Raw genomic sequence first — 55,654 nt, forward strand, 5'->3', positions numbered from 1 at the left:
CCCTGTGGTGGGGTGGGAGAGTAGGTCGCTGCCACGGTTTTTCTTGGAGGAAGGGATGCCCCTGTTGTGGGGGTGTCCCTTTCTTTTTTGTGTGTTGGGGGGTGCCTTGGGGTGCCCCCCTTTTTTTTGTGCCCGAAAACGGGAGCGGGGGTGGAGGGGCGCGGGTTCTCCGGGCTTCGAGTCTCAGGAGGGGTCCGTACCGCACCGCGGGGAAGGTCGTCACGACTCGGGGGGAGCAGGGGCGGACCGCGGAGGAGTGAGGCGACGGCACCGAGAACACCGGGGCCGCCCGGCCGGAGAACGTCTCGATGAGGGTGGACCCTCGCCGGGCGCCGGCTCCTCCAGGAGGAGGGCATGAGGGGAGAGGGGCCGGGGTGTCCGGGGGGCGGTTCAGGGAAAGGGCGGTCCGTGTTCGGCGCATCATCGAGGGACGGGCGGGGCTTCCTCGCCCGTCCGTCCTGGGAAGAGTCTCCGGACGACCCGCGCTCGAGAGGCGCTACTGGTCGTCGTCGACCTCCGGAGCGTCGATGAGCTGCCGCAGCAGCGCAACGAAATCCTCTTCGCTCATCGCCGACCAGTCCACGTGCTCGTTCATGTTGAGCGGTCTCCCCAAACTCGCGAGCGCTAAGCCTCGATGGCTCTGATCGCTCGGCGAAGTCCGGGTGAACTCGCTATCGTCGCAGGTGGAGACGGTGGCCGGAAGAGGCCGGCCGTTTCGTGTGTTCAGACGCGCTGCTGGAGGGCTCCTCGGCATTCGGGGCAACGGCAGCGCTTGTTGTACCCGGTCACGGTCCCGTGCGGCAGGGAGGGGTCCCTCTGCTCGGTGAGGGTGGCGTCCAACTGGTCGCCGAAGGCGGTGAGGATACGGGCGGTCGCGAACACCTGTTTCGGGTTGATACCGAGTTCCTCGGCCGCGTCGTCGATGTGCTTACCCATGCGGAGTTTCGCGATCAGCCGTGAGCGGGTGCTCGGCGGCATGTCGGCCTCCGCGTTAGCGATCAGCTGCTCGGCGTCGTCAAGCGGGTAGCTCATGGATTTCCTCACGTGTGCGGGTACGCCCGCCGAAACGGGCACCTCAAGCATCGTACGTGCCCCACGGAGTATCCCGGGATGGTCGTTCCGGGTGATGTCCGAGAAGTCGAGAAGGACGAATGAGCCCGTGAGCGGGCCATGTGACTCCTCTGTACGTCACTTCCTTCACACATCGTAACAAGAGGAGTAATTCCGGCGCTATGTGTCGAAGTTCCTCCTTCTTCGCGAACGAAACGACCGCTGTTTTCTAGAGACGCATTGCTAGATCCTAGAGAGCGTGTTTTTCTGGTGGGACACCCCCCGACACTCGGCCATTGGATCAGTGTTATGACCAGTCCCACGGTCCGCCGACGGCGCCTGTCCGCCGAACTCCGCCGCCGCCGTGTGCAGGCCGGCCTGACCCTCAACGACGTGGCCGAGGAACTCGAATGGTCCCCGGCCAAACTGGGCCATATAGAGACGGGCATCCGTAAGTGGCCCTCCGTCATGGAGATCTCCGCCCTGCTGAGGTTGTACGGGGTCACAGGGGGCCAAAGGGAGGCCGTCCTGACCCTGGTGCGCGAATCCCGCCTGCGGCCCTGGTGGACCGAGTACGAGGACGTCCTGTCCTCCGCCTACGTGGGGAACGAGGCCGGTGCCGTGGCCCTGTGGACCTACGGGGGGATCCTCGTCCCCGACCTGCTCCAGGTGCCCGACTACACGGCCGTGGTGGCCCGGGCCCTGGGGCACGACGACCGCGGCGTGGAGAGGATGGTCGCCGCGCACCTCAAGCGTCAGGAGATCCTGGAGTCGAGCTCCTCGGTGGTCTATGACGCGGTCGTCGAGGAGGACGCGCTTCAGCGGGTCCACGGGGATCGCTCCGTGTTCCGTGCCCAGACCCGGCGGATCGTCGAACTCGCGTCCGGTTCCGAGCGCGTCACGGTACGGATCGTGCCGACATCGGCGGGTCCTCACACCGGTTCGGCCGGGCCCTTCTCCATCATGGAGTTCGAGGAGGACGAGGCGGACCTCGCCTACGTGGAGGCCCCTCACGGGGGGACGGTCGTGGAGTCGGAGGAGGGGGTCCGCGCCTGCCGGAGGGTCTGGGAGGGGTTGTGCCGGAGCGCGGCCTCCCCCGAGGCGACGGTGGGGATCCTGCGTCGTATGGCGCTGCTCACCTGAGGGTTCGACCTGCCCTTGGAAGGCCTGAAACCGCTGTCCGGGAGGGGACGTGGCCGGTGAAGGAGGGGTCTTCGTGGGAAAGCCGGGGCGAATCGGTCCACCATGGCAGGGAACGCCCGCCACGACTTGCTAGTCTGCTAGGTGACAACCTCATAAAGTTGCCCTCGGTGCCCCGTCGCGGTGACGGGTGCCCGTGTGTACGACCGGTTTTCAACAGAGAAAGGGTCCGGACAGTGAAGAAGATCATCGTTCTGGCGCTGGTGGCCCTCGGGGCTTTCGCCGTCTACCGCAAGATCCAGGCGGACCGCGCCGAGCTCGACCTGTGGACGGAAGCCACCGCGGCCAGCGAGAGCTGATCGCGGACCCGACTGGCCGCCCGACAGGGGGCCGGTGGGTTTCCAAGGCGGGTCGACGGCGCACACCCGGTGTGTCGCCCGGGGTCCGCGAGTGACACGAAGACGTGGGTGGGCCGACGAACCCGTGGTGCGACCCACGGCTTTGTGCTGTGTCCGGCCCCCTGTCCAGTGCGCCGGACCACCCTCCGATGCGGGTATGCTCTGCATGGTGACCGGGCCTGGACCCGGATCCGAGAAACGGGGCCATAGCTCAGCTGGCAGAGCGCCGGTTTTGCATACCGGAGGTCAGGGGTTCGACTCCCCTTGGCTCCACCACAGAAGAAGACTGCTTCGAGCGTACGTGACGGGGATCTCCGATTCGGGATCCCCGTCACCTCGTTCCCGAGGGCCGGCGATCACCTGATCGCCGGCCCTCGGTCATCCGGTACGGACGACCGTGATGTGTCGTTCCCCGCCGGGGATCTCGATCTCGTCGACGACGGCGATGGCGAGGTCGCCGGAGGTGATCCGGGAGACGCCGGTGACCGTGTGGCCCCGATCCAGGGCCTCCTCCACGATCGCGGTTCCGGCCATGCCGGTGGCGCCGAAGACGGAGATCCTCATGAGGTGGGTGCCTTTCGTCGAGGGGTGCGAGGGGTGATCTGACCGGCGAGCATCGCGGCCAGGGCCAGGACGAACCCGGCGATCTGGAGAAGGGTGAGGCTCTCGTCCAGGAGGAGTGCTCCGAGAGCGGCGGCCACGAGGGGTGAGAGCAGACCGAGCAGGGCGGTGGCGGTCACCGGCAGACGGCGGATCCCCCCGAACCACAGGGCGTAGGCCATGAGCCCACCGATGAGTCCGAGCCACAGGTAGCCGGCGAGGGCCGGGGCGTCGACCTGGACTGGGACGCCTTCGATGAGCAGGGTGGGGACGAGGAGCACGAGGCCTCCGGCGGTGAGCTGCCACCCCGCCAGGGTGAGGTCGTCGACGCCTTCGGGGCGTCCCCAGCGTTTGGTCAGGACGACGCCCGTGCCCATGGAGGCGGCCCCCGTGAGGCCGGCGAGGACACCGACGGGGTCGAGGGTCGCCTCGGGGCCCAGGACCACCATTCCGATACCGGCCAGGCCGACGACGCCCCAAACGACCCGCCAGGCCGACCACCGTTCGTTCAGGAGCGCGACGACGAGGAAGGCCACGATGATCGGCTGGGTGGCGCCCAGGGTGGCCGCCACGCCCCCGGGGAGACGCTCGGCGGTCAGGAACAGCAGGGGGAAGAAGGCGCCGATGTTGAGGGTGCCCAGGACCGCGGCCTTCCACCACCAGTCTCCGCGCGGGGGTCTTCGAACGATCGCCAGGGCCAGGAGGCCCGCGGGCAGTGCCCGCATGAGGGCCGCGAACAGCGGGTGGCCGAGGGGGAGGAACTCGGTCGTCACGATGTAGGTCGTGCCCCACACGGCCGGGGCGAGGGCGGTCAGCGCGGTCAGGCCGACTCTGCCCCCGACGCCCGTTCCGGGGGCTTCGGGAGTCGTCATCACGCACTCATCGTGCGGTCGGAGGTATCGATGAGTCCAACACATGCTTGTCATCGCATCGATCTCATATCAAGATCGATCTATGGAGCTGCAACAACTTCGCTATGTCATCGCCGTGGCCGAGGAGGCCAACTTCACCCGGGCCGCGGCGCGGTGTTTCGTGGTCCAGTCGGCGCTGAGCCACCGGATCAAGACGCTGGAGCGGGAGTTGGGCTTCGACCTGTTCGCCCGGACCAGCAGGAGGGTGGAGCTCACCGCGGCGGGGGAGGCCTTCCTGCCGGAGGCGAGGGCCGCCCTGGAGGCGGCCGAGCGCGCGGTCGCCGACGCCTCGGAGGCGGTGGGGCGGGTGAGGGGTCGGTTGAACGTGGGGGTCATACCGACGGTCACCGCCGTCGACGTGCCCGCCGTCCTCGGCCTGTTCCACCGGGCGCACCCGGAGGTCCGGGTCACCCTGCGGATGGGCGGTAGCGACGCGCTGGTGGAGGAGATCGTTCGAGGGGACATCGACGTGGCCTTCCTCGGGCTTCCCGAGTCCCTCGAACCGCGCGGGGTCGCCTGGCGTCATCTGGGATCCGACCACCTCGTCGCCGTTCTGGCCGCGGAGCACCCCCTGGCCGAGCGTGCCGAGCTGAGGTTGACGGATCTGGAGGGGGAGACCTTCGCCGACTTCACCGCGGGGACTCCGGGGAGGGCCCAGAGCGATCTGGCCTTCGGCGGCGCGGGTGTGCGGCGCGATGTGGCCTTCGAGTCGATGTCCGCCGACCTCATCGTCGATCTGGTCCGTCAGAACCTCGCCGTCACGCTTCTGGCGTCCCGTTACGCCCCTCGTGAGCGCGGGCTCGTCGTCCTTCCCGTGGTCGACGGGCCCTCCCGTGCCGAATATCTGTCCTGGAGCGATTTCAATCCGGGCCCCGCCGTACGCGCCTTCCTCGAACTGGTGGACGAGGCCCCTTCCGCATAGGGGCGGGGCGGTCGGCACGCTCCGATCCGAGAAAGCGCGTGTACGGCTTCGGGTGCCCCCATGGGCGGCCTCCTGTCTCCCGAGGTCGGAGCGGCGCTCTCGGGAGCTCTCAGAGGCCTTTCCCCGGCTGCGGTGGAGTCCGGGCCGAGTGATGAACGGATGTGGTGAAGCGGCCTTACATAAAGGTCCGCTTAAAACCCGGGAACGGGTCCTTCCGTCGGCTGAATAGGACTCTTCCCGTCTTCTGTGGACTATTTGTCGTGGTTACTAAACAGTAGTTCCAGGGGGGTGGAGAGGGGGTGGGAAAAGGTGGGGGAGGGGGTTGCTCTAGGTGGCCGTGGAGGAGGGTCGCATAGCCCGATCGGGTGGGTTCACGGGAGGGCCGTCCGGTTCGACCAGGCCTGTCCGGACAGGCGGTCCGGGTCATCGGTGTTCCTGAAAGCGCAGGTCATTCAGGGGTTGTGCGTCTGGTTCGCGAGAGTTTCCGGTTTCTCTTCACTTGGTGCGCTCCTACCATATCCAGTGACTCTCCGTGTGTGTATGATGACACTTCCTGAGGAGGCAATGGTCCTACTGGGCCATATGAGAAATAGGCCTCTTGGGGCCTGTTGGTGAACTGGGACGATCCGTAGTTTCGACACCAACGACAACGAGGAACACAGCGCGCCGAAACGAACGACCCCCGAAGACGAGCCGAGCGGCCCCCGTTCGGCTTCGTGCATCGTCCTCGTGGCGGCCCGTTGGTCCCTCGTCCGCCGACAGCCGGTCGGCGGGTTCCGATCACCACACATGCTGATCTTGGGAGTGGGGCAACATGTGGAATGAGAAGATGGCGGCTCGTGCCAAATGCCGCGAGATCGACCCCGACGCACTGTTCGTGCAGGGAGCCGCGCAGAACCGCGCCAAGCTCATCTGCCGAGGATGCCCGGTCCGGACCCAGTGCCTGGCGGAGGCCCTGGACAGCCGGATCGAATTCGGCGTATGGGGCGGTATGACCGAACGTGAGCGTCGTGCTCTGCTGCGTAGGCGCAAGGACGTCACCAGCTGGTACGACCTCCTGACCAGTGCCGAGAAGCGTTACGAGGAGGAGAGGTCCCAGGAGGAGCCGGTGCGCAACGCTCCGGTCGTCGTCGCCGGGCACTGACCCGGGACGTCGAGGAGGGGAGCCTCGACGTCGATCGTGACGGGGATGTTCGCGTGAGGCCGTGGGGACGGCCGGGCGCGGGTTTCGAAGGGGAACGTTCCGACCTGGGACGGATCGACCCGGCCCTACGGGCCGAAGGTCGATGCCGCCTCCTCCTTTCGAAGGAGGGGCGGATCAGGGGAGGATCAGGGACGTCCCTCATGTACGCACTCGGCTCCATGCAGCATCATGGAGGAGGGCGCGACATTCTCGTACGGTCGAGCCCCACGCGGCTTTCGGGAGTGGGGATGACAGAGCAGAGTTCGCGGGACCCTCGGCCACGTCCGTGGAGTCCCGACGGTCCGCGACCACAGGTCCGGCTCACCCACCAGGATCGGGACGCCGTGGCCGAGGTCCTCCGAGAGGCCTATTCGAAGGGCCAATTGGAGGAGGACGAGTTCGACGAACGGCTCGACCGGGCCATGCGCGCCAAGGTCGCCTCGGATCTGGCTCCGCTCACGGAGGACCTCGGGGTCCGGCCCTTCACGGAGGGCGGGGCCCCGGGGCGACCCGGGGGCGAGGGCTTCGGCTCCAAGGGAGGCCGACGGCGTCCCGCCGCCGACCTTCGAGGGATGAGGACGGACAACCCCCTGGAGAAGGTCGGCTCGGGCCTGAGTCACGCGTCCGCGTACTTCTTCCCCCTGCTCGGTCCGCTCCTGATCCTGTTGATCAGTTCGGACAGCACGCCCTTCATGCGCAAGCACGCGTTGGAGGCCCTGAACTTCCAGCTCTTCTGGATCATCGCCATGGCGGTCAGCGCGGTGCTGTCCATCCTGGTCCTGCCGATCCTGATCCTGGTGGCCGTGGCGCTCGGAGGGCTCGTCCTTCCGGTCATCGCCGCCGCGACCAACATCATGGGGAACGGCTGGCGCTACCCCTTCACCTATCGGCTCATCAAGGGCGACGACGACTGACCCTCGTGTCCGGACCCCGGGTTCTCCCCGCGGCCCGGACACGAGGGTCGGGTTCGCGCTCTTACTCGCCGGACCTGCCGTTGGAGGAGGATCGGATCTTCTCCTTGGCCTTGGCCTTGGTCTCCTCGGCCTTGTCGGCCGCGTCCTCCGCGACGTCGGCCGCCTTCTCCTCCAGGTTCTCGCGGGTCTCACGGACCTGCTCACGGGCCTGGTCCAGGTGCTCCTGCCACTCGGCGTCCTGGGAGGCCTGACGCAGGCGGATGAGCGAGTACACGAGCACGCCGCCGACCAGGGCGGCGCCGCCGATCACGAGACCTCGGGGGATCCTCCGGCCACCGGCGCGGAGTCCGCGCAGACCACGGCGGCCCGGCTTCGGGTCGATCCGCTGGGCGGCGACGGTCAGCAGACCGGCCACCCGGGGGGCGACGGTGTCCTCGACGCGCTGAGCGGCGGTCTCCAGGCGGGGTGCGGTCCAGCCGCGGGCCTGGAGGAGCTTCACGGCCGCCTGGTCCCGTGCCTGATCGGCGTAGGGGCCGAGTCGGTCGGCCTGTTCCCGGGCCAGTTCCTGTAGGCGGGCGAGGGCGTCCTCGGCGTCCTTGCGTGCCTTGCGACGCTTGGCAGTGATAGGCACGTCGTCAGCTCCTTCGATCGTTCTCACCGGTTCGTACGGTCACTTCACCCGGCGGCCGACACGTTCCGGCCGCCTGAATGGTGCCGCCGGTCGTCCTTCCCTGTTATCCGGGTGTTATCTCAACATACGTCCTCTGCGTCTGTGATCTACGTTTCGACACCGTCCACGGTCGTCGGGCTTCCGGTGAAGCGCGCCGGTGGGCCGGGTAACGTGAGCACGTAATCTCACTCGAGCGAAAGGCACTGAGGTGTCGGACTCCACGGGTCAGCCCACCGCGCGGCTGAACACCTCCAAGGGAACCATCGTCGTCAAGCTGTTCGAGGAGCAGGCTCCGGAGACGGTCGCCAACTTCATCGGTCTGGCCGACGGTTCCAAGCAGTGGATGGACCCCACGACGGGCAAGCCGTCGAACAACAGCCTCTACGAGGGCACGATCTTCCACCGGGTCATCGACGGGTTCATGATCCAGGGCGGCGACCCGCTGGGCAATGGCCGCGGCGGCCCCGGCTACCAGTTCAAGGACGAGATCGACCCGAGCCTGCGCTTCGACCGTCCGTTCCTGCTGGCCATGGCCAACGCCGGTCCGGGCACCAACGGCTCCCAGTTTTTCATCACCGTCACCGAGCCGCACTGGCTCAACGGCCGCCACACCATCTTCGGTGAGGTCGTCGAGGGCGCCGACGTCGTGACCGCCATCAGCAAGGTCGAGACCGGCGCCCAGGACCGTCCGAACGAGGACGTCGTGATCAACAGCATCGAGATCACCCGATAACACGGGTATCGAGGTCAGACCCAGAGGAGTGACCAGCCGACCATGACCGCACCTCCCCCTTCCCCCGGGGCCTCGTCCGGCCAGGGGACGCCGCGTACCTGCTACCGGCACACCGACCGAGAGACCGGGGTCGGCTGCACGCGGTGCGGGAGGCCGATCTGCCCCGACTGCATGGTCGAGGCGGCCGTCGGCTTCCAGTGCCCGGCCTGTGTGGCCGAGGGGAACCGCAGGGTGCGGTCGGCGCGGACCACCTTCGGGGGCAAGGTCGTCGACAAGCCCTACGTGACCTGGTCGATCCTGGTCATGATGGTGGTGGGCTTCGTCCTCCAGCTGGGCACCTCCGTCCCGCTCGGCCAGGCTCTGAGCACACCTCTGGTCCAGCACTTCAGCATGTGGGGCCAGGGCGTCGTGTGGCACGGCGAGTGGTACCGGCTCATCACCGCGGCCTTCCTGCACGGGGGCGTTCTCCACCTGCTGTTCAACGGCTACGCGATGTACGCCCTCGGTCCGCAGTTGGAACGTTGGCTGGGGCACGGGCGTTTCCTGGCCCTGTGGGTCCTGGGCGCCCTGTCCGGTTCGGTGCTGAGCCTGATCGCCACGCCGAACCAGCCGTCCGTGGGCGCCTCCGGCGCGATCTTCGCCCTCTTCGGCGCGGTGTTCGTGATCGGTCGGCGTCTGCGGCTGGACATCCGGATGCTCCTGGTCCTGCTGGCGCTCAACCTCGGTATCACCTTCCTGGTCCCGGGGATCTCCTGGACCGCCCATATCGGTGGTCTGGTCGGAGGGCTGCTGATCGGGGCGGTCCTGGCCTATCTGCCGTCGAGTTCGGTCAAGGAGGGACGGCGCACCCTGGTGCACACGCTCCTCCTGGCGGCCTTCGGTGTTCTCCTGTTCACCCTGGTCGTTCTGGCCCCGAGACTGTGGATCCTGATCTACGGCTGACGTCCGGAGACGCGAAAGGCCCTCGGAGAACGTTCCGGGGGCCTTTCGTCCACATCCATGGCGAGCATGGTGCGACACGCAGAGTAGAGCTACCCACAACCTGTGGATAACTCTGTGGAAAACCTGATCAAGGCGGCTCGAACGGCCGAGTGGGGCGTCGGCGCCGTTATCGGGCCCGGGGGTGAACGGGGGACATCACGCCCGCGGGAGGACCGGGGTCAGTGCCAGCGCGTCGACAGAATGACGGCGATGATGATGCCACTGAAGCCGATCAGCAGGTTCCAGTTGTGCCAGTCCTGCATGTACGGGACCGAGGCGCCGGCGAGGTAGTACACGCCGATCCAGAGGATGCCCAGGATGAAGAAGCCCAGCATCGTCGGCACCAGCCAGCGTGGGCTGACCTTCGGCTGCTCTTTGGAAGGAGGCGGCGTGTAGACGGCCTTCTTCTTGCGATCGTTGCGGGACTTGGGCACGGTCGCTGCTCCAGGATGTGGGGCGGTTCGGAATCACCACAGTGTACGCCCCGGGCGCCCCGGGCGTCACCGCCGGCAGGTCCCGAAACCCCAACGGTCCCACCCGGAACGTGAGAGGGGGCCGTGCCCTTTCGGACACGGCCCCCTCTCACACCGCTCCGGGTCTCATCGACGGCCGAGGACGAACCCGTTCTCCTCCGGCTGATCGGTCTCCCACGGCGGAGGCGGGAACTCGATCGGCGGACTGTCCGTCTCGCTGGGCTCGTCCGGCTCGTCGGGCTCGGTCGGCTCCTCCTCGGCGGGGGCGACGGCGATCGTCACCGTCACGGTGGTGCCCACGTCCACGCTCTGCTGGGCGGCGTGGGACTGGTTGACGACGGTGTTCTCCGGGGCGTCCGCGGTCTCCTGCTCCTGGAAGTCCGCGACCAGGTTCGCCTGGTCCAGGGCGTTCTGCGCCTGCTCCCGGGTCATCCCCTGAAGGTCCGGCACGCTCGTCTGGTCGGGGCCGGAGGAGATGTGCAGGGTGATCTCCGTGTCCGGGGAGACCTCGTTGCCCGCCGGGGGGTCCGTACCGATCGCGCTGCCCTGGGCGATGGTGTCGTCGGCCCGGGAATCGGTGGTGACGTTCTCGAAGCCCTGATCGCTCAGAGTGGACCGGGCCTCCGACTCGGTCTGCCCCTCCACGCTCGGGATCTCGATCGCCCCGGGCCCGGAGGAGAGCACGATGACGACCTCCTCGTCGACGGGGGCCTCCGTGCCCGCCGTGGGGTCGGTCTCGATGGCCGTGCCCTCGTCGATCTCGTCGTCGGCCCGGGTATCGGTGCCGATGTTCTCGAAACCCTCATCGCGGAGCGCGGCCTCGGCGTCCTCCTGGGACATGCCGGCCACGTCGGGGACGGTGGCCTGTTCGGCCGTATCACCGCTCCGGTTGAGGAGGAAGAAGACCAGGATCAGGGAGCCGATGACGCCCAGGGCGAGCAGGACCCACAGGGCCGTCTTGCCCGCGTTGCCCTTCTTCTCGTCCCGGTAGTCGTCGTCGTAGTCGTCGTAATCGTCATAGCGGTCGTCCCCCGCGGGCGGCATCGCCGTGGTGGCCCCCGCCGCGGCCATCGCCATGGTGCCCGCCTGAGTGGGCATCCCGGCCAGACCGCGCTGGATGTCGGCGCGCATCTCCGCTGCGTTCTGGTACCGCTCCTCACGGTCCTTGGTCATCGCGCGGAGGGTGACGTCCTCCAGCCACTCCGGGATCTGCGGATCCACCTCGGAGGGCGGGATCGGATCCTCACGGACGTGCTGGTAGGCGATGGACACGGGGGAGTCGCCGGTGAACGGGGGGCGCCCGGTGAGTAGCTCGTAGAGCACGCAACCGGTGGAGTAGATGTCGCTGCGAGGGTCCACGCGTTCGCCGCGCGCCTGCTCGGGAGAGAGGTACTGCGCGGTGCCGATGACCTGGGAGGTCTGGGTCATCGTCGCCTGGTCGTCGCCCATGGAGCGGGCGATACCGAAGTCCATCACCTTGACCTCGGCGTTGCGGGTCAACATGACGTTCGCGGGCTTGATGTCCCGGTGCACGATGCCGTTGTCGTGGCTGTACTCGAGAGCCTTGAGGATGCCGTCGACCAGCTCCGCCGAACGCTCCGGCACGAGCTTGCGGTCGTCGTCGAGGAGTTCCTTGAGGGTGCGGCCGTCCACGTACTCCATGACGATGTACGGGATGGAGACCCCGTCGATCATGTCCTCGCCGGTGTCGTACACCGCGATGATCGCCGGGTGGTTCAGGGAGGCCGCGGACTGGGCCTCCCTTCGGAACCTCGCTTGGAAGATGTGGTCACGGGCCAGATCGTGTCGGAGCGTCTTGATCGCGACGAGTCGGTCGAGTCGCAGATCTCGTGCGCGGTGTACCTCGGCCATGCCGCCGCGCCCGACCACCGTGTCGAGTTCGTAGCGTCCGCCGAGGAGCCGGGGCTGGGACATGTCGTGCACTAATCCTCGTGTCTTTCGGAGACCGCCCGCAGGCCGCCGCCTATCCTGAGCGTCTCTCGATCATCGCTTGGTCATCGGTCCGTGTCTCGTGCTGAAAGCTAGTTCCCTTCGTGCCCCGGCGGGTTGTCCACGCCACCGCCACCGCCACCGGATCCGTCTTCTCCGCCGCCGTTGTCGCCGCCGTTGTCCGGGGGAGGATCCGTGTTGTCCCCACCGTCGGGGTTCTCGGTCTCGGGGACGTCGTCCTCGCCGTCGTCCTCGGGCTGAGTGGGTTCCTCGTCGCCCTCGCCGGTGTCAGGGCCCTCGGAACCTCCCCAATCGTGGGCCGGAGGGGTCCAATCGGGGAGATCGTTCTCCGGCACCGGGATATCCGGCTCCTCCGGCTCCTCGGGTTCCTCACTGGGTGTGGGGGAGGGGGAGGTCTCCGAGACCGCGGGCGGGTTGCTGTCGTTGACCTTGTCGGTCCCGGGGTCCCCGCCGAACACGAAACCGGCCGCGGCGGCCGCCACGATCATGACGGCCGCGACCACGGCCGCGAGCACGACCGGCGTCCTGATCCGGCGTTCGGATCCGGAACCTTTCGCCAGGGTAGCGGAATCACCGTTCTGATCAGCGGGTACGAAGGGCTGATCGGCGGTTCGTCGAGCCTGGGATCCGCTCCGCGGCCCGGTGTCCGGAACGGCCCCGACCACCCGGGTCTGCGCCATACCGGAGAAACCGGTGGACGGGGTGGGCGGTCCCGTCCCCGCGTCGGAGCGGATGACCGCGGCCAGATGCGCGACCTCGCCGGCGGAGGAGGGGCGGTTCTCGGGGTCCTTCTCCAACATGGAGAAGACCAGGTCGTCGATCTCGGCCGGGATGTCCTCGGGAAGCGACGGAGGTTCGTCGCGCGTGTGGGCCAGGGCCAGCGCCACCGGGCTGTCGCCGGTGAACGGAGGCTCTCCGGCGAGGCATTCGTAGGCCACCACACCGAGCGCGTACAGGTCGGAGGCGGCGCTCGCGGGCCGCCCGGACGCCTGCTCGGGCGAGATGTACTGCGCCGTGCCCATCACCATGCCGGTCTGGGTGAGGGTGACGGACGTGTCCCCGCGGGCGATACCGAAGTCGGTCAGCTTGAGCTGCCCCTCCTCGGTCACCAGCAGGTTGCCCGGTTTGATGTCCCGGTGCACCACGCCGCGGGCGTGCGCGGCGGCCAGTGCCTTGGCCGCCTGGCACACGAAGTCCAGGGTCTGGTCGGGGCTCAGCCTTCCCTGCTCGCGCAGGACCTGGGAGAGGGGGTCGCTGACCACCAGCTCCATGATCAGGAAGGCACGGCCGTCCTCCTCGCCGTAGTCGTAGACCTGGGCGATGCCGGGGTGGGAGAGACCGGCGGTGATCCGTCCCTCGGTTCGGAAGCGCTCGCGCGCGGTCGGTTCGGCCATCTGGGCCGGGTGGAGCAGCTTCACCGCGACGGAGCGGTTGAGCAGTGTGTCGGTCGCCCGCCACACGGTCCCCATACCGCCGGAGCCGATCTGCTCCTCCAGGCGGTAACGATCGCTCAGAACGGTCCCGGTGAGTCCACCGGGACCGCTCTGTGAAGACGGTTCGTAGGCGCTCACTACAGAACCACTGCCTCCATCATGTTCCGCGCGATCGGCGCGGCCAGGGACCCACCGCTGCCGCCGCCGTGTTCGATCACGACGGCGACCGCGACCTGCGGGTCGTCGGCCGGGGCGAACCCGATGAACCAGTTGTGGGTGCCCATCTCGCCACCGGTCTCGGCGGTACCGGTCTTACCGGCGACGTCGATACCGGAGATCGCGCCGTTGGGTCCGGAGCCGTCCGGCCCGGTGACCCGGACCATCATGTCGGTCAGGTCGGAGGCGGTGCTGGCGCTCATGGCCTGGGAGTAGACCTCGGGCGTGGTCTGGGTGACGACGGAACGGTCGGCGTCGCGGACCGAGTCCACCAGGTAGGGCCGCATGACCTCGCCGGAGTTGGCCACTCCGGCGGCGACCATCGCCATCTGGAGCGGGGTCGCCTCCACGTTGGACTGGCCGATGCCGGCGCGTCCCAGGATGTTGCGGTCGTCCTCGGGCGGGGCGAGGCTCGGCGTCACGCCCATCGGGACGGTCAGCCTCTCCTCTTCCTTCTCACGGTTGAACCCGAACGCCGTGGCCTGCTCGGACAGGTTCTTTCCGCCCACCTCGATCGCCCAGTTGGCGAACGAGGTGTTGCAGGAGATCTGGATCGAGTGGGCCAGGGTGTCGGGGTCGCCGCCGTTGCAGGTACCGCCCGGGGTGGCGTTGGGCAGCGGGTGCCCCAGCTCCAGGGTGTCCGGAGCGTCCATGGTGCTGTCCGGGCCGGCGTCCAGGTACTCCATGGCCGCCGTGGCGGTCACGATCTTGAACGTCGAGCCCGGGGGGTAACGCTCGTTGAGGGCGCGGTTGAGCAGCGGCTGGTCGGGTTCGACCTCCAACGCGCCGTAGTTCTCGATGGCCTCGGTCTGGTCGGTGATGCTCACGACGTCGTTGGCGTCGTAGGAGGGGTAGGACACCGCGCCGAGGATCGCCCCCGTGGAGGGGTCGATGGCGACGGCGGCGCCGTTCATGCCCAGGTCCTTGAAACCGTTGAAGCCCGCCTGCTGTACGGCGGGGTCGATGGTCAGCTCGACTCGGGCGCCCTCCGGTTCGCTACCGGTGATCATGTCGCGGAAGTTGCGCACCGCCAGCCGGTCGTCGCTGCCGTCCAGCAGGCTGTTCTCGGTGTCCTCGATACCGGAGGCACCGTAGCTGCGGAAGGAGCCCACCACCGGGGTGTAGAGCGTTCCGTCGGTGTACATCCGCTGGTAGCGGGCCGGGTCGCCCTCGTCGGCGATGTTCTCCGAGTAGGCGACGTTCTCCCCGCCGATGACGATCGGGCCGCGCGGCTCGGTGAGCCGTTCGGAGTACTGCCGTCGGTTCAGCGGGTCCTCTCGGATGGCGTCGGCCTGGAAGCCCTGGATCCAGGTGAGCTGGAGCATCAGGGCACCGAACAGGAGCATCGAGAAGACGCTGAGGCGTCGGATGGGTGTGTTCATCGTCGGATCACCTGTGTGGCCCCCTCGTCCTGGATCGCCTGGGGGGCGGGGCGGCGCGCGTTGTCGCTCATCCGGAGCAGCAGTCCGATCATCAACCAGCTGGCCATGAGGGCGGAACCGCCCGCGGCCAGGAAGGGTGTGGTCATACCGGTCAACGGGATGATCCGGGTCAGGCCGCCGAGCACCACGAACACCTGGAAGCACATGACGAAGGCGATGCCGCTCGCGAGCATCTTGATGAAGAGCTCGCGGGAGGCCAGAGCCACGCGCATCCCTCGCTGCACGAGGAGGAAGACCACGATCAGGATGACCATGACGCCGGTCAGCCCGAGGTCCTCGGCCAACGAGGCGAAGATGAAGTCGCTGTCCGCGGCGAAGATGTGGTGCGCCTGGCCGCCGCCGAAGCCGGTGCCGAACAGGCCGCCGTAGGCCATGCCGATGAGCCCCTTGACGAGCTGTTCGCTGCCGCCGAGCCGTTCGTAGACCTCGGGGTCGAAGGCGTTGAACCAGATGTCCACGCGCTGGCGGAAGTGCCAGAAGATCTGCATCGCCAGGGCGGCCGCGCCGATGAACACGGTGAGGCCGATGATGACCCACGAGGATCGTTGGGTGGCCACGTACAGCATCGCGAGGAAGGTGCCGAACAGCAGCAGCGAGGTACCGAGGTCCTTGGTGATGACCAGCAGACCGATCGCGATGACCCAGCCGACGACCATCGGCATGAAGTCACGGGCACGCGGCAGGTCCAGGATCTTGAACCGGCCGACCTTGATCGACTTGGCGGCCAGCGACAGGACCTGGCGTTTGGTGACCAGATACGAGGACAGGAAGATCACCAGGGCGATCTTCGCGAACTCGGACGGTTGCATGGTGAAACCGCCGAAGCCGATCCACCGGCGGGCGCCGTACTCGTTGATGCCCAGACCCGGCACCATCGGCAGCGCGATCAGGATGATCGCGACCAGGGCGCTGATGTAGGTGTAGCGCTGGAGCACCCGCGGTTCCTTCAGGAAGAACAGCAGGGCGATGCAGAAGATCATGCCCACAGCGGTCCACACGAGCTGCATGCCGATGCCGGCGTGCTCGATCTCGCCGGACTCGGCGGCGTCCAGTCGCCAGATCATGGCCACGCCGACCCCGTTGAGGAACAGCGCGCAGGGCAGGATCAGCGGGTCGGCGTACGGGGCGATGAAGCGCAGCGCCACGTGGGTCGCCAGGGCCAGGGCGCCGAAGATGAGGCCGTAGCCCCACATGGCTCCCGGGATCTGGTTGTTGAGGTTCAACCCGGCGATCGCGATCGCGCCCATGGTGATGAGGATGGTGAGCCCGACCAGCACCAGTTCGGCGTTGCGCCGTTTGACCGGTGGTAGGGCGGTGGGTGCCTCAGGGGCGGTGGTGCTCACAGGGTCACCCCGATTCCTGGGTCTCGGTCCCCCGACCGGAGCCGTCCGCGTCCTTCTCCAGATCGGAGATCAGGGTTCGTGCCGCTTCGAGGTTCTCGACGTCGATGTTGGCCTCGACGCCCTGACGGTCGGTCGGGGCGAGGGAGTCCACGCCGAGGTCGGTCTTCTCGACCTCTTCGGAGAGGCTGATCCCGGCGATGTCGGTGTCGACGCCCTGGTAGATGCTGACGGTCCGGCCGTCGGAGGACAGACCCACGTAGTACTGGTCCTCGACGTATTGACGGCCGAAGTAGTAGCCGCCGCCGGCGATCGCGCCGACCACGATGACGAAGACGAGCACGATCGGCCACCAACTCCGGGACCGGTACTCCTGCTCGCCGTCCGCGTTCGGGCCGCCGGCGGGCGGGGCCTCGTAGGGACGTTCCTCGTACGAGGAGGGGGCGGCGCCCGCGGGCGCCGGGATCTCCTCCCGGATCGGGTTCATCTCGGCGGTGTCGCCGCCGCCGGCGCCGCGCAGTTCCTGCGCCCGTCTGGCCGGGCTGGTCTCGTTGGGGCCGGTGGACTCGTCACGCTGGTCCGCGGCGCCGACCGTCTGCGGAGCGGCGGTGGGCCCCTCCTGGTCGGTGTCGGTCTCGATGACGTCCGCGATCACCGCGGTGATGTTGTCCGGTCCGCCGCCGCGGATGGCCAGCTCGATCAGCTTCTTGGCCGCCGCGCGAGGGTCGCTCTCGGCGGCCAGGGTCTCGTGGATGGTCTTCTTGCTGACCACACCGGAGAGCCCGTCCGAGCAGAGCAGGTACCGGTCGCCGACCTTCGCCCGACTGATGGAGATGTCCGGGTCGACCGGGGTCTTGCCGTCCAGGGCGCGCAGGATCAGGGACCGCTGCGGGTGGGTGGCGACCTCCTCCTCGGTGATCTTGCCCTCGTCGACGAGGGTCTGCACCAGGGTGTGGTCGTGGGTGATCTGCTCGAACCGGGAGCCGCGCAGCAGGTAGGCGCGCGAGTCGCCGATGTGGATCAGGGCGACCTGGGAGCCCGACCACAGCATGGCGGTCAGGGTGGTGCCCATGTTCTCCAGCTGGGGCTCCTGCCGGATGCGGATGGCGAGGGAGTCGTTGGCCTGCTCGACGGCGCGTTGCAGGACCTCGGCCATCTCCTCGGCCCGTGGGTCGTCCGGGGTGTCCAGGCTGCGGATCGACGAGATCGCGATGGAGCTGGCCACCTCGCCGCCCGCGTAACCGCCCATACCGTCGGCCACCGCGAGGAGGTGTTGGCCGGCGTAACCGGAGTCTTCGTTGCCTTCGCGGAGGCATCCTACGTCGGAGTACGCCGCGTATCGGAGAGCGATTGTCATTTGCGCAGTTCCAGGACGGTTTTGCCGATACGGATGGGCTGACCCACCGTGATGGGCTGGGGGCGGTTCAGCTTCTGCTGGCCGAGGTAGGTGCCGTTCGTGGAGTTGAGATCCTCGACGAACCAGCGGCCGTTTTCGGAGTAGACGCGTGCGTGCCGACCCGAGGCGTAGTCATCGGTGATGACCAGGGTCGAGTCGGGGGCGCGTCCGATCAGGATGGGTTGGGAGGCCAGGTCGACCGTGGTGCCCGCCAGGGATCCCTGTGTCACGGCCAGGACCGTGGGCTCGTTACGACGTGCGCGCTGCGGCCGGGCCTGCGACGATGACGATGACGCCGCGACGGGCCTGCGCTGAGGAGGCCGGATGGAGGGCCTGGGTTTCTTCTTCCTGGACTTCCTCTTCGACTGGCCGAAGAGGTCCGTGCGAATGACACCGACCGCCATGAGGACGAACAGCCAAAGCACCGCGAGATACGCGATCTTGATCAATATGAGGGTCAAGTTGGACATCGAACTGCTCTTCAGCCCCTGTCGTGCTTCGGCCGGGGTGGCGGTCATCGGCGCCGCCACCATGTCTGCCCCACCTTCGGTCGGTGAGTCCGGGTCGCTGGTCCACGGCCCAGCCGGCCGCGGTCATTGTGCCCGATCGGTCGGGTCTTCGCGGAGACTACCCTCCCGGTCGGTGTTCCGATACGACTCGGTATCGGGACCGACCCGGTCATCGAACACTCAGACGCCGATTCGGCGCCGTTGGTTGCGGTCCGGAAGGGCCGGATCGTCATCCCTTAGGGGGATCGGGGAGACGATCAGTCGCGACGGAAGGTCATGGTGGTGCGGCCCAGGCTGATACGGGTGCCGTCCACCAGCCGGGCCTGCCTGACCTGCTGTCCGTTGACGAAGGTCCCGTTGGTGGACCCCTTGTCCTCCAGGATGACCTCGTCGCCGTCCACGCGGATCTCCACGTGGTGGCGGGAGACGCCGTTGTCCACCAGACGAAGGTCACAGTCGGTGCCGCGGCCCAGGAGGGTGACCGGGGTGGTCAGCTCGAAGGACTGCTGCATCCCCTGGCTCGCGATGTTGCCCTCGGCGGTCGCGCCGCCGGGGGAGATGAGGAGACGGGGGCGGCCCGTCTGCTGCGGTCCCGAACCCTGTCCCGGGTCGCCCACGGGCTGGCGGAGCTCTCCGCCCTCCACGAGGCTGCCCCGGACCACGCCGGAGCGGATGCGGAAGCGGCCCGTCTTCAGGCCGTCGTCCGAACGGAACTGTACGCGGACCGGGCCGACGAACGAGTAGCCCTGCTCCGTCGCGTAGTCCCGCGCCAACTTGGACAGTTCCTGCCCCAGGCTGTCGGCGTAGACCTCCAGGCGTTCCTTGTCGCTGGCCGAGAGTTCGACGATGAAGTCGTTCGGGACCAGTGTGCGGCCCTGGGCGACGATCGCGGCCCGCTCGTCCATCTCCCGCTGGACCGCGCTCGCGACCTCGACCGGCTGGAGCTCCGACTTGAAGGCCATCGCGAAGGTGCCTTCGATCATGCCCTCGAGCCTGCGCTCGAAGCGTTGGAGCACTCCCACGAGGTACCTCCCTTTCGTACTCCACTCCGTATGTGTAGACGATCGTAACCGGGCCGGGGTGCCCCTGGTTTCAGGTGCACCCCCGGGACGGGCCCGGAGGAGTGTGATCGGGGCCGTCCGCAAACGGTGTGCGAGGCACCTCCAGACCGTGCTAATCTTCTTCATGTCGCCAGGGCGAAGCGGGGAAAACCGGCTCCGAACTGGCATCATAATCGAATACATGTCACTCGGGCGGGTGGCGGAACGGTAGACGCGCACGGTTCAGGTCCGTGTGTCCGAAAGGATGTGAGGGTTCAAATCCCTCCTCGCCCACAAGTTCACGGGACGACCCCGTCGGTAGGCTCAGGCCTCCGGCGGGGTCGTTCTTCGTTTCCTCCGGGGTTCGTGGGTCGAGGGGGCCTCATCGGCCCTCCCCGGGGAGAGAGGCTTCGGGGAGGCGCCGGCTCCCCTGGTTTCGGGGTGACCGTAATACCGGGCAAGCGCGATCAACGATCTTGGATCGTTAGGTTCGCGGCAAGCCGCCTTCGCGGGTCGGAACCGAACACGGGGCACATGTCGGGCGTCGAGGGCCCGGTCGTCCGGTGGGGGTGAGGCCGGGGTGCTCATTCGGACGAAAAGCGTGTGATGAGACACTTCGGGCGTGGGTATCACCGAACGACTTCATGAGATCGGGCGGCCGCTGGTCGCCGAACAACTTGCGCACCCGACGGTCGCCGGCATCTCCCGAGGCGACCTCGACGAGCGCGCCTTCCGCTACTGGCTGGAGCAGGACCACCTCTACCTGCTCGACTACGCGAGGGCCTTCTCCCGTCTGGCCTGGCAGGCCCCCGACGACCATCTGGCCGACCTGGTCGGCATCGCGCACAGCACCCTCACCGAGGAACTCGAACTGCACCGCTCCCTGTCCGGGGAGTTCGGCGCGGACCTGACCACCAAGGAGAAGGGGCCCGCCTGCGAGGCCTACACCTCGTGGCTCCTGGAGGCCGCCGCCGACTACCGGGACGGGCTCGCCGCCGTCTACCCCTGCATGTGGGGGTACAACACCCTGGGGCGGGAACTGGCCCGCGACCGTCCGGAGGACCCCAGGTACGCCCGCTGGGTCGATACCTACAACGACCCCGGCTTCACCGAGCTCACCGAGAGGTACGGGCGCATGCTGGAGGAGTCCGGAGCCGACCCGGAAAGGGCCGAGCGCTTCTTCCTGGAGGGGATGCGTCACGAGATCGCCTTCTGGAACACCCCCTACACCTGATCTCCATCGGAATCACGGGCGAGCGCCCTCACTCCGGCCCCGGCCCCCGGACACGTTCTCTCCGTTCGGGGCCGGAGCGGGCGCGCCGCGGCCGGCTCAGGGAGCGATCACGGCCTCGACGTCGGAGAAGCGCTCGATCTCGCATCCGTTGTGCCTGTTGAACTCGGTGTCGATCTCGGTGCCCCCGACGTGGCCGGTGACCCGGGCCGCCTCGGGGCCGCCGACCTGCATCGTGCAGGCCATGCCGCCGGTCTCCATGACGAAGGGCTCGGAGCCGAGTTCGTCGATCTCGGCGCAGGCGGCCTCGGGGTCGGGGTGGTCGCCGCCGGTCGGGGAACAGGTGAGGGTCCAGGTACCCTCCTGGAAGTCTTCGGAGGGGGGCAGGCCGTCCTCGTCGGCCACGAAGGCCTCGATCACGAGCTCCACCTCGGCGTCGCCGTTCCCACCGTCTTCGGAGGTTCCGGAATCGTCGGTGTCGTCGGAGTCGTTCTCCTCGGAGGTGCCGTCCGTGGGATCGGTCTCCTCCGAGGGGTCGGTCTCGGGTGCGGTCTCCTGAGGGGCTTCGGCGTCGGGCCCTGAGGATCCCACCTCGGTGGCGTCGTTGCCGCAGGCCGTGAGTAGCAGGCCTAGGGCCGCGAGCGCGGCGAGGCGGGTCGGCAGGGCCGTTCCGAAGTTGTGCTCACGCATACTGCTTGGACGGGGCGCGCGAACCCGGGGTTCCGTCGTCCTCTCACTTTTTCAGTACACACCCGATACAGGGGGTCACCACCATGTCCGATGGTCAGGTAGCCGAGGTTCTCGTGAACGAGATTCCGGAGGGCGCCTATCTTCTCGACGTCCGCGAGCCCGCCGAGTGGAGCGCCGGGCACGCCCCGGACGCCGTGCACATCCCGCTGGGAACGCTGGGGGAGCGCGCGGCGGAGGTCCCCCAGGACCGGAAGGTCTACGTGGTGTGCCGTTCGGGCGGGCGTTCCGCTCAGGCCACGATGGCGCTCGGCCAGGCCGGCTGGGACGCGGTCAACGTCGCGGGCGGTATGCGCGCCTGGGAGGCGGCGGGGTTCGACATGAAGGCCGACTCGGACGCCGAGCCGACGGTCCTCTGAGACTCGAATCTGGACGGATTACGCAAAGGCCTGCCACTCGGGGGCTCCCGGGTGGCACTATGACGTCGTGAGTTCCGAGCGCGCGCCCCTCAGCGCCGAAGCCATGCTCGCCTCCTCAGCGGACGCGGTGATCGGCATCGACGGCGAGCTCCGAGTCACCTTCTGGAATCCGGCGGCGGAACGGATGTTCGGCTGGTCCGCGGACGAGGTGCTCGGTGGCGAGCTGCCGATCATCCCGCAAGAGCTGAGACCCGAGTACGGCGCGGTGCTCGAACAGGTGCGCGCGGGCACCCCGTTGACCATCTTCACCCGTCGTCTGCGCAGGGACGGGACCGCTCTCGACGTGCGGGTCAGCACCGGCTGCGTGCACGACGATCGAGGGCGGCACAACGGCTGGGTCCTGGTCCTCTACCCGCGGGAGAAGGAGGCCCAGGCGCAGGCCTCCGCGATGGAGCGGGCCCGACTGGTGCGCAGGCTCACGGACGTCGTGGCCGACATCAACACCGACCTCAGTCTCAAATCGGTCCTGGACCGGATCATCAGCAGCCTGACCGAGCTCACCGGCGCCGACGCGGGCGGTTTCGTCCTGTTGGACGAGAACCGGGTGCGGCTGGTGAGCCTCACGCACTTGTCCGACGAGTTGTACGGGGTGAGCGCACCGCTGGAGACCAGCCTGTTCGGTGAATTGCTGCGCAGCGGCAAGTCCGTGCTGTTGGCCAACAGCGACACCCGCAGCCTGGAGGATCTGGTCTGGGCCGACCTGCCCGGGCTGCACACCATCGCCCTGTGCGTCTCCAACGCCCAAGGACGCCCTTACGGGGCCCTGTACGCGCTGTACAGCCGGCGCAGGGTCGGCCACGTGGAGCTGGAGCTCCTGGAGTTGTTGGCCGAGCACGCCGGTGTGGCCATAGGCAACGCCATGGCCTACGAGGAGCTCAAGCTGCAACGGGCCCGAGAGCGGGCGGTGGCCGACTCCAGCGCCGACGGGATCGCCGTACTCGACTTCAGTGGCAAGGTCCGCAAGTGGAACCGCTCTGCCGCGGAGTTGACCGGCTACTCCTTCGAGGAGGTGGAGGGCAAGCATCCTCCCTTCCCGATCCCCGCCGCGCACGGAGAGCCCGTCAAGCACAAGAACGACGGAGGGCGTTGGCTGGAGATCCTCATGGCGCGGATCCCCAGCACCGACGAGTGGGTGGTGGACTTCCGGGACATCACGGCGCAGAAGGCGTTGGAGGAGGAACGGGAGTTCTTCCTGGCCAGCACCGGTCATGAGCTGCGGACCCCGGTCACCGTGATCCAGGGGTACGCGGCGATGCTCTCGCGAAAGGGAGAGCGGTTGGGTCCGGCCGGGCGCCAAGAGGCCAGCGAGATCATCCTGGATCGTGCCCGGGCCCTGGCCAAACTGGTGGAACGCCTGCGCCTGGGGTCGGACGTGGCCAGCGGTGAGATGACCCTGGACCGGGTCCCCTTCGACCTCGCGGAGCTGCTGGGCCAGTCGGTGGCGGCCTTCCGCCCGCTGGCCGAGCGGCAGGAGTTGGTGCTGGACTCGGAGGGGCCGCTGTGGACGGTGGGGGACCCGCTGGTCACCGGCATGGTCATGGATCAACTGCTGGAGAACTCGTTGAAGTTCTCGCCCGACGGCGGCGAGGTACGGGTCACGGTGGAGGAGGACGGGGAGGACTCTCTCACGATCCACGTTCAGGACGAGGGGGTGGGGATCGACCCGGGAGACGAGGAACGGATCTTCGAGCGCTTCTTCCAGAGCGGTGAGCGCGGTGACCGTCGAGGCTACGGCGGCCTGGGGATCGGCCTGTACATCGTGCGCCAACTCGTCCGGGAACAGGGTGGGGAGGTGACCGCTCATCGGTTGGAGCGGGGGACCCGGATGCGGATCACCCTGCCCAGACACCGCGGCGAGGAGGTCGAGTTCGGGGTGGGTCCGGAGGATACGTCCGCGCGAGGGAGGGTTCCGGGGCCTTCATCCGCGTGAGCGTAGTGCCAGGTCGTTCGTACCGGACGGAGTGCAAAAAAACCTGAAAGTTCCTCGAAGCCCTGTGGCGCCGATGATGTAAGCGCCGGTGAGAGGGGGTGTCAGGGGGGTTTCACCTCGGCGTTGGTTTCCTCCCCGGGTGATCGGGGCATTTCCACCCCTGGTGGAATTCGCCGTCATACAACGGACGGGTTCCGGGCCAGCCGATAAGTACGATCGCGCAGGGACGAAAGCCGTGTCAGGAGACCACACCCCACTCGACAACGGGGACCCCGGGAACCCGCGGAAGGTCGAGCGGAGCGTCGCTCTTCCCTACGCCGCCGAGAGCGTCACCGAGGCCAGACGAGGGTTGTGCGCCGACCTGCGCGCCCTGGAGGTCGGCGACGAACGGATCGGTGACGCGGCGCTGATCCTCAGCGAACTGGTCAGCAACGCCCTCAGACACGCCGGACCCCTACCGGACGACACCGTCGGGGTGGCCTGGCGGATCGAGATGGACGACGAGGCCGGTGGACGGTTGGAGATCGCGGTCCGTGACGGTGGATCGAGCAGCATGCCGCGGGTGGCCCGTCCTTCGATCTCCGGTCTGGGCGGCCGCGGGCTGAGCATCGTGCAGACCCTGGCCGGGCGTTGGGGCACCGAGATGGAGCCCACCACCACGACGGTCTGGGCGCTCGTGGACCTGGCCGTCGACGAACCCCCCGTGGCGGACGACGCCGCCGATACCGGCATGTCGTTCCCCTCGACGGGCGGGGAGGGGGCCGTGGAGTTCGGCCTCGACCCCCGAGAGCCGGTCCGCGGCCTTCTGCTGTAGTCGCGGACGACGGGGAGGCTCCGACCTTTCGGGAGGGTCCCCCACGCTCCGGGCGGAGGAACGTGACCGATGGAGCGAAACACCGTCGACGAGGTGGCCCGGCCCTGGTCTGGACGCTACAGTCACGACTGTGGAGTTGAAGATATCAAGCCGGTCTCAGGATGACGTCGCGGTGGTAACCGTGGGCGGCGAGATCGACCTGTACACGGCACCCCAATTGCGCAACGAGCTCGTCGATTCCCTGGAGGACGGGGCACGGCGGCTGGTCATCGACATGTCGCGGACGGAGTTCTGCGACTCGACCGGGATCAGCGTCCTGCTCTCCGCGATGAAGCGCTCTCGTGACAAGGGCGGTGATCTGGAACTCGTGGCCCCCAAGCCGGCGGTCATGAAGGTCCTGGAGGTCACCGGGCTCCACGAGGTCTTCACCATCCACGCCGATCTCGACGCCTCCCCGATGACCGCGGGGACCGGCGGGACCGAGTAACGCCGATGGCACCCGAGGACCGGAGCCGGCCCGCCGGGCCGGCCGATGCCGGGGTCGCCGTGGTGATCCCCGCCAAGGACGAGGCCGACCGCATCGCCGCCACGGTGACGGCCGCACGTGGACTTCCCGCCGTGGACCTGGTCGTCGTCGTCGACGACGGATCCTCGGACCGGACCGTCGAGATCGCCCTGGACTCGGGCGCCCGGGTGCTCCGGCACAGCCGCAACCGGGGCAAGGGCGCGGCCATGGAGACCGGGGCCGAGGGGGTCCTCATGGTGGAGGAGCACGAGGCCGCCGCGGGGACCGTACGTCCCCCGCGCCACCTGCTCTTCCTCGACGCCGACCTCGCGGAGACCGCCAAGGACGCGGCCCCGCTGGTGCTGCCGGTCCTGGAGGGCACCGCGGACATGACCGTCGCGCTCTTCCCGGCCACCCGTCTGCGCCTGGGCGGCCACGGTTTCGTGGTCCGTCTGGCCAGGGACGGGGTGCGCAAGGCCACCGGCTGGGAGCCCGAACAGCCCTTGAACGGTCAGCGATGCCTGAAGCGGGCGGCCTTCGAAGCGGCCCGACCTCTCGCCCCGGGTTTCGGGGTGGAGACCGGCCTGAGCATCGACGTCCTGCGCGCGGGCTTTCGGGTGAAGGAGGTCGAGGTGCCCCTGGAACACCGGGCCACCGGGACCGACCTGCGGGCCCAGATGCACCGGGCGCGTCAGTTCGTCGACGTGGCGCGCGCCCTGGCCGCCCGAGACCTGGGGCCCGCGGTGCGGCGGACCTGGGGCGACGCGGTCGACGGGGCCAGGGGCGGGGCTAAGGAAATGTCTCGAAAAATCGGGCAGATTGCTCGCAAAAAACGCTAGGAGTGACCACACGGACGCGATGCGTGGCGATACGCTCGCGCTGTGTTCACTACGTTCCTGGCCTTCATCGGTCTACTCATCGGACTGGGGGGACTCGCCCTCGGCGTGTACATGCTGCTCAGGATCCGTGTGCTCCAGGACGAGTACCGGCTCCTGGCCCGTCGGGCCCTGGCCGTCAACGCCTCCGGTACCGACCCGCGCGCCGTCCGCGACGTCGCCGTTCTGCACTACGACGCCCTGGAGGAGATGACCGGGGCCCGCTCCTTCTCCCTGGCCCTGCTCAACAGCCATGGGGACGGGGTGGTCGTCACCTCCATCAACGGGCGCACCGAATCGCGCACCTACGCCAAGACGGTGACCGAGGGGGAGTCCGAGTCCCTCCTCAGCCCCGAGGAGTACCGGGTGGTCCGCTCCGCGCGCCTAGGTGCCGGGGTCGGAGCCGCCCTCCCCGATCCCGGACCGTTCGAGGAGGAGGCCGCCGGATCGGAGGAAGAGCCCTCGGTCACCCTGGTTCCGGTCCCCGGACCGGAGGGGGAGACGACCGGCGGCGCGGGTACGGGGCCCGACATCGGCCTCGACACGGAGGAGATGACGGACATGGAGGAACCGGTCGAGCGGACCACCGCCCGTACGCCCGAACCACGATCCGAGAGCTGACCACCTCCGACCGCGCTTCCCGTATAGCCTGAACAGCATGCCCAACCGTTACGCCTACCTCGGCCCCGAGGGCACCTTCACCGAAGCCGCCCTGCGCGACCTGCGCCCCGACGCCACCGAAGACGACCGCGTCCCCTGTGACGGGGTGGCGGCGGTCTTCGACGCGGTCCGTTCCGGGGCGGTCGACGGTGGGGTGGTGCCGCTGGAGAACTCGGTCGAGGGAGGGGTCACCACCACGATCGCCGAACTCGTCAACGGCGAACCTCTGCTCATCACCGGCGAGACCGCCGTCCCGGTCGAGTTCGCGCTCTTCGCCCGTCCGGGCACCGTGCTGGAGGACGTCAAACGGGTGGCCACCCACCCCCACGCGCTCGCGCAGTGCCGGGGGTGGCTCTCACGCCGGCTCCCCAACGCCGACACGCACACCGTCTCCTCCACCGCGGCCGCCGCCCGCGCCGTGGCCGAGCCGGGTGCCGCCTACGACGCGGCGATCTGCGCCGTCATCGCCGGTGAACGCTACGGACTCCACGCCCTGGCCACGGGGATCGGCGACCGGGCCGACGCGGCCACCCGCTTCATCTACCTGTCACGGGGCGGCGCGCTGCCCGAACCCACCGGGGCCGACCTGACCTCCCTGGTCGCCTTCATCACCGACGACCACCCCGGCGCGCTCATCGAGGTCCTCAACCAGTTCGCCGTCCGCGGGGTCAACCTGACCCGGCTGGAGTCCCGGCCCACCGGCGACGGCCTGGGCAACTACTGCTTCTGCATCGACGCCGAGGGACACGTCGCCGACGCGCGCGTGGGCGAGGCGCTCATGGGGATCCGCCGCGTCTGCCGTGACGTCCGCTTCCTCGGCAGCTATCCGCGCCGGAGCCGAGGGACCGAACTCGACCCGCCGCTGCGCCCGCGCACCACCACCGACGCGGACTTCGCCGAGGCCGAGCGCTGGCTCGCCCGCGTCCGCGCCGGCGACATCGACTGAGGGCCCCGAGCGGGGCCCTCCCCCTCCCCACCGGGCCGTCAACCGGCCTCGGTGAGGTCGCCCACCTCCTCGAACACCCACTCCTCGGACGCGGCCCGGCGCAGCTCCAGGTACAGGGCCAGCCTCAACGCGGTGTCCTCCGAGTGCGCGTCGTCCAAGGCCTCCAGAGCCCCCGTGAGCTCTTCGATGTTCATCTCGCCGAGTGGTTTCACGACTGTCTCCCCACGGTCGCCGTGCCGTCGGGAGCCCCCGCTCCCGTTCGGCCCTTCCACATGGAGGACGAGGGCGGTGACCTTCCATGACGCGACTACGCGGAAAAGATGTGAACCCGGGTGAGGGCGGGCGGTAACCTGCAAGACGTGATCGACCTTCGCGCTCTTCGAGAAGACCCCGAACGACTCCGTGCATCGCAGCGTGCGCGCGGCGAGGACCCCGCCGTCGCGGACCGGCTGCTCGCCCTGGACGCCGACCGCCGTTCCGCGTTGACCAGGTTCGAGACCCTGCGGGCCGAACAGAAGAGTGTGGGCAAGTCCGTCTCCAAGGCCTCTCCCGAGGAACGGGAGGGGCTGCTGGCCAAGGCCAGGTCGCTGGCCGCCGAGGTCAAGGAGGCCGAGGCCGAGGCCGGGCGTCTGGGAGACGAGCTCGACGCCGTCCTGGCCCGGGTGCCCAACCTCGTCGAGGAAGGGGCTCCCGAGGGCGGGGTCGACGACTTCGTGGTCCTGGAGACCGTGGGCGAGCCCCGCGAGTTCGACTTCACCCCGCGCGACCACCTGGAGCTGGGCGAGATGCTCGGCGCCATCGACATGGAGCGCGGCGCCAAGGTCTCCGGAGCCCGCTTCTACTTCCTCACGGGCGTGGGCGCCCGCCTGGAACTGGCCCTGCTCAACATGGCGATGAACCAGGCCGTCGAGGCCGGGTTCACCCCCATGATCCCGCCGGTCCTGGTCAAGCCCGAGACCATGGAGGGCACCGGGTTCCTCGGCGAGCACTCCGACGAGGTCTACCGTCTTCCCGAGGACGACCTCTACCTCGTGGGCACCTCCGAGGTGGCCCTGGCCGGATACCACGGCGGGGAGATCCTGCCCGGCGAATCCATGCCCCGACGCTACATCGGCTGGTCGTCCTGCTTCCGGCGTGAGGCCGGCTCCTACGGCAAGGACACCCGCGGCATCATCCGCGTCCACCAGTTCAACAAGGTGGAGATGTTCGTCTACACCCACCCGGACCAGGCGCACGAGGAGCACGAGAGGCTCCTCGCCTGGGAGCGGCGGATGCTCGACAAGCTCGACCTGCCCTACCGCGTGGTGGACATCGCCGGCGGCGACCTCGGCACCAGCGCGGCCCGCAAGTACGACTGCGAGGCCTGGGTCCCCACCCAGGAGACCTACCGCGAGCTGACCTCGACCTCGAACTGCACCGAGTTCCAGGCCCGCCGGCTCAACGTCCGCTATCGGGACGAGGACGGCAAGCCCCGTTTCGCGGCGACCCTCAACGGCACGCTCGCCACCACCCGGTGGATCGTCGCCATCCTGGAGAACCACCAGCGCGAGGACGGCTCCGTGGTCGTCCCCGAGGCGCTCCGCCCCTACCTGGGCCTGGACGTGCTCGAACCGATCCAGGCGCCGCGCGGCAAGAAGAAGTGAACGTGACGTCCCGACGGCCGTGAGCCGTCCGAGACACGAGAGCGGGGTCCGACCGGACGGGTCGGGCCCCGCTCTCGTTCAGGTGCGCGGTGAAGGACTACAGGTAGGGGCCCGACCCCATGTGGGGGCGCCCCCGACCGTCCTCGCCCTCGGGCTCCTGTTGGGCCTGCAACCCGGCGACGCCGGGCGGAAGCGCCTTGCGCATGTTCTCCAGCTGGGCCCGGGCCGCCATCTGCTGGGCGAACAGCGTGGTCTGGATGCCGTGGAAGAGGCCCTCCAGCCAGCCCACCAGCTGGGCCTGGGCGATCCGTAGTTCGGCGTCACTGGGCGCCGACCCCTCGGCGAACGGCAGGGTGAGCCGTTCGAGCTCCTCGATGAGCTCGGGGGCCAGACCGTCCTCCAGCTCCTTGATCGAGGAGGTGTGGATCTCCTTCAGGCGGGCGCGGCTGGCCTCGTCGAGAGGGGCGGCCTTCACCTCGTCGAGGAGCTGGCGGATCATGCTGCCGATCCGCATCACCTTGGCGGGCTGCTCCACCATGTCGGCGAGCGAGCGCGGCTCGGCCGTGCCCTCGCCGTCCTCGTCCCCGTGCCCCGAATCAGAGTCCATCACCAGGACCCGGGGTTCCTTCTGGTCGTCTGCGTTGCTCATCGATCCCCTAGCTCTGCTGTGTTCGGCACGCTGTCAGCGGGTGAGAAGGATCTTGCCGGTGTGCGCGCTCGATTCCATGACACGATGTGCCTCCGCCGCGTCCTCCAAGGGCAGTGCGCGGTCGACGACGGGGCGGATGTCTCCTTTTTCTACCAACGGCCAGACCTGCTCCAGTACTCCCGAGACGATCGCGGCCTTCTCCGCCGCGGGGCGGGAACGCAGGGTGGTCGCCTGGACCGAGAGCCGTTTGACCAGCATGCGGCCCAGATCGAGTTCGGCGGTACGGCCGCCCATCAACCCGATGATCACCAGACGGCCGCCCGTGGTCAGCGACCGAAGATTCGCCCCCAGGTACGACCCGCCCATGATGTCGAGGACGAGATCGGCGCCGCCCTCGGCCCGCATGCGTTCGGCGAAGTCCTCGTTCCGGTAGTCGATGGTGATCTCGGCGCCCAGCTCACGGCAGTGCTCCAGCTTCTCCGCGCTACCCGCGGTGACCGCCACCCGGGCCCCCAGAGCGCGCGCGAACTGGATCGCGAACGTTCCGATGCCGCTGCCGCCACCGTGGATCAGGACGGTCTCCCCGGCACGCAGCCGGCCGACCATCACCAGGTTGGACCACACGGTGCAGGCGACCTCGGGAAGCGCGGCGGCCTCGACCGGGTCCACCCCCTTCGGGATCGGCAGGAGCTGGCCGACCGGAACGGCCACCCGCTCCGCGTAACCGCCCCCCGTCAACAGGGCGCAGACCCTGTCGCCGACGGCCCAGCCGGTCGTCTCGACCCCGGGGCCCGACCCTACGATGGTCCCCGAGCATTCCAGCCCCGGATACTCGGAGGCCCCGGGCGGTGGGGGATAGTTCCCCTGACGCTGGGACACGTCGGCACGGTTGACCGCCGTGGCCGCCACGTCCACCAGGACCTCACCCTCTCCGGGAACGGGATCGGGGACCTCTGACCAGGCCAGGACCTCGGGTCCGCCCGGTTCGATGATTCGGATCGCGTGCATGGGGCTGACAGTACCCAGGATCGGGGAGGATCACGTCGCGGGGTCCGGACCGGTTCCGGGGGCCGGGAAGGATGCTTCGCCGCCCCGACACGGGTAAGAGAACCCCCGAGGGCCGTCCCGACACCTCCCCCAGGGAGGGCCCACCTCCCCAGCAAGCCCCCTTGACGCAGGAGAACCCCGGTGGCACAACACGAACACGACGGGTCAGGCGCCGAATCGGAGACGCCCGACCGCACCGATTCGGTCCGGAGTTCCCCGGACGTCCCGGACGACCTCGGTGAGGAGACCGGCGAGGCCGCCCCGGGGGCGCCCGCGCCCACACCCAGGGAACAGTGGTTCGGAGGCTTCGAGGGCACCGCCCCACCGCCTCCTCCCTACGCCAGGTCGCCCGAGGAGACCCCGCCACCGCTCCCCGGCACCGCCTTCGACGCCCCCGCCCCACAGAGGGCGGAGGACGAGGAGACCCCCTTCGACGGTCTCGGAGAGGCCGGAGGCGGCACGATCCGGCTCATGCCCGGTGGCGCGCGCAAGGAACGGCCGGCCGGACCCTGGCGCGAGGATCCACCGAAACTCCCCGTCAGGCCCACCCGACCCGGTGCCGCGCCACGGGACCCGCTCGGCCCACGACGAACGCGCGCGGACTCCGACGTCCCCGAACCCGAACAGCTTCCGCCTCTCGAAGCCGAACGCGCCGAACCCCCGAGCGGACCATGGGGGCCGGAGAACGGCGCGTCCGCGCCGGTCGCGCACGAACCGCGCCCCGCCCCGAGCGATCGCGTCGAACCGGAACCGTTCCGGCCCCCGGCGTGGCCCGAACCGACCGGTCCGCGTTCCCAAGGCACCGACCCCGTACGCCGCGAGCCCCCGGCCCCTCCGCCCTACCCCGGGCCCGACCCCGAGGCCGGGGTGACCTCCGACGCCCTCGACGCGGCCACCCTGGTCCGCAACCGTAGACAAGGGCCCAGCGGAGGATGGCGCAAGGCCGTGCACACGGCCAGCCTCGGCCTGATCAACCCGGGAGAGTCCCCCAAGGTGCTGCGCGAACGCGAACTCGTCGCCCGCGCCTGCACACCCGTCGCCTCGGGCCATCACCGTGTGGCCGTGCTCAGCCTCAAGGGCGGGGTCGGCAAGACCACCACCACGGTCGCGCTCGGCGCCACCCTCGCCTCCCTGCGCGGGGACCGGGTCCTGGCCGTGGACGCCAACCCCGACCGGGGCACCCTCTCGGACAAGGTACGGCTGGAGACCGCCGCCACCATTCGCGACCTGCTCAACGAACGCCACCTGGTCGCGCGCTACGCCGACATCCGCGGCTTCACCTCCCAGTCGCCCAGTCGGCTGGAGATCCTGGCCTCCGACCGGGACCCGGCCGTCTCGGAGGCGTTCAGCGACCAGGACTACCGCGAGGTCGCGCGACTCGTCGAGCACTTCTACTCGATCTGCCTCACCGACTGCGGCACCGGTCTGCTGCACTCCGCGATGCGGGGGGTGCTCGGACTCGCCGACCAGGTGGTGCTGGTGAGTTCGGCCTCCGTGGACGGCGCGCGCAGCGCCAGTGCGACACTCGACTGGCTGGAGGCCCACGGCCACGGGGCCCTCGTCGCGAGCGCCGTCGTGGTGCTGTCCATGGTGCGGACCGACAACAAGAGCAGCGTCGACCTCGATCGGCTCCAGGACCATTTCGCCGGACGCTGCCGGGCCGTCGTCCGGGTCCCCTGGGACGGACACCTGGAAGAGGGGGCCGAGGTGGACCTTGAGCGCCTGGCACCGGCCACCAGGGACGCCTACCTGCAACTGGCCGCGAACGTGGGGGAGGCCTTCGCCCATCGGGGCTGACCTCGAACGACCCTCGGCGCGTGTTTCCCTCGACACTGGTTTATCGCTCCCCGATGACGACAATGGGAGAGGAGGGGAAGGGGTGGACATGAGCGGACAGGAGCGCCCGCCGACGGTCATCGTGGGGGTGGACGGCACGTCGGCCGCGCAGGCGGCCCTGGCGTGGGCGATCGAGGCCGCCGTCGAACGGGACGAACGACTACGGATCGTGCACGGCCTGGGCATGTCCGCCGTGATGGGGACCCTCGCCGGATCCGGAACCGAACGCCACCAGGCCGGGGAACAGGCCCGGGAGGGCGGACACGCGCTCCTGGCGGCCGCGGCGGAGGAGGCCCGACGGGTCCACCCGGACCTGAACGTCTCCACCCTCCTGGCCATGGAGGACGCCCCCGCGGTCCTGCTCGACGAGGCCGGGCACCGGGACATGATCGTCGTCGGCTCGCGCGGGCTCGGCGCGGTCCGGGCGATCATGCTCGGCTCGGTCGGCCTGCGCACCTCCACCCACGCACCCTGTCCGGTGATCGTGGTCCCCGAGGTGTCGGAGCGGCGACGCGGGGGGCGGATCGTGGTCGGGGTCGACGGCTCGGCCTCCTCGCGTCGGGCCCTGCGCTTCGCCCTGGACCATGCCCTGGTCACCGACGCCGCCGTGGTGGTGGTCAACAGTTGGGAGGTGCCGTTGCCCCAGGACCCGGAGTCGCTCGCCGCCGACACCCACTCTCTGCACGAGGAGATGTTCGACCGTCAGTCGGAGGAGGTCGTCGCCGGTGTGCTGGCCGAGGTGATCGACGATCGGACCGAGGGGCTCGACATCTCCGCCGTTCGGATCCAGGCCGACCCGGTGGAGTCCCTGCTCGAAGCAGGAGAGGGGGCGGACATGATCGTCGTCGGATCCCGGGGCCGGGGCGGGGTGAGCGGACTGGTGATGGGGTCGACCAGCCAGGGGGTACTGCGCCGGGCGACGGTCCCGGTGGCCGTTCTGCCGCCGCGCGCGGAGGAGACGGACTGAACGGCGGACGACCCTTCCCACCAGGGACCTTCCGCCCTGTGCCGCTACGGGGCGGATCCGGTCTACTCGGTGATGATGGTGGTCGGCGCCAGGGGGAACCTAGGGGGAACAATGGCAACAGAACCGCAGCGAACCGCCAAGGTGGTCGTGGGTATCGATGGTTCCGATCAGTCGCGCGCGGCCCTGGAATGGGCGGCGGTGGAGGCCGCCCGTCGTCGGGTCCCGCTTCTCATCGTCCACGCCCTCGGGATGCCGGTGATCGTCTCGGCCTACGGCGGCCCGGCCCGCTTCCAGCCGACCGAGGAGATGTCGGGTCAGGCCGACGCGGTCCTGAACTCGGCCGAGAGGTACGTCAACGAGCTTCGCCCCTCCGTCGTCGTCGAGTTGGTGACGGCCTTGGAGGAGGCGCCGCTGGCCCTGCTCCGGCAGAGTCACCCGCACGACCTCATCGTCGTGGGCACCAGGGGGTTGGGCGCGTTCGCGTCCATGTTCGTGGGCTCCGTCAGCGTCCGCGTCTCCGCCCAGGCACCGTGCCCCGTGGTCGTGGTGCCCGCCGACGAGGAGGGGCACGCCACCAGGACCGGACTCGACCGTGTGGTGGTCGGGGTCGACGGGTCCAAGCCCTCCCACCGCGCCCTCGGGCTCGCGGTGGACGTGGCCGCGGAGAGCCGAGGTGAGCTCATCGTGGTCAACAGCTGGGAGGTGCCCTTCCCCTATGACCCGGTCGCGATGACCGCCGCGGGGTACAAGTCGCAGGACGAGATCTTCGAGAGGCAGTCCGAGAAGCTCGTCGCCGAACTGCTGGACGACGTGATGGCCGAGCGCCCGGGCGACCTCGGGATCGAGGTCACCATCGTGCGCACCCAGTCCAACCCGGTCGACGCCCTCCTGGAGGCCGCCGCGGAGGCCGACGTCATCGTGGTGGGCTCCCGGGGCCGTGGCACGGTCCGGGGGCTGCTCATGGGCTCCGTCAGCCAGGGCGTGCTCCACCACGCCAAGGTCCCGGTCGTCGTGATGCCCAAACACGCCGACGAGGACTGACCCTCCCCGGGGGCGTGAGAAGCGCCCCCGGGGCACGTCGCCCGGCCCGAGGTCCCTCTATCGATCCAGGAGTGCCCGCAGCTCGTCGACGGTCAGCCAGGGCCGGGACACGTGGATCATCCGATGGCAGTTGGCGCACAACAACGCGAGGTCCTCGAGACGGGTGACGCTCTCTCCGATGTGGTGGAGCGGGACCACATGGTGGACCTCGATGTAGTCCTTGCCGCGGGGGCCATAGGTGGCACCGAAGTCGAAGCCGCAGGCCTCGCAGGCGATGGGCCGGCCCTCGGCGCGGGTCCGGTCGATCTTCTTCTTCCGGAGACCGCGGTCGCGCTCTCGGGCGTAGTGCTTACGGATGAGCAGACGCCCCTCGGGGGCACTGATGTCCTCGTCCGCCTCCTCCTCGAAGGCAGGGAGTCCTGCCAACTCCCCGGAGCGCACACCACGGCGGATGTTCTCCGCGGCGTTCCTCATGCGTCGGGGCTCGTCGAGGAAGGCCCACATGATCTCGGCGTCGCGGGCGCTGCCGTTGGTCTTCTTCGTGTCCCGATCGGGGTGCTCGTTGAGGATGTTGTCGGTCTTGAGCCTGACACTGTTCGGGGAGCGAAAGCCCACCGGTCTTTTCTCTCGGGGATGGAGGGGGAGACGCTGGAGCAGCTCGGAGAGCGCGATCACCTCGGGGCGGGTGGTGTCCAGGGTCTTCCATCCATGCTCGACCAGAAGGTCGCACGCCAGGATCAACTCGTCCCAGGCCCAGGGGATGCTCGGGGTCGAGCGGACCTCGAACCCGAGTTCGCGGAGCCGTTTCTCGATGTCGGCTCTCCCACCCGGGAGTTCGGAATCGTAGGGGAGTCGCCCCGTGGCGTACTTGTGGGCCGCATGGAAGACGGCCTTGGGGTCGTAGGTTCTGTCGTCGTGCGCGAGGGCGTAGGAGGAGGTGAGCCTGAACCCGTAGGTGTCGAGGAAGGCCTCCCGGCCGAGTGCGTCGTACTCGGCGATCGCCTTGAGGACCGCGTCCGCGGTGATGTCTGCCGGACCCATGCCGTCAGCCTAGAGACGAGGGGTGACAGCGTCTCCCCTCGGCGGGTAACGAAGAAGGGCCGTTCGTCGGTGACGAACGGCCCTTCGGGCGCGGAGGGTGTGGGATTTGAACCCACGAAGCCCCGTCAAGGACTTGGTGCTTTTCAAGAGCACTGCACTCGGCCGCTATGCGAACCCTCCTGGGGGAGAGTGACTCTCCGCCAGACATGGTAGCCCACGGGTGCGTCGGGAGCATCGGGGTGTCAGGGGTGGCGCACTGTGGTTACTCGTGAGTAACATGTGTGGCATGGAGAAAATGGACGCCGCGACGGCGGAAATGGTCAAGACCGGGTTCCTCGACTCGGTTCCCTTCGCGCGCACCCTCGGGGTCACCTTCACCGACCTGGACCACGGTCGCGCCGTCATGCGGCTGCCCGATGACGCGGCCCACCACAACCACGTCGGCGGTCCCCACGCGGGCGCCATGTTCACCCTGGCGGAGTCCGCCTCCGGCGCCATCGTCATCGGCACCTTCGGAGACCAGCTGAACCGTGCGGTCCCGCTCGCGGTCAGCGCCGAGATCCGCTACCTCAAACTGGCCATGGGCGACGTCACCGCCGAGGCCGTCCTCGGACGCCCCCGTGAAGAGGTCGTCGCCGAACTCGACGAGGGCCGGCGTCCCGAGTTCCCCGTCGACATCGAGCTGCGTACCGACGACGGCACCGTCACCGGCCGCATGACGGTCCTGTGGACCCTGCGGCCGAACAAGAAGTAGGAGCGCTCCGGTCGGGCCCCTCCTCCGGGGCCCGACCGTGTCCCGCCGATTGTCGTTACCCCTGGGTACGTTGACCTCGAAAGGCATCAGCCGAAGAGGAGGTCGCGCGGTGAGACTACGAGTGGATCGTGACGCGTTCGCCGAGGCGGTCACATGGACGGCTCGGGCCCTCCCGGCCAGGCACGCGGTACCCGTGCTCGCCGGGATGCGCATGGAGCTGTCCGAGGACGGTTCCGCCCTGCGCCTGTCCGGGTTCGACTACGAGGTCTCCACGCGGTCCTCGGTCGAGGTCCTGTCCGAGGAGGGCGGCGCCGTCCTGGTGCCCGGACGCCTGCTGGCCGAGATCGTCACCAACCTCCCCTCCGGCTCGGTGCGTATCGAGACCGACGGCCCCAAGGTGCGGATCGAGGGCGGGGCCGCGAGGTTCACGCTCATCACCATGCCTTTGGAGGACTATCCGGAGCTGCCCGGGATGCCCGACGCGGTCGGTTCGGTGGCCTCGGACGCGTTCGGAGCCGCGGTGCGTCAGGTGACCCCGGCCGCGAGCAGGGACGACACCCTGCCGATGCTCACCGGCGCCTATCTGGACCTCACCGGTGACACCCTCAAGGTGGCGGCCACCGACCGTTACCGGATCGCGGTGCGCGAACTCCGGTGGCGGCCCCTGGACCCGGGAATCGACACGTCCGCGCTGGTTCCCGCCCGTACCTTGGCGAACACGGTGAAGGGTCTGATCGGCCGTTCCCACGTGGACATCGCTCTTTCTCCGGGAGAGGCGGCCGAGGGCGGGGGGCTTTCTCCGGGCGAGGGGATGATCGGGTTCGCCAATGGCGACCGTCGTACCACCACCCGGCTGATCGACAGCGACTTCGTCAAGTACGAGACCTGGTTCCCCACCGAGTTCTCCTCACGGGCGGAAGTGCCCGTCACGTCATTGGTGGAGGCGGTCAAACGCGTCGCTTTGGTGGCGGACCGAAACACCCCTCTCCGGCTTGCTTTCACGGAGGGTGAAGTCGTTCTGGAGGCCGGTTCCGGGGAGGACGCCCAGGCGATGGAGGCCATTCCGGTGTCCTTCGAGGGGGACCCGATCAGGCTGTCCTTCCGCCCCGACTACCTCATCGACGGGCTGGCCGGGGTGGAGAGCACCACCGCCCACCTGAACTTCACGCGACCCACGAAACCGGCCGTGTTCACCGACGTTCCCGAGAAGGAGGGGGAGAAGCCGGTCTTCCGCTATCTCGTGCAGCCTCTGCGTGCCGTGTGACCTGCGTCTTCTTGGCTCTCGAAGGGCTCCGTCCACCGTTGTGCACAAGTTATCCACAGGCTGCCCTTCGAGGCTGTGGACAACTCCGGGTGATCACCCTGTTCGAAGAGGCGGATCACCCCGGGAAAGGGCTCGTATTTCCCCTTTGACAAGGGAGAATCGAACTCTCCGCCAATCTGTGCACAGCCTGTGGATAACTCGGGGTGAGGGTCTATTCGCCCTCGGCCAGAGTGGACGTCCCGCCACTGGTCACAGGGGTCTCCAGACCCAACTCCGCCTGACGCCCCCGCCGGTATCCGGCCCGGTATCCGGCGGCGCTGTGAGTGCGTTCGGGGCGGTGTTTGCGCAACTGCGGGAACTGCTTGTGGAACTCCTCGTTGACCCGGTGCAGGTCGTCTCGGAGCACCAGTTCGGCCCCGCGCTTCGAGTTCTCGCCATCACCGTCGGTCACCCCTCCGGCGCCGGTTTCGGGCGAGACCGTTTCCTGGAGGCGGGCGCGGAACTCGCGAATGCGCTCGGCCACCGCCTGCCCGTAGGCGCGAACGAAGGAACGGTAGTAACGCTTGCGCTCGGTCTCCAACTCGGAACGCGTGTAGTTGCGCAGTTCCCTGATATCGGAGACGTGCGTCGAGCTCATGAACCTCGCGGACGCCTCCATCTGCATGGAGATCGACGGCATGAGCATCCGCAGCGCTTCCAGCGCGTTGGTCGTGCCCACCAGGATGATGGTGCGGTCCGTGTTCTCGGAGGAGTTGCCTCGGACCGCGGACTGGCAGCCGTAGGCGGCCGCGATGTCGGCCAGGGCCTTCACGCGGGCCTTGCCGTGGCCGCCCACTCCGGAGACGGTGTAGTCCATGCGGCTGATCGCGTCCGGCTCCTCGCCCCGCTCGACGCGGGCCTCGGCCTCGGCGATCGCGTGGCGGGTCATGAGCTCGGCGGCCTTGGCGGTGAACGCCTGGCTCTCGGCATCGGTGACCGCGGGGTCCTCCGCCATGCGAAGGAGCCCGCGGACCCGCTCGACCATCTTCTGACGGGCAGCTTCAGTCATCGGCGCCGGTCGTCTCCCCTAGGTGAGTGTCGTGGTCCCGTCCCCGGGCGGAAACAACGAGCCTAAGCCCTCTTGTTCCCCACCACCATCACGGTGCCCGTCCGTGCCCGCCTCTCCGCTCGCGGCGGCCTTGGTCTCCAGGCCGCCGAAAGGGGAGGACGGGGGCTGGGGAGTGTTTTTTGGATGCTTTCGTTCGGCATCGGCGGAGCCGATCCGTGGCGAGCGGCAGCCGGGCGATCTCTCGCCGGACGACGAGCGAAGGTGGTGCCCCTACTGTGCCCTGCTACGCGGGCTCCGCAGGATCGCACAGCGGGGGCCCGCCCGGGTTCGGCTGTCCTCGTCAGTGTTTGCTTCGAATGGGCGGCGCCGCGAGAGGAAGCCCGGCACCGTGTGAAGCACCGCGCGCGTCAGCGCGACCGGTGAAGGGTGGTGGCGGGTGACGGCGCGGGAGAAATGATCCAAAAAACACGACCTAGTTCTTGTCGCCGACCACGGCCGCGACGACGCCGATGATGAGCCACAGCATCAGGCCCACGCCCAGACCGGCGAAGGCCGCGCCGAACAGACCGCTGAAGATCGCGAAGCTGCCGATCACGGAACCGATGTAGGAGATCACTGCGGTGGCGCCGCCGCCGAGGATCGCCGGAGCGCTCGCGTAGCGGAACGGGTAGGTGGCGGCCCAACGGCGCCCTCGCCGGTCGCCCTTCTTGCTCATCACGCCGCCGATACCGCCGATCAGCGCGAAGAAGAAGATTCCGGTCGTGACCGCACCGGGGATACCGGCCAGGCCGAAGTTCATCAGGAAGGAGAGGGCGCCCGCCACCGAGCCGCCCACGATCGAGGCGCCCCACGGCCAGATCATCGTCGCCGAGGCGACGGGAGTGAATGCGTTACCGCGCTCCAGCGTCATGTTCACAGCTCCAGTCGAATCGCGTGGCCTCCGCGCTTCGCGGGACCCTCCCCACCAGGATGGGGTGTCGAGGCCTCCCGCGCATCAGGGCCTGTCCCTGACTTACCCCGGAGTCGACGCCCTGGCACCCGACATCCTTGAGGAAGCCGACACGTGCCCGGCCGAAAGCCGTCTTCGAGACGCCTCGGATGGGGACAACGATCAGAAGGCCCCGGAAGTGCCCGTCGTTCCGGTGTTCTCGTGTTCCCCTTCGTCCCGGGGGGACGCGCACAGGTCGGCGCGCAGTTCCGGCCAGGCGGAACGGAACGCCGGGAGGAGGGGAAGGGACTCGGTCGTCTCCAACGGGATCCAGCGGATCTCCTCGCTCTCCGAGTTCCCGGCACGGAACGGGGTCAGGGCCGGGACACGCAGGAGGAAGGTGTCGTACCGCCATACGGACAGGTCGTGTTCGTGTCGAGCGAGTACCGTGTAGCCGTCGAGGTCTCCGTCGACCTCTTCGCGGAACTCGCGGACGGCGGCCTCGAGGGGACTCTCGTCCCTGTTGCGCGCCCCGCCGGGGATCCCCCAGGTGCCTCCCATATGGGTCCACCCAGCACGGTGTTGGAGCAGTACATGCCCACCACCGGCCTCATCGGTGGCGTACAACAACAGCCCGGCGGCGCCGTAGAGCCCCCACCTCTTGGAACCGTCGGGCAGCGTCACCCAACCGTTTCCGTCACCCTCCTGCATCAGGCCCTCCGATCGAGCGATCTCCTCCGGTCCACGATCTCCCACCGCGGACCTGTGGACAACGGGATTCGAGATCGCGAACCCCACTAATCTTTTGAACCTATGGCCCCCTTGACCTCTTCCGCAGCCCGTCTCCCCGTCTACACGCTCGGCCTGGTACGTCGCCACTGGGCTCCGCTGTTGTGCGTGTACACCGGTGGAATGTTGCTCCACGCCCTGATCATGCGTGGTCTGGTGGCGTTCAACGACGTCGAGCCCGCTCTCGCGCTGTCCGGTCTGGGATTGACCCTCCTGATCACCCTGGTCACCTTCGTGGTGATGTTCCAACTCCTGCGCCCCGGGCTCCCCCTCGTCGACTCCGAACTCAACGCGGAGATCGTACGGCGTAACAAGCGGAAAGGTTTCGCGGAACGGGAACGTCGGGTCGTGGACGGTGTCGCCCTCGCGATCATGCCCTTCCTGCTCTTCTACGGGGCCTGGGGGCTCTTCGAGGAGCAGTACAACACCTACAGTGTCGACCTGCTCAACACCGGCGGTGTCGAGGCCTTCTCCGCGCCCACCGAGATGGCCTGGTTCGGCATGCCCCTACTGGTGGCGTGCTCGGCATGGCTGCTGCGACGGGTGTGCGGGCACTTCTACAAGACGGGGCGCAACCCGGTCCTGGGCATCCTCACCGCTCTCTTCGAGGGCGTGTGGATGTTCATGGTCGTGTTCTCCATCGGTGTCCTCATAGGGCTCTGGAACGACTGGATCGGCAGCCGGGTCCTCTGGGTGTCGGTGGAGCTCTCGATCACCCGGGGCATCGACGGTTTCGGCGACCTCATCGACGTTCCGAACCTGTCCCTCGGGGTCTCCGCGGCCTTCGCCGCGCTCTGGGCCACGGTCAAGGAGGGGTTCATCGGGCCGATGCTGTGGCTGACCATCACCGCCGTCGTGTACCGGGCCCAGATCGACGATCACGACGCGCTCTTCGAGGAGCGCCGGGGCGGTGGCCGGTTCGGGGCCGCGGTCAACCGCACCGCGAGGTTGAGCCGGATCTTCGGTAAGCACGCCGACTCCGACTTCCGTGACAAGTTCACGCCCTGCCTCAACGCCGTACGGTTCGTGCTCGGGGCCGGTCCGGTGTTCTACCTGACCTTCTGCCTCTACTTCGTCCTTCTGGACCTGGTGTTCAGCAGGCTGCACCGGGGGGTCCTCGTGCTCCTGGAACGGACGGGGGAGCCGAGCGAGGTGTGGCTCTGGACCCAACCGGTCGACTTCGTGATGACCGCTCTGCACATGCTGCTCCGGCTCTGCCTGTTGGCGGCGACCTTCGAGATCGCCCTGCGCAAGGCGGAGGAGACCAGTGTGGGACGGCACCTGTGGAGGGTCGCCGGGCACGCCGTGCCCACGCCCGAGGCCCGGGGCCCGGTCCGAAGAGGGACGGGCCCCGGTCGAGGCGCCCACTAGGAAGTGGTGTCCATGGGCTCGATGTCGAAGACCAGGGCCTCCGGGGCCGGCCGGGTCGAGTCTCCGGTGGTGGTGACGCTCACCTCGAACCGGAGCTCCTCCGCCACCTCCTCGGGGACCAGGTAGGACACCAGGAAGGTCTGTTCCGTGCCGCCTCGGACCGGCCGCATCGAGCCGTCGGTGCAACCACCGGACGTGTTCCCGGGGTCTCGGGACAGACCTCGGTCGCCGTATTCGAGAGTGGGCTCCCAGGATCGACCCTCGCCGTCCAGGGCGCGGAACCGGCAGTAGGCGCCCAGCAGTTCGCCGGCCTCGTCGTCCCGGGGGGTGACCCGGAAGCCGATGTCGACCAGCTCCACGCCTTCGGGGGGCGGGGGCTGCCCTCCCAGGACGCCGACCACGTAGACGGCCGCCAGCCACTCGCTGCCGACCAGGGAGGCGGTGTCCTCCCCCTCCACGAGCCGGGCCTCGGGACGGACACGGCCGTTCTCGCGGGCCTCGTCGAGCTCGCTCAGGTACGGCCAGCCGACCATGACGGGGAAGAGCACCAGGAGGGCGGCGACGTAGGGCAGGTGCAGCCGTTTCCACAGCGGCAGTCCACGACGCGGTCGGCCGGAGCGGGGCCGGGGCGCGCTCTCGGGGCGTCGGTGGGAGCGGTGTCCGTGCCCGAGAGGAGCCCGGCGCGGGTCCGGCCTCGTCCGGTCCCACCCCGGCCCTGACGGCGGCCCGTACGGCCCCGTGGCCCCGGGTGGAGGAGGAGTGGGCCCCGGGCCGCCACCGTGACGGCCGCGAGGCCCTCGGGGTACGGGCGGTGTTCGAGGATCGGGCGCGGCCGGACGCCCGCCCATGGGTGCTGGTCCGGCCGGAGGTCGGTTCCCGGGCCACCGCTGTGATGGAGGCGGCCCCTGGGTCGGAGGGGGAGGGAAGACCTCTCGACCCGGACGGAAGGGGTCCCGACGGCGAGGATCATTCGGATGCATCGTTGTCCTTCCCGGTACGGACCTCGGGAGGGAGGAGGACCAGGGGGTCGTCGAGAGGGCGGGGTTCCACCGGGTCCAGCGCCACGGACGCCTGAGCACCCAGATACCGGTTGAAGTCCGGTGCGTGGGTGACGACCAGCGCGGGCTCGTCGATCCGCTCGAGGGGGACCTCGAACAGGAACGCGCCCTCCTGTGGGAGGCCGGGGGAGAGGGTCGCCCGGTCCAGGGAGTCGGAGAACCAGCCGGGCACGTCGTAGGTGGTGCCGTCCTTCATCCGCAGTTCGGCCGGGAAGTTGGTCATGGTGGTGTGGGCGGCGGTGATCCGCGCACGGACGAGGACCCAGACACCATTGGCCTCGACCGGGCCGATCGGGTCTCCCAGGATGTCGGTGGCCTCCAGAGCCGATCCGACCTCCAGGTCCACGACCTCCAGGGAGAAGTCGTCGGTGACGACGGGCTCTCCGACGGAGCCGGTGGTGGTGACCGGGGCGAACAGGCTCTTCTTGTCCAGCGTGAAGTGCTGAAGGACGGCGATGCCGACGACCAGGAGCACGCACAGGAGGCCGGCCGTCAGGCTGCGGCTCATGAGCGCCCTCTCTCGTTCAGTGGGAGCGTGACGGTGCCCGCCACGTCGTCGGAGGAGATCCAGAAGGAGCCGAGACCGTCGCGCGTTCCCAGTTCCTGCATCCCGTGGACGGCGAGGTCGACCTCGCCCAGGTCGGAGGCGGTGACGTCCTCGGGCATCTCCCAGGACAGCACCGCGTTCTCCTCGGCCATATGAGGCTGAAGGGAGGCCACGAGGCTCTCCGGCATGCGTTCGAAGGAGACGTCGGGCCGGTCGGTCGAGGTGCCGGAGGGGCCCAGGAGCAGGACGAGCCCGCTGCCGACCTCGAACACCGGGACCGAGACGTCGGACGCGCGCAGTTCGATGTCCGCCCGGACCCGGAGGCGGGCGCCGTCGTCACCGGTCTCCACCCACGCCTCGTAAGGGGTGACGGCGAACAGTTCGTTCTCCAGTTCGGTCCCCGGGGGCTCGGGGGAGGTCTGTGAGTCGGCCCTGTCCAGACCGCCGAAGGCGGCCACGATCAGGGTGACGATCGCTCCGGCCGCACCGACCACGGAGACCAGTGCGAAGCGGGCGAGGGGATTGACGGGGAGGAAGGACCGCCGTGCGATATCGGCGGCACGGACATGGTGGACCACGAGCCGCAATTCTAGGGCCAAAGCGCCAAAGGCGATCTCGGGACGATGACGATGAACAGGGTGGGCGGTGAAGGTGCAGGTCAGAGGGTGTTCGGATGGATGGAGGTGCCCTCGATGGCGAACCCGGCCCCCGATTTCGATCCCTCTCTTCAGGGGGGTCGTGTTTAGAACGTCACCCGTTGTGCATAATTCGATTCGAGAGCGGAAGCGCCGTGAACGGCGCCCGTCGCCGGCGCGTGAAGAGCCCCCTGCGGACCCCCTCACCATTGAAAGCGCTTTGAAAGCGCGATGGAAGAGAGTCTCTCTAGTGTGAAACCTGTTCGACGAGGCCGATGCCCGCGAGAGGACGGCTCGCGGGAACACGGTCGACTCGTCGGAGTTTCGGACACCAGTCATCCGTGGCGTACCTGGAGGGGGCGCCACGGATGACCGTCCCGCCGGGGAGCGGTGATCCCATGATGCTTCGTAGACGACGTAGGGCCACTTTGCGGCTCTACACGAGCGCTGTGAGAAGAGGAGTTCGCGTGCCGAAGATGCTGACGATGGACGAACGCTTCGAAGCGATCGTCGCCGATGTGGCCCTGACCCCCGAGGCCAAGATGGGCCCGCTCCGAGAGCCGGACCCCGAGCGCAGGCTTCCGGACGAGACCGAGGACGGCCCCGAGGAGCGGGAGCCCGCCGAGGAGAAGTAGTTCCTCGTCCGTGGCCCGACGGTCACCCCGAGTACGACAATGGGAGGCGTACTCGGGGCCGTCGGGCTTATCTTCTTTCCCGAGTGCGACCTTGCTAGGGTTGCTGCTTGTGGAATTCGGTGTGCTCGGCCCTATCGCCGTATGGTCAGACGGAAAACCCGTTTCCGTGGGCGGACCACGCCAGCGTTGTGTCCTGGGCGCGCTTCTGGTCCACGTGGGGCGCGAGGTCACCATAGACCAGCTCACCGGTTACCTCTGGAACGAGGACCCGCCCCGCACCGCCCGTTCGGTCATCCAGGTGCAGGTTTCCCACCTGCGCCGACTGCTCCCGGGGCGGATCGCGACGACCAGTGGCGGGTACGTCCTGGAGGTGGACCCCGAATCGGTCGACCTCCATCGTTTTCGCAGACTCAGAGACGAAGCGGCCCGCGCGGATTCCGCGGAGGCCATCGAATTCCTCGATCTCGCTTTGAAATGCTGGCGTGGAATTCCTTTTTCCGGTGTCGGTTCCGATTATCTGGACGATTCGGTGGTCCGCCCCATACGCGAGGAGCGATGGTCGGCGGTCATCTCCTGGGCCTCCCACGCACTGGAGCTGGAGCGCCACTCCGACGTCGTGGCCAGGTTGACCTCGCTGAGTAGCGAGGAACCCTTCAGTGAGCGTCTGCACGAGTTCCTCATCACCGCCCTGTGGAAAGCGAGCGGTAGGGCCAAGGCCCTCTCCGTGTACGAGGATTTCCGGCGACGTCTGGCCGATGAGCTGGGCGTCGACCCCGGACACGAACTCCTCTCCCTCCACTCCCGCATCCTTCATGAGGACGTATCCCCCCAAGGGGACGTCGATCCAGTGGAGGAATCGGTACCGGATTTCAGGATCCGCAACGATCTGCCGCGGGATCTTCCCGACTTCACCGGCCGAGGCGAGGCCCTGAAGAACCTGGAGGACTTCTCACTCGGCGACGACGGTCGGGCCAAGATCTGCGTCATCACCGATAGCGGCGGGGCGGGCAAGACCACGACCGCCGTGCATTTCGGCTATGAGATAGCGGACCGGTATCCGGACGGTCAGATCTTCATCGACCTCTACGGCTACACCTCGAACAAGGAACCACTGGATCCGGCCTCGGCCCTCGGCTCCCTACTGCGCGCGGTCGGGATCGAGCCGGAGACCGTTCCCGAGTCCCTGGCCGAACGTTCGGCGCTGTGGCGGGCCACGTTGCGCGGGCGCAGGGTGCTGCTCATCCTGGACAACGCCTTCAGCCATGCCCAGGTCAGCCCGCTGCTCCCCTCCTCTTCCGGGACCCTGACGCTCATCACGACACGGAACGAACTCGTCGGACTGAGCGGGGCGCGGTTCCTGTCCTTGGGGATGTTCGACGACGACTCGTCCCTGGAGCTGCTGCGACTGATCCTCGGAGACGCGCGCGTCGACTCCGAGTTGGAGGGGGCCCGCGAGGTGGCCCGCTTCTGCGGCGGCCTCCCGCTGGCGTTGAGGGTGATCGCCGGTCGTATGGCGGGTCGGCCGAAATGGACGTTCGCACACGTCATCAGACGGTTGGTGGAACAGAACCGGACGTTCCGGGAGCTGGCGGTCGAAGGCCAGAGCGTCGAGGTCGCCATCGATCTCTCCTTCCAGAGCCTCAACCCGACCCAGCGGAGGGCCTTCCTCCTCCTGGGACTGATGGTCGGGAACGTCATCGAACTCTCCGGCGCCGCGGCGCTCTTCGATACGTCGGTCGAGGACGCCGACGACACCCTCCAAGAGCTCGTCGGGGTGTGCCTTTTGGAGGAACCCCAAGAGGACGTGTACCGGGCGCACGACCTCATAAGGGCCTTCGCCCTCGACCGGGCCCTGGCGGAGTTCGGACACGAGGAGGCCGACCGGATCAAGGTGCGGCTCTCCGGTTTCTACCTGGAGACCGCGCAGCGCGCGGCGGAACTCCTGGGGCCCCGGGTCCAGGAGAGGTCCGAGGTGTCGTTCTCCCGCTACCGGGTGGAGTTGTCCAGTCGGCGGGAGGCCGAGGACTGGTTCTCCCTCCACCAGGAGAATCTGGCCGACGCCATCGAGTACTTCGCCTCGCGCGACCACGGAGAGGAGGCCTGGCGTCTGGCCGACGCAGTGTGGCGCTTCTACGCGGTGCGCGGTCAGATGGGGCTGCTGGTCACCTCCCATGAGCGGGTCCTACAGATCAGCGAACGTCAGGGGAACCGGCGGGGGCGCGCCGTCACCCTGATCGGACTGGGGATCGCCTACTACATCTCCGGGCGTTTCGAAGAGTCCCTGAGACTGCTCGGCGAGGCCAGGACGATCCTCGAGGGGCTCGGGGACGGTCGAGGCGTGATCCGCGCCCTCGCGAACCTGGGCATGGTCTATGAGCGCATGGGACGGTTCGCCGACTCGGCCGCGGCGATCAAGGAGGTGCTCCGTTACGCCGAGGAGCTCCGCAACCCCAAGGTCGAGGCCCTCCAGTGGGGCAACCTGGCCGTTCTCCAACAGTCCCTCGGTGAGTACAAGGAGGCCCTGGCGAGCGCGGAACGGGCGATCCTGATCTCCCAGGGAGAGCAGGAGGGGGAGATCCGGGCCCGGGCCAAACGGGTCATGGGAGAGGCGCACACGTGCCTGGGGAACATGGACTCGGCCTTTCAGGAGTTGGACGAGGCCATGGAACTCTCCTCCCACCTACAGTTGGTGGGGAACAGGATCTACGTGCACAACTCCAGGGGGATCGCCCACCGCGCGGCGGGGCGGTTCGACGAGGCCGTCCGGGAGCACGGCAGGGCCCTCGCGTTGGCGGAGACGTCCGGCGACCGGAGTGGGGACGCCGAGATCCTCACCGATCTGGGGGTCACCCAGGTCGAGGCCGCCCGCTATGAGGAGGCCCGCGAAGGACTCGATCGGGCCCTGGAGCTCGCGGTCGAACGCGGAGAGCGGTACATCGAGGCCCGTGCCTCGCTCGCGCTCGGAGGGATCCCGGGGCCGTTCGTCGACCCGGGACGCGCGCGCGACCTGCTCGCGGAGTCGGTACGGATCTTCGAGGACCTCGACCTGCCGGAGGCGGAGGCGGCCCGTCGGCGGCTTCAGACCCTGGACGCGGAACCCGGCCCCGACGTCGCGCCCGCCTTCTAGGAGACCCGGGCCCTTCTTCCGGCCGAGCCTGATCCACGACGGCGCTTCTTCCAGCCACCGCCTCGACGCATCGACCTCAGGTACAACGTCGACGGCAGTGTCCTCACCCCTCGTGGGAGCCTCGGATACACCGCTCCGACCATCCGGAACAGGCGATCGAATCTTCGCTGGTGGGCCGGTGACCAGGGGATGCCGAAGGCCTCTCGAAGATCCGGGGGGAGCAGGCCGCCGCTGATGAAACGCTGGGCCGCGGTGAGCGGCCACAGTAGACGGTTGTTCGGCCGGAACAGATCACGGGCCAGGGCCCGGGCCTCGGGGCCGACCTCCAGGCGCGCGCAGGCCCGTTCCCAGTACTCCTCGAACTCCTCCAGGGAGGCGGGCCAGTGCTCCTCCGGCAGTCCCAGCGAGGTCCCGTACCGGGCGGACTCCCTCAACAGAAGCTCACGCTCCTGTTCGGACCGTTCGCCGAGCACCAGTTCGTACAACCGGGCGCCCGAGTGGTAGAGGGTCGCGGCCACCCACAGCAGCAGTTCGGGGTCGAGCGCGTCGTAACCGGGGCCGCGCACCTTCCGGTGCAGGGCCCGCACGATCGCCCCGACCCGGGCGCGCTCCTCCTCGGTGCCGAGGGAGACGCCGTAGACGTAGTAGAGCGTGCCGCGCAGTCGGTCGAGAGGGCGGGACGCGAAGTCGCTGTGGTCGGCCACACCGCGGGCCACGTCGGGGTGGGCGATCTGGAGCAGGACCGCGTAACCGGCGCCGGCGAGGATGCCGGCCTCCCCACCGGTCCGACGCAGCATGGATTCATCGGACGGGTCCATGTTCGAATCGTACGGCAGCGCCCCACCTCCCCGCAGGTGGCACGCCTTTCCCTGGCGGGGGATAAGGCGCGTTTCATCCCTCTTCCTCCAGGAACCGCCCGGCGAGGTCGCGCAGCGGACCGAGGCGTGCGAGGGCGTCGGTGCCGTCGATGTACTGGTCGACCGCGCCCACCGGGACGCCGTCGCGCAGAGCGGGATCCTCGATCCGTGCCAGAAGCGCCTCGGTGAACCGCCCGGCGTCCAGGACCGGATAGGGGCGAGAGTGGAAGGGGCGCGGTTCGGGCGAGAGAGGGGCGGCCAGACCGGTACGGTTCTGGCGTTCCGCCACCCTTCGGTAGGCCTCGGCGAGATCGGTCGCCGGTCGCGCCGAGGTCAGGGCCCTTTCGAGTACCGGTCCCACCTCGACAGCCGCGTCGAGGGAGGCGAACACCGTCCCGAGCCACTTGGAGTAGGGCGGGTACCGGCGTTCCAGGAGCAGACAGAGCCGCATCAGGTCACGGACCAGGCGGGCCGTGACGATCCGTTCGCCGAGCCCGTCCCCGACCTCGGCGCAACGGCCCACGAACGCCTCCTCTTGGGCGATCCGCCGCCATTGGCAGGCCAGGACATAGCGCCACAGGTCGTCGGGGTACCACTCCAGGGCGTGGCGGATCCGGGTGATCTCGCCGAGGTCGTCGTGGAAGACGGCTCCCCCGGTCACCTCGGCCAGTCGTTGGGTCGGAACGGCGAGCCAATCGATGGTGCGGACCCCGTGTCCCGGGTCGAACCCCAGCCGTTCGACCGACCAGGTCCTCGGGTCGACGACGTCCACCCCATGACGCCCTTCGGGGGAGTCGGTGAGCATCCGGTTCCCGGGGTCGTCGGGGTCGGGCAGGAAGCGCGTGGGCCATCCGCGGATCCGTCCGGGCAGGCTCCGCCCCAGGAGATCGTCGATCCGCCGATGGTTCCGGTCCACGAAGATCTGGAGGCGAGGTCCCCAACCGTGGTCCGTGGAACGTTCCGTGTCCAGCCCCGGCACCTCCGACCCCGGCCCCAGTAGGGCGGCGGCGTGCGGGATCCCTTGAAGAAGAGGGGCGACGGCCTCTTCGTACAGAGCCCTGGACAACTCCAGTCCGGGAAGGAAACGCGGGGTCGGATCGTTCATCGGCGTCCTCTCATGGAGATCGGGGTCGGTTATCCCATGCAGACCTCGAGGAGGGCCACGGATTTTCCGCCCGGAGGGCTCCCGAGGGGTGGGTAAGGAAATCATCACCTTGTGGTGAGGTCTGCCTCGATGGTCACGGAAAGACCCTCTTGGTCCACCTTGTGTCGCACCGGACCGGACACGATCGGTGAGTGAGTCGTGCCAGTTCGGAGCCGCACCCGCGATCGAGGGGGCCAGTACCAGTGGCCGCCGACGGCCCCCTGGTCCCGAAAACCGGTACGTAGGGACCTGCCGGCCTTCGGTAACGGTGGTCTTGACGGGGGATGACGCGCTTTTTACGGTCTTCGAAAACCGGGTGGGGGAAGTTCCCGAGAACCACGGGATCTTTCTCGGACATCCCCTGGAGCTCATGGAAATAACCGGCCGTGAGTGCCTCCGCCCACCCCTGGACCGGTAACGGTCCGGGTCACCCCCGCTACGGCTCCTCGGAGCCGTGACCCACAGGAAGGGCACGAATTCATGACCGTGCGCAGCAAGATCCGTTCCGGCGCGGCCGTCGCCGCCGCGACCGCCCTGGCCTTCACCCTCATGCCGGCCGGCGCCGCCAGCGCCCACGGCTACGTTTCCGACCCGCCCAGCCGTCAGGCCCAGTGCGCCGCGGGTGTCGTCCAGTGCGGCCCGATCCAGTGGGAGCCGCAGAGCGTCGAAGGCCCCAAGGGGCTGATGGAGTGCGCCGGAGGCAACGCCGCCTTCTCCGAGCTCAACGACGACAACTACGGTTGGGACGTCACCCCCATCGGCACCACCGCCAACTTCGAGTGGACGATCACCGCCGCTCACGCCAGCGCCGAGTGGGAGTACTTCATCGACGGTCAGCTGGTCGCCAGCTTCGACGACGGTGGTGCCCGTCCGCCGTGGAACTTCACCCACCAGGTCGACCTCTCCAACTACCCCGGTGAGCAGACCGTCCTGGCCCGGTGGAACGTCGCCGACACCGCCAACGCCTTCTACGCCTGCATCGACGTCAACGTCGGCGCCCTGTGATCCTCGGGCGGAGTGATCCGCCCTGAGGGCCATGAGCGTCCTCGCGTCCCGGTCCGGCCGTGAGCCGGGCCGGGACGTATTCGTTCGCGAGGATCGGGGTGCTTTCGTCCGGCGCCTCGTGGGAATATCCGTCGAGTCAGGTTTCGACTACCCCCGGACGGACCTCCACGCATGGGCCACCCCTACCCGCCCCCTCACGGACAGCCCCGCCCCGGACCCCAAGGGCCGCCCCCACCGGGGTTCACCGGACCTCCGGGACCTCCATCCCACCCGCCCGGCCCTCCGCACGCGGCCCACCTAGCGGCGCCCCCTCCCCGGCCCCCGAGAACGCTCGCGGCCATCGCCCTCACCGCCTCCGGAACGCTGGCGGTCGCCGGGATCCTCACCTGGACCGTCGTCTTCGCCTACGGATCCGGCGGGGTGAGCTCCGCCGGAGGCCTCCCCACCGACGACCCGTGCGCCGTCCTCGCCGAAGAGACCCTCACGGACCTGGACGCCGAGGTCTCCTCCTGGAACACGAGCCCCTACTCCAACGGCTGTTCCTGGACGGTCTCCCTCGACGGCGACGAGACGACCCTGCACTTCGAACGCATGGTGCCGCTGTCCGAAGAGGACGCCGCCCTGGAGGAGGAACGCGGGGAGGAGGAGGTCCCCCGGGACGCCGAGGGGCTCTACCGATCCGCTCTCGAAAGCGCGGCCGGCGGTGACTACGCGGTGGACAGCGAGGCGTCCCTCTCCACGGATACGCGTTCCCTCTCCTACGGGGACGAGAGCACGCTCACGATGCTGGACACCGCCTACGAGTACTCCGACGGCAGGTCGCAGTACGTGAGTCTCACCGTTCGAGAAGAAGGCCTGGTGAGCGTGCTCTCCTTCCTCGTGGGCACCGAGTTCGAGGACATCGACCTGGCCGAGGCGGAGCGACTGCTCACCCCCGTGGCCGACGACGTGTTCGGCTGAGCGACCCCCACACCAAGACCGGCGCATGGACGACGCCCAGAACAGGAGATCCGCCGTGTACCACGGCCCGGAAGCGCGGTTCCCCCACCCTCCGACTCCCCCGCCCGCACGCCCGCCTCGTTCGACCGGACGCGTCGTGGCGATCACCATGGCGGTGACGCTCGGAGCCTACGTACTGGTCGCCGGTGCCGTCGGCGCGGTGCTGGCGGGAGGGGGAGGAGGGAGTGTCACCGGCCCGGAGTTCGAAGGTCTGCCCACCGAATCGTGCGGGGTGGCGACCGCGGCCGAACTCGACTCCGTCTCCGCGACCCTGCCCTACGCCACGTTCTCCGAGACCTCCTCCTCGTGCGGGTGGGGCGCCGAGTTCTCGGACGGGACGGAGGGCTTCCTCCGGCTCGAATACCGACTTCCCGTCGACGAGGATCGAGAACCCCTCCGGGCTGTGAGCGACGCGGAGGAGGAGTACGAGACCGAGTCCGGGAAACTGCTCGACGGGGAGGACGAGGGTTACTGGGCCGTGGAGGTCCTCGACTCCCGTGAACTCGAACTCGGGGACGGGGCCGTCCTCTCCCACCACCTGGAGGGCGGCGACGAGAAGAGCAGCCGGGTCACGGTGCTGGCCCGTGTGGAGGGTGTCCTGGTCGAGGTCACCGCACAGGAGCGTTGGGACGGGCGTTCCGGGGCCGCGGACTTCACCGACGACGAGGAGACCATCGTCGCCATCGCCGAACGCGCGGTGTCCCTGTTGGAGGGATGAGACGGCCGGCCTCGGAAGGCCGGCCCCACCACCCACGGGAAGTGTCAGTGACCGCCGTCGGAGGAGACGTTCCTCAGGAACAGGACCGCTCCGACCGCCACGAGAACGAAGAGGAACGCGCTGCCGAGCCCGGCCCAGGCGAAGCCCTGGGCGAAGGCCTCCTGGGCCCGATGTACCAGCTCCGGGCCGATCACGTCCGCCTCCGCCAAGGCCCCGTCCAGGCTCTCCACGGCACGACGGGAGGCCTCCTCCGGGACCCCCTCCACGTCCGCGCCGGACATCCACCCTCGATAGAGGACGGCGCCCACGCTGCCCAGGACGGCGATGCCGGTGGCGACGCCGAACTCGGCCGCGGTCTCCTCCATGGCCGAGGCGGAGCCCGCCTTCTCCTGGGGAGCGGAGCCCACCACCAGATCCGCTCCCAGCACCATGGACGGCCCCATGCCGAGGAAGGCGAGGGTCACCCCGAGCTGGAGAAGAAGGAAGGAGGGGGAGGAGGTGTCGGTCTCGCCCGCCGTCGCCACCTGGGACATCAGACCCAGGCCGACGACCGAGAGTACGAGACCGCCGGCCGCGACGACGCCCGGCCGGGCCCAACGGACCAGGGAGGGCGCGAGCAGGGAGCCCACCAGCAGACCCGCGGCGGAGGGCGCCATCCAGATCCCGGACCACATCGGAGAGAACCCGACCACCTGTTGGAGATAGATCGAGAACAGGAACTGGATGCCGCCGAACACGAAGAGCACCAGCACGATCAGCGACAGAGCGGCACTGAAAGCGCGATCGCGGAACATGGTCAGATCCAGCAGCGGGTCGTCGAGCCTGTGCTGGCGGCGCAGGAAGATCACGCCGATGACGACACCGGCCACGGCCGAGGCGACGGTGGAGAGGGTGAGCCCGTCGGTCGCCGCGTGCTTGATCCCGTAGATGACGGCCAGGACCGAGACCAGGGACAGGGCGACGCTGAGCAGGTCGATCGAGCCTCTGACCGTGGGATCCCGATACTCGGGGAGCAGGATCGGCCCCACGGCGAGCAACAGGATCAGGAACGGCAGGCCGATCAGCAGGGTGGAGCCCCACCAGAAGAACTGGAGCATCGCGCCGCTGAGGAGTGGGCCCAGGGCGATACCGACCGACAGCGAGGTCGCCCACACCGCGATCGCCGACGTGCGCTGTCGAGGATCGTGGAACATGCTCCGGATCAGGGAGAGCGTCGACGGCATGATCGTCGCGCCGGCGACGCCCATCAGCCCTCGGGTGACGATCGCCAGTTCGGGGGTGGGGGAGAAGGCCGCCAGCACCGAGGCCAGGGAGAAGGTCGCCGCGCCGATCAGCAGCAGGCGGCGTCGGCCGATCCGGTCTCCGAGGGTCCCCATGGTGATGAGGAACCCGGCGATGAGGAACCCGTAGATATCGGTGATCCACAGGCGTTGGGCCTCGTTCGCGCCGAGCTCCGCGCTCAGCTCCGGTTGCGCCAGGAACAGCACGGTGGTGTTGATGCCGACGAGCAGTGTCGGCAGGGCCAGTACCGCGAGTCCGAGCCATGCCCGGGCGCCGGCCCGGCCCTCGGTCGCTTGGGGGTTCATTCGATCCTCCACTGATTAGAACGTTCGATCTAGACAATAGAACGATCGCTCTATCCAGTAAAGTCGGGGGTATGGACGAGTCGACCGGTTCAACGCTCCCTACACGCGACCGGATCCTGCGGGCGACCGTGGAACTGCTGCGCAGGCAGGGCTACGACGGCACCGGGGTCAAACAGATCGCCCGCGAGGCCGACGCCACACTCGGCTCCCTCTACCACTTCTTCCCCGAGGGCAAGGGCCAGTTGGCCGCCGAGGCGCTCCGCGTCGACGCCGACCACTACGCCTCCCTTCTCCGCCAGGGCATGGAGAGCAGCGACGACCCGGCCGAGGGGATCGTGGCCTTCGCGCACCTGCACATCGAGGAACTACGCGCCTCGGAATGGCGCGACGCCTGCCTGGCCTCGGCCGCGGCCCTGGAACGGATCGGCCACTCGGCCCCCGTCCAACACGACTACGAGACCGCCCTGAGCACCTGGAGGGACATCATCGCCGCCAGGCTCCGGGCCGTCGGAGTGGACGAGGCGACCGCCGACGACGCGGCCTGCTTCGCGCTCAGCGCCCTGGAGGGCGCCGAGATCCAGTGCCGCGCCACCCGCAGCGAGAAGCCGCTGGTCACCGCCGGCACCCACCTCGCCGAACTCTTCCGAGGCCTCCACCCCACCCCCTGAGGTTCTTTCGTCCCCTCCACACCTTCTCGATACCTGCTGAACAGGAGTGTCGTCGCCTTTCGTTATTCTCGGCGCGGGAACATGAGAGCGGTGGGAAGGGGTGGCTGTGAAAGGCCGGTTGCGTGCAGGGCAGGTATTTCGTTATCCACGACCCAAGGTCGAACATATTTCTCAGGTGGACGGCTACCCCAATTTCCATCACGTGACCCACTCTTCCGCGTACGGAGAACAGGTTCAGTTGGAGAAGGGGATCAACGGGACGGCAGGCATCACCGCGGTCGATGGCTCACGTCGTCCCGCCATCCTCATCCGATCGAGCCCTTGGAAGTCCGGGACGGTGGAGACACCCTGGAAAGACCACTTCGAGGTGGAAGACGGGTACGTCCGCTACTACGGCGACCACAAGGCGAGCACGGAGGTCGCACTCGGCAGGACCCCCGGTAACGCTGCGATGCTCGAAGCCTTCGATCATCATCGGGTGCCGTCCGCGTATGCACCTCCACTTCTCCTGTTCCGCGCCGTCCCGCGCAACGGAAAACAGAAGGGCTACGTGGAGTTCTGCGGATTGGGGGTGATCGAGCGGGTCGAGAAAGTCGAGCAGCAGGGTGGGCAGGCGAAGGATTCCTTCATCAACTACGCCTATGACATCGCACTTCTCGATCTGACCCCCGAAAACGACGCTGTCGCATGGGAGTGGATCGAAGCACGTAGGAACAAGACGTACTCGGCGGAGGAGACCCTGGAATGGGCGCCCAAATCATGGCGCCACTGGGTCGAGAACGGCACTGTGGGAAACCTTCGATCGTCACGGCGGGCCACCGTCTCCGAGAACCCGAAACCGAAAGAGC

Annotated in this window: 55 protein-coding genes and 3 tRNA genes (1 of these 58 cut by a window edge); 31 read left to right on the plus strand and 27 right to left on the minus strand. The window is 68.6% G+C overall.

What is annotated here, in order from left to right; all coding sequences use genetic code 11:
• Positions 1-723: 723 nt before the first annotated feature.
• Positions 724-1,032 (minus strand): hypothetical protein, encoded by a 309-nt coding sequence (locus tag U9J66_RS24940; protein WP_017536123.1) that lies wholly within the window; start codon positions 1,030-1,032, stop codon positions 724-726.
• Positions 1,033-1,428: 396 nt separating this feature from the next.
• On the opposite strand from U9J66_RS24940, the gene U9J66_RS24945 reads away from it, so the two are divergent.
• The 3 genes from U9J66_RS24945 (at position 1,429) to U9J66_RS24955 (ending at position 2,864) form a co-directional block, all read left to right on the plus strand.
• Complete coding sequence (locus U9J66_RS24945) at positions 1,429-2,193, plus strand: helix-turn-helix domain-containing protein (RefSeq protein WP_041562149.1); 765 nt, start codon at positions 1,429-1,431, stop codon at positions 2,191-2,193.
• Between the two features lie 233 nt (positions 2,194-2,426).
• On the plus strand, positions 2,427-2,549 hold the full coding sequence (locus tag U9J66_RS24950; protein WP_014912962.1) for a DLW-39 family protein: 123 nt from the start codon (positions 2,427-2,429) through the stop codon (positions 2,547-2,549).
• A 239-nt stretch (positions 2,550-2,788) separates the two neighbouring features.
• A tRNA-Ala gene (locus U9J66_RS24955) sits at positions 2,789-2,864 on the plus strand.
• 102 nt (positions 2,865-2,966) lie between these two features.
• On the opposite strand, the gene U9J66_RS24960 is transcribed toward U9J66_RS24955, so the two are convergent.
• Both U9J66_RS24960 and U9J66_RS24965 read right to left on the minus strand, forming a co-directional pair.
• Positions 2,967-3,152: an NAD-dependent epimerase/dehydratase family protein gene (locus U9J66_RS24960; protein WP_017536125.1), complete on the minus strand. Its 186-nt coding sequence runs from the start codon at positions 3,150-3,152 to the stop codon at positions 2,967-2,969.
• Positions 3,149-4,060: an EamA family transporter gene (locus U9J66_RS24965; protein ID WP_326338931.1), complete on the minus strand. Its 912-nt coding sequence runs from the start codon at positions 4,058-4,060 to the stop codon at positions 3,149-3,151. The genes U9J66_RS24960 and U9J66_RS24965 overlap by 4 nt, the downstream gene beginning before the upstream one ends.
• An 82-nt stretch (positions 4,061-4,142) precedes the next feature.
• Between U9J66_RS24965 and U9J66_RS24970 the strand changes: the two genes are divergently transcribed.
• From U9J66_RS24970 to U9J66_RS24980, 3 genes are all read left to right on the plus strand, one after another.
• Complete coding sequence (locus U9J66_RS24970; RefSeq protein WP_326338932.1) at positions 4,143-5,021, plus strand: LysR family transcriptional regulator; 879 nt, start codon at positions 4,143-4,145, stop codon at positions 5,019-5,021.
• Between the two features lie 814 nt (positions 5,022-5,835).
• Entirely contained in the window at positions 5,836-6,165 is a 330-nt protein-coding gene (locus tag U9J66_RS24975; RefSeq protein WP_014912558.1) for a WhiB family transcriptional regulator, read from the plus strand.
• 287 nt (positions 6,166-6,452) lie between these two features.
• Complete coding sequence (locus tag U9J66_RS24980; protein ID WP_026125292.1) at positions 6,453-7,118, plus strand: DUF1707 and DUF4870 domain-containing protein; 666 nt, start codon at positions 6,453-6,455, stop codon at positions 7,116-7,118.
• Positions 7,119-7,179: 61 nt separating this feature from the next.
• Here the strand turns inward: U9J66_RS24980 and U9J66_RS24985 are convergent, their stop codons facing one another.
• Positions 7,180-7,749 carry a hypothetical protein gene (locus tag U9J66_RS24985; RefSeq protein ID WP_161110925.1) on the minus strand — a complete coding sequence of 190 codons (570 nt, stop codon included), beginning with the start codon at positions 7,747-7,749 and terminating at the stop codon, positions 7,180-7,182.
• A 247-nt stretch (positions 7,750-7,996) separates the two neighbouring features.
• Here U9J66_RS24985 and U9J66_RS24990 point away from each other — a divergent pair, with 247 nt between their 5' ends.
• Positions 7,997-8,521, plus strand: a complete 525-nt coding sequence (locus tag U9J66_RS24990) for a peptidylprolyl isomerase (RefSeq protein ID WP_017536129.1) — start codon at positions 7,997-7,999, stop codon at positions 8,519-8,521.
• A 42-nt stretch (positions 8,522-8,563) separates the two neighbouring features.
• Positions 8,564-9,463 (plus strand): rhomboid family intramembrane serine protease, encoded by a 900-nt coding sequence (locus U9J66_RS24995; RefSeq protein ID WP_193789628.1) that lies wholly within the window; start codon positions 8,564-8,566, stop codon positions 9,461-9,463.
• Between the two features lie 218 nt (positions 9,464-9,681).
• Here U9J66_RS24995 and U9J66_RS25000 read toward each other — a convergent pair whose 3' ends face one another.
• The 8 genes from U9J66_RS25000 to U9J66_RS25035 all read right to left on the minus strand — a co-directional run bounded on the left by U9J66_RS25000 (position 9,682) and on the right by U9J66_RS25035 (position 19,304).
• Positions 9,682-9,936, minus strand: a complete 255-nt coding sequence (locus tag U9J66_RS25000; protein WP_014909918.1) for a cell division protein CrgA — start codon at positions 9,934-9,936, stop codon at positions 9,682-9,684.
• Between the two features lie 165 nt (positions 9,937-10,101).
• Positions 10,102-11,910: a Stk1 family PASTA domain-containing Ser/Thr kinase gene (gene pknB, locus U9J66_RS25005; protein WP_161110922.1), complete on the minus strand. Its 1,809-nt coding sequence runs from the start codon at positions 11,908-11,910 to the stop codon at positions 10,102-10,104.
• A gap of 107 nt (positions 11,911-12,017) precedes the next feature.
• Positions 12,018-13,517: a serine/threonine-protein kinase gene (locus U9J66_RS25010; protein WP_326338936.1), complete on the minus strand. Its 1,500-nt coding sequence runs from the start codon at positions 13,515-13,517 to the stop codon at positions 12,018-12,020.
• Positions 13,517-14,977 carry a peptidoglycan D,D-transpeptidase FtsI family protein gene (locus U9J66_RS25015; RefSeq protein ID WP_017536132.1) on the minus strand — a complete coding sequence of 487 codons (1,461 nt, stop codon included), beginning with the start codon at positions 14,975-14,977 and terminating at the stop codon, positions 13,517-13,519. Before U9J66_RS25015 ends, U9J66_RS25010 begins: the two co-directional genes overlap by 1 nt.
• Positions 14,974-16,380 (minus strand): FtsW/RodA/SpoVE family cell cycle protein, encoded by a 1,407-nt coding sequence (locus U9J66_RS25020; RefSeq protein WP_017536133.1) that lies wholly within the window; start codon positions 16,378-16,380, stop codon positions 14,974-14,976. Before U9J66_RS25020 ends, U9J66_RS25015 begins: the two co-directional genes overlap by 4 nt.
• A 4-nt stretch (positions 16,381-16,384) precedes the next feature.
• Positions 16,385-17,734, minus strand: a complete 1,350-nt coding sequence (locus U9J66_RS25025; RefSeq protein WP_017536134.1) for a Stp1/IreP family PP2C-type Ser/Thr phosphatase — start codon at positions 17,732-17,734, stop codon at positions 16,385-16,387.
• A complete protein-coding gene (locus U9J66_RS25030; RefSeq protein ID WP_014912863.1) occupies positions 17,731-18,243 on the minus strand; it encodes an FHA domain-containing protein FhaB/FipA in 513 nt (170 codons plus the stop codon). Before U9J66_RS25030 ends, U9J66_RS25025 begins: the two co-directional genes overlap by 4 nt.
• Positions 18,244-18,539: 296 nt before the next feature.
• Positions 18,540-19,304: an FhaA domain-containing protein gene (locus U9J66_RS25035; protein ID WP_421648055.1), complete on the minus strand. Its 765-nt coding sequence runs from the start codon at positions 19,302-19,304 to the stop codon at positions 18,540-18,542.
• Positions 19,305-19,533: 229 nt separating this feature from the next.
• Between U9J66_RS25035 and U9J66_RS25040 the strand changes: the two genes are divergently transcribed.
• A tRNA-Leu gene (locus U9J66_RS25040) sits at positions 19,534-19,616 on the plus strand.
• 328 nt (positions 19,617-19,944) lie between these two features.
• Positions 19,945-20,556 (plus strand): TenA family protein, encoded by a 612-nt coding sequence (locus U9J66_RS25045; RefSeq protein ID WP_014910743.1) that lies wholly within the window; start codon positions 19,945-19,947, stop codon positions 20,554-20,556.
• 96 nt (positions 20,557-20,652) lie between these two features.
• On the opposite strand, the gene U9J66_RS25050 is transcribed toward U9J66_RS25045, so the two are convergent.
• Positions 20,653-21,243, minus strand: coding sequence for an SSI family serine proteinase inhibitor (locus tag U9J66_RS25050; RefSeq protein ID WP_161110918.1), 591 nt, complete (start codon positions 21,241-21,243; stop codon positions 20,653-20,655).
• A gap of 83 nt (positions 21,244-21,326) precedes the next feature.
• On the opposite strand from U9J66_RS25050, the gene U9J66_RS25055 reads away from it, so the two are divergent.
• The 7 genes from U9J66_RS25055 (at position 21,327) to pheA (ending at position 27,449) form a co-directional block, all read left to right on the plus strand.
• A complete protein-coding gene (locus U9J66_RS25055; protein ID WP_017536137.1) occupies positions 21,327-21,659 on the plus strand; it encodes a rhodanese-like domain-containing protein in 333 nt (110 codons plus the stop codon).
• Positions 21,660-21,726: 67 nt separating this feature from the next.
• Positions 21,727-23,649, plus strand: coding sequence for a PAS domain S-box protein (locus U9J66_RS25060; protein WP_161110917.1), 1,923 nt, complete (start codon positions 21,727-21,729; stop codon positions 23,647-23,649).
• A 235-nt stretch (positions 23,650-23,884) separates the two neighbouring features.
• Positions 23,885-24,463, plus strand: a complete 579-nt coding sequence (locus tag U9J66_RS25065; RefSeq protein WP_014910621.1) for an ATP-binding protein — start codon at positions 23,885-23,887, stop codon at positions 24,461-24,463.
• Positions 24,464-24,593: 130 nt separating this feature from the next.
• Positions 24,594-24,950, plus strand: coding sequence for an STAS domain-containing protein (locus U9J66_RS25070; protein WP_199806191.1), 357 nt, complete (start codon positions 24,594-24,596; stop codon positions 24,948-24,950).
• 5 nt (positions 24,951-24,955) lie between these two features.
• Positions 24,956-25,807, plus strand: coding sequence for a glycosyltransferase (locus U9J66_RS25075; RefSeq protein WP_017536141.1), 852 nt, complete (start codon positions 24,956-24,958; stop codon positions 25,805-25,807).
• Between the two features lie 42 nt (positions 25,808-25,849).
• Positions 25,850-26,464: a DUF4446 family protein gene (locus tag U9J66_RS25080; protein WP_161110915.1), complete on the plus strand. Its 615-nt coding sequence runs from the start codon at positions 25,850-25,852 to the stop codon at positions 26,462-26,464.
• A gap of 37 nt (positions 26,465-26,501) precedes the next feature.
• The gene (pheA, locus tag U9J66_RS25085; protein WP_014908585.1) at positions 26,502-27,449 is read left to right on the plus strand and encodes a prephenate dehydratase; all 948 of its coding nucleotides are present in this window, start codon (positions 26,502-26,504) and stop codon (positions 27,447-27,449) included.
• 38 nt (positions 27,450-27,487) lie between these two features.
• Here pheA and U9J66_RS25090 read toward each other — a convergent pair whose 3' ends face one another.
• Positions 27,488-27,661, minus strand: a complete 174-nt coding sequence (locus U9J66_RS25090; protein WP_014913146.1) for a hypothetical protein — start codon at positions 27,659-27,661, stop codon at positions 27,488-27,490.
• A 147-nt stretch (positions 27,662-27,808) separates the two neighbouring features.
• Between U9J66_RS25090 and serS the strand changes: the two genes are divergently transcribed.
• Positions 27,809-29,092, plus strand: coding sequence for a serine--tRNA ligase (gene serS / locus U9J66_RS25095; RefSeq protein WP_014910424.1), 1,284 nt, complete (start codon positions 27,809-27,811; stop codon positions 29,090-29,092).
• A gap of 97 nt (positions 29,093-29,189) precedes the next feature.
• Here the strand turns inward: serS and U9J66_RS25100 are convergent, their stop codons facing one another.
• Together U9J66_RS25100 and U9J66_RS25105 are read right to left on the minus strand one after the other, a co-directional pair.
• Positions 29,190-29,741 carry a bacterial proteasome activator family protein gene (locus U9J66_RS25100; RefSeq protein WP_017536143.1) on the minus strand — a complete coding sequence of 184 codons (552 nt, stop codon included), beginning with the start codon at positions 29,739-29,741 and terminating at the stop codon, positions 29,190-29,192.
• Positions 29,742-29,774: 33 nt separating this feature from the next.
• Positions 29,775-30,749, minus strand: a complete 975-nt coding sequence (locus tag U9J66_RS25105; RefSeq protein ID WP_326338937.1) for an NAD(P)H-quinone oxidoreductase — start codon at positions 30,747-30,749, stop codon at positions 29,775-29,777.
• A gap of 180 nt (positions 30,750-30,929) precedes the next feature.
• Between U9J66_RS25105 and U9J66_RS25110 the strand changes: the two genes are divergently transcribed.
• The 3 genes from U9J66_RS25110 (at position 30,930) to U9J66_RS25120 (ending at position 34,632) form a co-directional block, all read left to right on the plus strand.
• Positions 30,930-32,585: a MinD/ParA family ATP-binding protein gene (locus tag U9J66_RS25110; RefSeq protein WP_326338939.1), complete on the plus strand. Its 1,656-nt coding sequence runs from the start codon at positions 30,930-30,932 to the stop codon at positions 32,583-32,585.
• Between the two features lie 88 nt (positions 32,586-32,673).
• Positions 32,674-33,591, plus strand: a complete 918-nt coding sequence (locus U9J66_RS25115) for a universal stress protein (protein WP_199806190.1) — start codon at positions 32,674-32,676, stop codon at positions 33,589-33,591.
• Positions 33,592-33,702: 111 nt separating this feature from the next.
• Complete coding sequence (locus tag U9J66_RS25120) at positions 33,703-34,632, plus strand: universal stress protein (RefSeq protein ID WP_187294543.1); 930 nt, start codon at positions 33,703-33,705, stop codon at positions 34,630-34,632.
• A gap of 57 nt (positions 34,633-34,689) precedes the next feature.
• On the opposite strand, the gene U9J66_RS25125 is transcribed toward U9J66_RS25120, so the two are convergent.
• Both U9J66_RS25125 and U9J66_RS25130 read right to left on the minus strand, forming a co-directional pair.
• On the minus strand, positions 34,690-35,673 hold the full coding sequence (locus tag U9J66_RS25125) for an HNH endonuclease (RefSeq protein ID WP_326338943.1): 984 nt from the start codon (positions 35,671-35,673) through the stop codon (positions 34,690-34,692).
• Between the two features lie 91 nt (positions 35,674-35,764).
• A tRNA-Ser gene (locus U9J66_RS25130) sits at positions 35,765-35,853 on the minus strand.
• 115 nt (positions 35,854-35,968) lie between these two features.
• Between U9J66_RS25130 and U9J66_RS25135 the strand changes: the two genes are divergently transcribed.
• Both U9J66_RS25135 and dnaN read left to right on the plus strand, forming a co-directional pair.
• Positions 35,969-36,427 carry a DUF4442 domain-containing protein gene (locus tag U9J66_RS25135; protein WP_026125297.1) on the plus strand — a complete coding sequence of 153 codons (459 nt, stop codon included), beginning with the start codon at positions 35,969-35,971 and terminating at the stop codon, positions 36,425-36,427.
• Positions 36,428-36,548: 121 nt separating this feature from the next.
• Positions 36,549-37,691, plus strand: a complete 1,143-nt coding sequence (gene dnaN / locus U9J66_RS25140; RefSeq protein WP_326338975.1) for a DNA polymerase III subunit beta — start codon at positions 36,549-36,551, stop codon at positions 37,689-37,691.
• 211 nt (positions 37,692-37,902) lie between these two features.
• On the opposite strand, the gene U9J66_RS25145 is transcribed toward dnaN, so the two are convergent.
• From U9J66_RS25145 to U9J66_RS25155, 3 genes are all read right to left on the minus strand, one after another.
• On the minus strand, positions 37,903-38,715 hold the full coding sequence (locus U9J66_RS25145) for a DUF2786 domain-containing protein (protein ID WP_026125298.1): 813 nt from the start codon (positions 38,713-38,715) through the stop codon (positions 37,903-37,905).
• Between the two features lie 496 nt (positions 38,716-39,211).
• Positions 39,212-39,649: a hypothetical protein gene (locus U9J66_RS25150; RefSeq protein ID WP_017536151.1), complete on the minus strand. Its 438-nt coding sequence runs from the start codon at positions 39,647-39,649 to the stop codon at positions 39,212-39,214.
• A 201-nt stretch (positions 39,650-39,850) separates the two neighbouring features.
• Complete coding sequence (locus tag U9J66_RS25155; RefSeq protein ID WP_161110911.1) at positions 39,851-40,378, minus strand: NUDIX hydrolase; 528 nt, start codon at positions 40,376-40,378, stop codon at positions 39,851-39,853.
• A 102-nt stretch (positions 40,379-40,480) separates the two neighbouring features.
• Between U9J66_RS25155 and U9J66_RS25160 the strand changes: the two genes are divergently transcribed.
• Entirely contained in the window at positions 40,481-41,827 is a 1,347-nt protein-coding gene (locus U9J66_RS25160) for a hypothetical protein (protein WP_326338945.1), read from the plus strand.
• Here U9J66_RS25160 and U9J66_RS25165 read toward each other — a convergent pair.
• From U9J66_RS25165 to U9J66_RS25175, 3 genes are all read right to left on the minus strand, one after another.
• The gene (locus U9J66_RS25165; RefSeq protein ID WP_152472985.1) at positions 41,824-42,360 is read right to left on the minus strand and encodes a hypothetical protein; all 537 of its coding nucleotides are present in this window, start codon (positions 42,358-42,360) and stop codon (positions 41,824-41,826) included. The two genes, U9J66_RS25160 and U9J66_RS25165, sit on opposite strands and share 4 nt — an antisense overlap.
• Before the next feature lie 433 nt (positions 42,361-42,793).
• On the minus strand, positions 42,794-43,393 hold the full coding sequence (locus tag U9J66_RS25170) for a hypothetical protein (protein WP_326338946.1): 600 nt from the start codon (positions 43,391-43,393) through the stop codon (positions 42,794-42,796).
• Entirely contained in the window at positions 43,390-44,010 is a 621-nt protein-coding gene (locus U9J66_RS25175) for a hypothetical protein (protein ID WP_326338948.1), read from the minus strand. Before U9J66_RS25175 ends, U9J66_RS25170 begins: the two co-directional genes overlap by 4 nt.
• 524 nt (positions 44,011-44,534) lie before the next feature.
• Between U9J66_RS25175 and U9J66_RS25180 the strand changes: the two genes are divergently transcribed.
• Positions 44,535-44,702 carry a hypothetical protein gene (locus tag U9J66_RS25180; protein WP_017536157.1) on the plus strand — a complete coding sequence of 56 codons (168 nt, stop codon included), beginning with the start codon at positions 44,535-44,537 and terminating at the stop codon, positions 44,700-44,702.
• 166 nt (positions 44,703-44,868) lie between these two features.
• A complete protein-coding gene (locus U9J66_RS25185; protein ID WP_326338950.1) occupies positions 44,869-47,829 on the plus strand; it encodes an AfsR/SARP family transcriptional regulator in 2,961 nt (986 codons plus the stop codon).
• Here U9J66_RS25185 and U9J66_RS25190 read toward each other — a convergent pair.
• Together U9J66_RS25190 and U9J66_RS25195 are read right to left on the minus strand one after the other, a co-directional pair.
• Entirely contained in the window at positions 47,826-48,647 is an 822-nt protein-coding gene (locus U9J66_RS25190) for an oxygenase MpaB family protein (RefSeq protein ID WP_017536159.1), read from the minus strand. The genes U9J66_RS25185 and U9J66_RS25190 overlap by 4 nt on opposite strands.
• 73 nt (positions 48,648-48,720) lie before the next feature.
• Positions 48,721-49,791: a DUF4037 domain-containing protein gene (locus U9J66_RS25195; RefSeq protein WP_326338953.1), complete on the minus strand. Its 1,071-nt coding sequence runs from the start codon at positions 49,789-49,791 to the stop codon at positions 48,721-48,723.
• A gap of 519 nt (positions 49,792-50,310) precedes the next feature.
• Here U9J66_RS25195 and U9J66_RS25200 point away from each other — a divergent pair.
• The 3 genes from U9J66_RS25200 (at position 50,311) to U9J66_RS25210 (ending at position 52,552) form a co-directional block, all read left to right on the plus strand.
• Positions 50,311-50,835 (plus strand): lytic polysaccharide monooxygenase auxiliary activity family 9 protein, encoded by a 525-nt coding sequence (locus U9J66_RS25200; protein WP_017536161.1) that lies wholly within the window; start codon positions 50,311-50,313, stop codon positions 50,833-50,835.
• 420 nt (positions 50,836-51,255) lie between these two features.
• Positions 51,256-51,795 carry a hypothetical protein gene (locus U9J66_RS25205; protein ID WP_161110906.1) on the plus strand — a complete coding sequence of 180 codons (540 nt, stop codon included), beginning with the start codon at positions 51,256-51,258 and terminating at the stop codon, positions 51,793-51,795.
• Between the two features lie 136 nt (positions 51,796-51,931).
• Positions 51,932-52,552 (plus strand): hypothetical protein, encoded by a 621-nt coding sequence (locus U9J66_RS25210; RefSeq protein ID WP_234305953.1) that lies wholly within the window; start codon positions 51,932-51,934, stop codon positions 52,550-52,552.
• Positions 52,553-52,596: 44 nt separating this feature from the next.
• Here the strand turns inward: U9J66_RS25210 and U9J66_RS25215 are convergent, their stop codons facing one another.
• Entirely contained in the window at positions 52,597-54,138 is a 1,542-nt protein-coding gene (locus U9J66_RS25215; protein WP_326338954.1) for an MFS transporter, read from the minus strand.
• Positions 54,139-54,209: 71 nt separating this feature from the next.
• On the opposite strand from U9J66_RS25215, the gene U9J66_RS25220 reads away from it, so the two are divergent.
• Both U9J66_RS25220 and U9J66_RS25225 read left to right on the plus strand, forming a co-directional pair.
• Positions 54,210-54,806, plus strand: a complete 597-nt coding sequence (locus U9J66_RS25220; protein ID WP_326338955.1) for a TetR/AcrR family transcriptional regulator — start codon at positions 54,210-54,212, stop codon at positions 54,804-54,806.
• A 202-nt stretch (positions 54,807-55,008) separates the two neighbouring features.
• Positions 55,009-55,654 carry the 5' portion of a protein NO VEIN domain-containing protein gene (locus U9J66_RS25225; protein ID WP_326338956.1) on the plus strand. The gene runs 488 nt beyond the window's last position, so only the first 646 of its 1,134 coding nucleotides appear in the window; its start codon is at positions 55,009-55,011; its stop codon lies beyond the right edge, outside the window.

Source organism: Nocardiopsis sp. LDBS1602 (assembly GCF_035818715.1).
Lineage (GTDB): Bacteria > Actinomycetota > Actinomycetes > Streptosporangiales > Streptosporangiaceae > Nocardiopsis > Nocardiopsis alba.

Excerpts from the sequence above, each read along its gene's own strand:
- U9J66_RS25155 (WP_161110911.1), bottom strand. The coding sequence starts at position 40,378 with ATGCAGGAGGGTGACGGAAACGGTTGGGTGACGCTGCCCGACGGTTCC.
- U9J66_RS25220 (WP_326338955.1), top strand. The coding sequence starts at position 54,210 with ATGGACGAGTCGACCGGTTCAACGCTCCCTACACGCGACCGGATCCTG.
- U9J66_RS25055 (WP_017536137.1), top strand. The coding sequence starts at position 21,327 with ATGTCCGATGGTCAGGTAGCCGAGGTTCTCGTGAACGAGATTCCGGAG.
- U9J66_RS25165 (WP_152472985.1), bottom strand. The coding sequence starts at position 42,360 with ATGGTCGGCTGGCCGTACCTGAGCGAGCTCGACGAGGCCCGCGAGAAC.
- U9J66_RS25050 (WP_161110918.1), bottom strand. The coding sequence starts at position 21,243 with ATGCGTGAGCACAACTTCGGAACGGCCCTGCCGACCCGCCTCGCCGCG.
- U9J66_RS24980 (WP_026125292.1), top strand. The coding sequence starts at position 6,453 with ATGACAGAGCAGAGTTCGCGGGACCCTCGGCCACGTCCGTGGAGTCCC.
- U9J66_RS24995 (WP_193789628.1), top strand. The coding sequence starts at position 8,564 with ATGACCGCACCTCCCCCTTCCCCCGGGGCCTCGTCCGGCCAGGGGACG.
- pknB (WP_161110922.1), bottom strand. The coding sequence starts at position 11,910 with ATGTCCCAGCCCCGGCTCCTCGGCGGACGCTACGAACTCGACACGGTG.
- U9J66_RS25015 (WP_017536132.1), bottom strand. The coding sequence starts at position 14,977 with ATGAACACACCCATCCGACGCCTCAGCGTCTTCTCGATGCTCCTGTTC.
- U9J66_RS25215 (WP_326338954.1), bottom strand. The coding sequence starts at position 54,138 with ATGAACCCCCAAGCGACCGAGGGCCGGGCCGGCGCCCGGGCATGGCTC.
- U9J66_RS25200 (WP_017536161.1), top strand. The coding sequence starts at position 50,311 with ATGACCGTGCGCAGCAAGATCCGTTCCGGCGCGGCCGTCGCCGCCGCG.
- U9J66_RS25105 (WP_326338937.1), bottom strand. The coding sequence starts at position 30,749 with ATGCACGCGATCCGAATCATCGAACCGGGCGGACCCGAGGTCCTGGCC.
- U9J66_RS25135 (WP_026125297.1), top strand. The coding sequence starts at position 35,969 with ATGGACGCCGCGACGGCGGAAATGGTCAAGACCGGGTTCCTCGACTCG.
- U9J66_RS25115 (WP_199806190.1), top strand. The coding sequence starts at position 32,674 with ATGAGCGGACAGGAGCGCCCGCCGACGGTCATCGTGGGGGTGGACGGC.
- U9J66_RS24940 (WP_017536123.1), bottom strand. The coding sequence starts at position 1,032 with ATGAGCTACCCGCTTGACGACGCCGAGCAGCTGATCGCTAACGCGGAG.
- U9J66_RS25030 (WP_014912863.1), bottom strand. The coding sequence starts at position 18,243 with ATGTCCAACTTGACCCTCATATTGATCAAGATCGCGTATCTCGCGGTG.
- U9J66_RS25120 (WP_187294543.1), top strand. The coding sequence starts at position 33,703 with ATGGCAACAGAACCGCAGCGAACCGCCAAGGTGGTCGTGGGTATCGAT.
- U9J66_RS25100 (WP_017536143.1), bottom strand. The coding sequence starts at position 29,741 with ATGAGCAACGCAGACGACCAGAAGGAACCCCGGGTCCTGGTGATGGAC.
- U9J66_RS24975 (WP_014912558.1), top strand. The coding sequence starts at position 5,836 with ATGTGGAATGAGAAGATGGCGGCTCGTGCCAAATGCCGCGAGATCGAC.
- U9J66_RS24970 (WP_326338932.1), top strand. The coding sequence starts at position 4,143 with ATGGAGCTGCAACAACTTCGCTATGTCATCGCCGTGGCCGAGGAGGCC.
- U9J66_RS25170 (WP_326338946.1), bottom strand. The coding sequence starts at position 43,393 with ATGAGCCGCAGCCTGACGGCCGGCCTCCTGTGCGTGCTCCTGGTCGTC.
- U9J66_RS25195 (WP_326338953.1), bottom strand. The coding sequence starts at position 49,791 with ATGAACGATCCGACCCCGCGTTTCCTTCCCGGACTGGAGTTGTCCAGG.
- U9J66_RS25145 (WP_026125298.1), bottom strand. The coding sequence starts at position 38,715 with ATGGTCGAGCGGGTCCGCGGGCTCCTTCGCATGGCGGAGGACCCCGCG.
- U9J66_RS25190 (WP_017536159.1), bottom strand. The coding sequence starts at position 48,647 with ATGGACCCGTCCGATGAATCCATGCTGCGTCGGACCGGTGGGGAGGCC.
- U9J66_RS25075 (WP_017536141.1), top strand. The coding sequence starts at position 24,956 with ATGGCACCCGAGGACCGGAGCCGGCCCGCCGGGCCGGCCGATGCCGGG.
- U9J66_RS25125 (WP_326338943.1), bottom strand. The coding sequence starts at position 35,673 with ATGGGTCCGGCAGACATCACCGCGGACGCGGTCCTCAAGGCGATCGCC.
- pheA (WP_014908585.1), top strand. The coding sequence starts at position 26,502 with ATGCCCAACCGTTACGCCTACCTCGGCCCCGAGGGCACCTTCACCGAA.
- U9J66_RS24960 (WP_017536125.1), bottom strand. The coding sequence starts at position 3,152 with ATGAGGATCTCCGTCTTCGGCGCCACCGGCATGGCCGGAACCGCGATC.
- U9J66_RS24965 (WP_326338931.1), bottom strand. The coding sequence starts at position 4,060 with ATGACGACTCCCGAAGCCCCCGGAACGGGCGTCGGGGGCAGAGTCGGC.
- U9J66_RS25160 (WP_326338945.1), top strand. The coding sequence starts at position 40,481 with ATGGCCCCCTTGACCTCTTCCGCAGCCCGTCTCCCCGTCTACACGCTC.
- U9J66_RS25150 (WP_017536151.1), bottom strand. The coding sequence starts at position 39,649 with ATGACGCTGGAGCGCGGTAACGCATTCACTCCCGTCGCCTCGGCGACG.
- U9J66_RS25025 (WP_017536134.1), bottom strand. The coding sequence starts at position 17,734 with ATGACAATCGCTCTCCGATACGCGGCGTACTCCGACGTAGGATGCCTC.